Source organism: Undibacterium paludis (assembly GCF_022568815.1).
Classification (GTDB): Bacteria; Pseudomonadota; Gammaproteobacteria; order Burkholderiales; family Burkholderiaceae_D; genus Undibacterium.
In genome coordinates this window covers 229318-286049 of sequence record NZ_JAKZHX010000009.1, presented here as the reverse complement: position 1 = coordinate 286049, position 56732 = coordinate 229318, and the positions used below count along the sequence as shown (strand labels likewise).

Below are 56732 nucleotides of genomic sequence, written 5' to 3'. Positions count from 1 at the left end.
CCAGACCACCATGGCCAGTGGATTGACTACACCTATCTTTTTGGTGACGATGTTGGCGATGCTCCAGCAGATGCCTCCGGCAACCACCATCAGGAAACCTATCATGGTTGCCTGCGCTTCTATATGCATGCCAACCAGTACCATGCCGGACAATGCAATCAGCGCACCGAGAACTTGCATCAATTGCGGTTTTTCACCGAGCAGCAATACAGCCAGACCCATGGTAAAGAAGGCTTGCAATTGCATGACCAGAGAGGCCAGGCCGGCAGGGAAGCCCATCTTGATGCCGCAAAACAGCAAGGTGAACTGGAAGGCAAACTGGAACATGCCATAGGCAATGACCCAGTTCCATGAGGTCTTGGGACGTGGAATGAAAAAAATCAGGGGGAAGGCGGCAAAGACAAAACGTGAGGCGGTAAACAAGACGGGCGGCAACCCTTGCAGGCCTATCTTGATCACGACGAAATTGATGCCCCAGGTGATCACGGCGAGCAAGGCAGCTAAAATATGGCTGGTCTTCATTGGTCTTTTTCAATAAGTGCAGGCCTCCATGGTAACAGCTTGACGGAATTGCTGCTGGGAGCGGCTAGAACCGGTCACGCACATCGCGTTAAACAGATCATTTGACGACCAGATCGGGCGACATGATGGCTTTCAGGTAGGTTTGCACGACAGCATTCTCCCGCTGTTTTTGGGTGATCCACCAGACATTGCCTTTGCGTACGCTGTATTCCTGCAAGGGGTGGCCGAGCAGTTCGGCAGCTACCTGACCCAGATAGGGCTGGTGACCAACGATGAGTACCGGCTCGCGGCTATTCGGCCAGTTTGCCGCTGTCAGCACCTCGGCAACCGTGGCTGCAGGTCCCAGCTCCGGCAGGACTTTGTACTTCCTGCCGCAGGCAATCAGCGCTTCGGCAGTATCTCTGGTACGGATGGTCGGGCTGACTAAAATCCGGCAGGATTCTGGCAAGGTGCTATCGAGCCAGAAGGCGATCTTGCCTGCCTGCTTGATTCCCTTGCCTGTCAGTTTCCTGAATTCATCGGTCAATTCAGCAGTTGCCGGTTCAGCTTCTGCGTGACGCCAGAGGATTAAATCCATGTTTAATTTTCCGTGTCAGATAAAGAACCCAGAGTTTGCATCAAGTGTTGTTGTGCGCAGAAGCGAACCTGTTTTGCCCGCGCTTTCTTGCGCTCATAGCGACCATCAGAATCCAGCGTCCAGGCATTGACATTGTCTTTCAGGTAGGGCTCAAGACCTTCTGATATCACTCTTTTCTTCAGCGACTTTTCCAGTACCGGGAAGGCGACTTCAATGCGGCGGAACAGGTTACGGTTCATCCAGTCTGCGCTGGCAAGATAGACGTCGTGTGCCAGGTCATTGCGGAAGTAATAGATGCGGCTATGCTCAAGGAAACGTCCGATGATGGAGCGCACCTTGATGTTTTCCGACAAGCCGGGCACGCCGGGTCGCAGGGCACAGGCGCCGCGTATGATCAGGTCTATCTTGACGCCATCTGCCGATGCTGCGTACAGGGCACGGATGACCGACTCATCCAGCAGTGCATTCATTTTCGCGATAATGCGGGCAGGTCGGCCTTCGCGGGCAATGCGGGCTTCGTTGCGTATCGCCCTGATGATTTGTGGTTGCAGGGCAAACGGCGCCAGCCACAGATAATCCAGCTTTTTCGGCTTGGTCAGGCCGGTAAGATGGATGAATACTTCATTGACTTCTGCCGCCATTGCCGGATGTGCTGTCAGTAAACCAAAGTCGGTGTAGAAGCGGGTGGTGGACGGGTGATAATTACCTGTACCCAAATGTGCATAGTGACGCAGCGTGCCACCCTCTTCGCGGCGTATAACCAGAGCCAGTTTTGCGTGGGTCTTCAGTCCGACCACACCGTATACTACCTGGGCGCCGGCGCGTTGAAGTTTGTCGGCCCAGTTGATATTTGCCTCTTCGTCAAAGCGCGCCATCAATTCGACGATGACAGTGACTTCCTTGCCCAGTCGGGCTGCTGTAATCAGTGACTCCATCAGGTCAGAATTCATGCCGGTGCGATAAATCGTTTGTTTGATCGCGACGACACTGGGGTCCAGGGATGCAGAGCGGATGAAGTCGATGACTGTCTGGAAGGGTTGGAACGGGTGATGCAACAAAATGTCCTGCTTGCGCAGCAGGGTAAATATATCGGCGTGCGCATATTTGCTGATGACCTTGGCCGAAAATGGTGGAAACCGTAGATTCGGCTGTTTGACATGATCAACCAGTTCGCCAAGCCTTACCATGTTCACCGGACCATCTACGGGATACAGGCGATCGCTGTCGAGGTTGAACTGCTCCAGCAAAAAGAGCGAGAGATTTTCCGGGCAGTTCTTGGCTACTTCCAGGCGTACTGCTGCACCAAACTGGCGGGTTTGCAATTCTCCCTGCAAGGCTTGGCGCAGGTTTTTGACTTCTTCTTCATCGACCCACAAGTCGCTGTCACGTGTGACGCGGAACTGGGAATAGTTCAGTACTTCGCGACCATTGAACAAATCTTCTATATGCGAGTGGATGACTGAGGACAGCAGGCAAAATGCCATGCCATCATTGGATAACTCGTCAGGCAGACGTATGATGCGTGGCAAGACGCGCGGTGCCTTGACGATGGCGATGCCGGTACCGCGTCCGAACGCATCCTTGCCCGCGAGGGAGACGATGAAATTGAGACTCTTGTTAACCACCTGCGGGAAGGGATGGGCAGGGTCCAGGCCTATAGGTGTCAATAAGGGCCTGACTTCACGTTCAAAATAAGCCTTGACCCAGGTGCGTTGCGCTTCATTGCGTTCAGAATGCCTGAGCAAGTGTATGCCCTTTTTGGACAACTGCGGCAGGATTTCCTGGTTCAGTAATTCGTATTGTCTTTGTGCAAGCTGGTGGCACTCATTGCTGATGCGCTTGAGCATTGCCTGAAAAGTCGGATGCTGTACCAGTTCGCCGTCAATGGTATTTTGCGCCAGCAGGCTGGCTACCCTTACTTCGAAAAATTCGTCGAGGTTACTGCCGACTATGCACAAATACTTCAAACGTTCGAGCAAGGGAATGTTGCGATCCTCAGCTTGCGCCAGGACGCGCCAGTTAAAAGCAATCTGTGACATCTCCCGGTCAAGGAAGATGACGGCGCGTGATAGCTCGGTTACATTCTGCTTGACGGTTTTTAATTGTTTTTCTGATAACTCAATTTCTGGGTTGGGCACTTGCTTGGGTTCTTCTGGCACAGTCGTCAAAGAAGGGGCTTCCTGATTTGGCATAGTCTTTCGCATGTCATAAACACCGTCATATATATACGTAAGCTATTCTAGACGGCCTAAATGACAAGTTTATGACAAAAAAATGATAATAAGGTCAATTATTTCAGGTACTTTGTGACACGTCATAATCTTGTCATATTTGGCTTGTACAGTGCGCCTCGTAGTACTGAATACTGTATTTTAACTCTGAGGTGAACATGCAAATCAAACGTGTTGTCAAAACTCTCATCGCTGCAATTGGCGTTGCTGTAACATTTGGTGCAGTCCAGGCTGCCGATATTACAGGCGCTGGCGCGACTTTCCCTTACCCAATTTATGCAAAATGGGCAGAAGCCTATAAAAAAGCCAGCGGCAATGGATTGAACTATCAATCCATCGGCTCCGGCGGCGGTATCAAACAGATCAAGGCAAAAACAGTTGATTTCGGTGCTTCAGACATGCCCCTGAAGCTTGAAGAACTTGAAGCTGATGGCCTGACACAGTTCCCGGCCATCATCGGCGGTGTGGTTCCTGTGGTGAACCTGGACGGCATCGCTCCTGGCAAAATGAAGATGACCGGTGATGTACTGGCAGCCATCTACATGGGCAAAATCACCAAGTGGAATGCACCTGAAATCGCCGCCATCAATGCTGGCCTGAAACTGCCTGCAGAAGACATCACCGTCGTACACCGTTCTGACGGTTCTGGTACCACTTTTTTGTGGACTGATTACCTGAGCAAAGTCAGTGCAGACTTCAAAACGGCTGTTGGTTCTTCCACTGCAGTCAAATGGCCAGTCGGTGTGGGTGGCAAGGGTAATGAAGGTGTTGCTTCCAGCGTCAAGCAAATCAGAAATTCCATCGGCTATGTTGAATATGCTTACGTCAAGAAAAACAAGATGACTTACACCTTGTTGAAGAATGCTGATGGCCAGTTCGCTGAACCAGATGACGAAAACTTCAAGGCGGCTGCAGCGGGTGCGGACTGGAGCAAGGCGCCTGGCATGTACCTGGTACTGACCAACCAGCCTGGCAAATTGACCTGGCCTGTTACTGGTGCATCTTTCATCCTGATGCACAAATCCCAGGCTGATGCAGAAAAAGGCAAAGAAGTGTTGAAATTCTTTGACTGGGCATTCAAAAACGGTGGCGCCATGGCTGCTGAACTGGAATACGTGTCCCTGCCAGCACCAGTAATCAAACTGATCGAAGACAGCTGGAAAGCAAAAGTCAAGGATGGCAGCGGCAAAGCCCTGTGGTAATCGTTGGACCTGAACTGATTCAGACTGTTGAATTAAATTGATATGGGGTGATCCGGTATTGTCCGGGTCACCTCCCGGTCGAAAAGACACCCATGACTACTCAAATGTCCTCCGTCAACATGACTGCACCAACTGCAATTCCATCCAACGCAAATACATCACAGCACCAGGTTGAACAAATCGACCCTGCGGTAATGGCCGCCGTCATGCGCCGCCAGCGTTTGCAAGATTTCATTTTCCATAAACTGACCTTTATATTTGCTGCTCTTGTATTGGTGGCACTGGTCGGTATTATCATTTCCCTGTTCCTGCGCTCCATTCCGGCGATGAAGGAGTTCGGTCTGCCATTTATCTGGACGATAGAATGGGACCCCGTCAATGACAAATTCGGCGGTATGATCGCTATTGTCGGCACATTGGTTACCTCAGTGATTGCTCTGCTGATTGCTTTTCCCGTCAGTTTCGGTATTGCCCTGTTCCTGACGGAAATCTGCCCTAACTGGCTCAAACGTCCTCTGGGTACAGCGATCGAATTGCTGGCAGGTGTGCCCAGCATTATTTATGGCATGTGGGGCCTGTTTGTATTTGCGCCCTTGTTTTCACAATATGTACAGCCGATGCTGGCTGCTACGCTGGGCAAGCTGCCGGTCATCGGTATTCTGTTCTCCGGCCCCATGATAGGCATGGGCATGCTCTCGGCCGGTGTTGTATTGGCAATCATGATTATTCCTTTTATTTCTTCAGTCATGCGCGATGTGTTTGAAGTCGTGCCACCAGTGCTGAAAGAATCCGCTTATGGCCTTGGGTGCACCAAATGGGAAGTAGTGCGCAAGATAGTGCTGCCGTATACCAAGATAGGTGTGGTTGGCGGTGTCATGCTGGGTCTGGGGCGCGCTCTTGGTGAAACCATGGCGATTACCTTCATGATCGGTAACTCACATCACTTGTCCTGGTCATTGTTTGCTGCCGGTAACAGCATCGCCTCGACCCTGGCGAATGAATTTGCAGAGGCAGAAACAGTCTTGCACACATCCTCGTTATTTTTGCTTGGCCTGATTTTGTTTGTCATCACTTTCATTGTATTGTCGGCTGCCAAACTGTTGTTGCTGGGCTTGTCCAGAAAAGAAGGAGCCAAATAATGGAAAACTCAACAATGCAATCTGCCGATAATCCGGTATATCGCCGCCGGTTGCTCATGCACAAACTGGGGATAGGTCTGTCGTCATTTGCTATGGCGCTTGGCATATTTTTCTTGATGTGGATATTGTTTACTCTGATAAAAAACGGACTTAGTGCCGTCAATCTTGCCATGTTCACCGAGTCAACTCCTGCGCCTGGTAGTGATGGTGGTGGTTTGATGAATGCGATTTTTGGCAGCTTCGTCATGGTTGTCAGTGCAACGATCATCTCTACGCCTATCGGTATCCTCGCCGGTATTTACCTGGCGGAATACGGTGATAAAAGCTGGTTTGGTTTTATTACACGTTTTGTTACCGACATCATGTTGTCGGCGCCATCTATCGTGATCGGTTTGTTCGTGTATGCAATCTATGTTGCCAACGTCAAGCACTTCTCTGGTTGGGCTGGCAGTATTGCCATCTCGCTGATTGCTATTCCTGTCGTTGTGCGTACTACGGACAATATGCTGGGTCTGGTTCCTGCCAGTTTGCGCGAGGCTGCATTTGCATTGGGTGCGCCACGCTGGAAAGTCGCGCTGCTGATACGTTTGCGTGCCGTCAAGGCCGGCGTTGTGACGGGTATCTTGCTGGCGGTTGCCCGTATCTCTGGCGAAACAGCGCCTTTGCTGTACACCGCGCTGAGCAATCAGTTCTTTAACGCTGACATGAACAAGCCTATGGCCAATCTGCCTATGGTGATCTATCAGTTTGCCACAAGCCCTTATGACAATTGGCGCGAACTGGCCTGGGGCGGCGCCTTGCTGATTACCTTCAGCGTACTCGGTTTGAATATTTTATCGCGCACTTTGTTTAACCAAAAAACACAGCATTAATACTGGCCTCGATATGACTACTACACAAGACTCTACACAGAAAAAAGCAATCGAAATCGGCGGGCTGAATTTCTTCTACGGCGCGACCCGTAGCCTGCGCGATATTAATCTGAATATATTTGACAAGAAAGTCACTGCCTTTATCGGCCCGTCCGGCTGTGGTAAATCGACGTTGTTGCGTACGCTAAACCGCATGTATGACCTGTATCCTGGTCAGCGCGCAGAGGGCAAGATCATTTACAACGGCAAAAATATCCTTGATAGCGACCAGGATATCAATCTGCTGCGTGCCCGCGTCGGCATGGTGTTCCAAAAACCGACACCTTTCCCCATGTCTGTGTATGACAATATCGCTTTTGGCGTGCGCTTATATGAAAATCTGTCCAAGGGTGAAATGGATGAGCGCGTAGAATGGGCCTTGAAAAAAGCAGCAATCTGGACTGAAGTCAAAGACAAGCTCAACAAGAGTGGCCTGAGTTTGTCCGGTGGTCAGCAACAACGCCTATGCATTGCGCGTGGTGTAGCCGTCAAGCCTGAAGTATTGCTGCTTGATGAGCCGACTTCTGCACTGGACCCTATCTCTACAGTGAAAATTGAAGAGTTGATCAATGAGCTGAAAGAAGAATACACCATTGCCATCGTCACCCATAATATGCAGCAGGCAGCCCGTTGCTCGGACTACACTGCCTATATGTATCTGGGTGAACTGGTGGAATTTGGCGAAACGGATCACATCTTCATGAATCCTGTGAAGAAAGAGACACAAGACTATATTACTGGCCGTTTCGGCTGAAAAACGCCACCCTGCAAATATTGTCTTTGCATGGCAAAGGCAATAATCGGGTATGTCGTTTTAACTTTTGTAATTGCGAATTCAGGAGAAACCTGTGACAGGCGAACATTCTTCAAAACAATATGATATGGATCTGGAGACGATACGCTCCAAGGTCTTGTTGATGGGCGGCTTGGTTGAAAGCCATTTTCACGATGCCATGTCCTGTTTCCGCACGGGTAATGCGGAACAGGCTGAGTCAGTGATACAGTCTGATCTGGAAGTTAATCGTCTGGAAGTGACGCTTGATGACATGTGCAGCCACCTGATCGTCAAACGTCAACCGGCTGCAAATGATTTGCGTACCGTAATGGCAACTGGCAAAGTAATTACCGACCTGGAACGCATCGGTGACGAATCGACCAAGATTGCGCGCATTTCCAAGGAAGCTGCCGCCAATCGCCGCGGTGTGCCGATGTTCAGCGGCTATGAAACAGTGCGTGTACTGGCCAGTAGCGTGGCCGACATGCTGCATCAGTCACTTGATGCCTTTGCCCGTCTTGATGAGAGCAAGGCCGTGCAATTGATTGCCCAGGATGCGATTATCGATAATGATTTTCGCTCCATCATGCGCAACCTGATCACCTTCATGATGGAAGACCCCAGCACAATTTCGTCTTCTTTGAATGCCTTGTGGGTGGCAAAAGCGATAGAGCGTATTGGCGATCACGCAAAAAATATCGCCGAGCATACGATTTATATCGTTGAAGGCAAGGACATCCGCCACTCTGACTACGTGGCAAGCAAGCAGGAACAACAAAATTAATTATTGACGATGGCTACAGATACAACAATACTGATCGTGGAAGACGAGCCGGCAATCGTGGAGCTGGTGAGTTTTTCGCTGCGCGCCGCAGGCTGGAATACTTTTGCGGTCAATTCTACGGCCGAGGCCTGGGATTACCTGCAGCGCCGTACACCACAACTGATTTTGCTGGACTGGATGTTGCCTGACCAGAGTGGTCTGCGTCTCTTGTCGAAGATACGTTCTGATCGCCAGTTCAATGAAATTCCTGTCATCATGCTGACTGCCAAGAGCATGGAAGAGGACAAGATTGCCGGTCTTGATCATGGTGCTGATGACTATGTCACCAAGCCGTTTTCACCACGCGAACTGACAGCCAGGATCAAGGCGCTACTGCGTCGCAAGAGCCCTGAACATGCACAGACAGCGTTGACGGCTGGGCCGGTAGTGCTGGACCCGGTCAGTTGTACCGTGAAGATTGAGGATAGCAAAGTTGATATCGGCCACGCTGAATACAAGTTGCTGAAATTTTTCATGGCCCACCCGGAAAGAGTATTTTCGCGCAGTCAGTTGCTCGATAAGGTCTGGGGCGACCATGTCGTCATCGAAGAACGTACGGTTGACGTTCATGTCCTTCGTTTGCGCAAAGTGCTTAAAAATGCCGAATCCCTGATCAAGACGGTGCGCAGCGTAGGCTACATGCTTTCTGAAAAATAAACCTGTTCATGCCTGATGTTGTATCTGTAATTTGGCCAGACGGCATCAGGTAGGTCTTTTCATCGGTAATTCAGGGCGTTACGCTTTATATTTTTACCTCAATGGAATGTTGATAAGCTGCCTGTTTTTGTAGTCGAAATGTGATGCTCTTTGGAGTAAACTGGACGATACATTGATGTTGGCAAGCTATCGGCGTAACCTGCCTATACCAAATAAGTCATCATAAAATCCTCGCAATTTTCAGGACCATTCATGTCGCCTCGCCTTATTTTCTGGATTTCTGCCGTGGTACGCATCGCACTCGTGCTGCTGGGTACGGCCAGCGCCATCTATCTTTGGGGCGCAACTGCGGGCCTGGTCATCGGCATGTCTGGCATGATCGCTTTATTTTGCGTGCAGCTTTTTTACCTGCAACGTCTTGCTGACTGGCTGGATCATCCCAGCAGTTCGCGCCTGCCCGATGGCTGGGGAGCGTGGACGGATATTTTCTCACGCCTTTACAAGTTGCGCCGTGGTGATGAAAAAAACCAGGCTGAGCTGGCAGAATGGCTGGCGCGCTTTCGCCAGGCCATGACACTGTTGCCTGATGGCGTGGTGATCATGGACGATGTTTTGTTCCTGGAGTGGTGCAATCCTGCTGCGGAAAGTCACCTCGGGCTCAGCCATGCGCAGGACAAGGGCATGCGTGTGACCAACCTGGTCCGTAGCCCGGAGTTCATGGATTACATCATCCTGGGGCGTTATGACACGCCGCTGACCCTGTCATTTCGCGATCGCAAGTTGATTGCCCATATCATTCCCTTTGAGAACCGTCGTCAGATCCTGGTCACGCATGATGTTACCGAGTCAGAGCGCATAGACATGATGCGCAGGGATTTTATTGCGAATGCCTCCCATGAGTTGCGTACTCCGCTGACTGTCATCAATGGATTTTTGGAAATCGCCTCCATGCAGAGTGATCTTGATAACCAGACGCGCAATATGCACCTGAAATTGATGACAGAGCAGGGCGAGCGCATGCAGCGCCTGGTAGAGGACATGCTGACCCTGACCAGGCTGGAATCAGTTGATCATCCGCCACGTCCTGAACGCATCAATATGCTGGGTATGCTGGAGCAGATTTTGCAGGAGGCGCATGCCCTGTCTGCCGGCAGGCACCAGATTACCCTGGAGTGCAGCGGGCCGGATATCAAGGGTAGCAATGATGAAATACGTAGTGCACTGACCAATCTGGTGACCAATGCCATTCGTTATACGCCAGAGAACGGGAATATCCGGATTACCTGGATAGATACAGAGCAGGGGCCCAAGTTTGCTGTGCAAGATGATGGCATAGGCATCAGTCCCGAGCATATTTCGCGTTTGACTGAACGTTTTTACCGGGTAGACAAAAGCCGTTCGCGTGAGACCCAGGGGACGGGACTGGGTTTGGCTATCGTCAAGCATGTGCTGTTGCGGCACAAGGCTAATCTCTTGATAGAGTCAACACCGGATGTTGGCAGCAAGTTTTGTGTACAGTTTCCAGTTGCTGCAGTCAGTGTCTGAAAACTTGGATGTATCGAACTAACACATAAGTCAGCAAAAACAAAAAAACCGCAAGTTATTGCGGTTTTTTTGTTTCGGATACTCTGTTTGACTAGCGGACAATCGCTTGGGTTCTTTCTTTCAGCCACTCCAGCGCCGAACCTGATACGCGGCCGGACAGACGTTGCAAGACCGTTGCATGGTAGTCATTGAGCCATTTGACTTCATCTTCGCGCAACAGGCTGGTGATGATGCAGCGTGTGTCTATGGGGCACAGTGTCAGTGTTTCAAACGCCAGGTATTCGCCAAATTCGGTTTGCATGGCTGCTACATTAAGCAACAGGTTTTCTATCCTGACACCCCATTTTCCCGGGCGATAAATACCAGGTTCATTGGATGTGATCATGCCGACTTCCATTGCCATATGCGCTTCAGCGATTGCACCGGAAATGTTTTGCGGGCCTTCATGTACATTCAGGAAGTAACCTACACCGTGGCCGGTGCCATGTCCAAAGTTGATGCCCTCCGCCCAGATAGGTGCACGTGCTACGGTATCGAGCATGGGTGACAATGTGCCGCGCGGGAAGCGCATTTGCGACAGATTGATGACGCCTTTCAGGACCAGAGTAAAGTCCCGTTTTTGCGCTTCTGACACCTGGCCTACCGGCACTACGCGCGTGATGTCGGTGGTGCCGTTCAGGTACTGGCCGCCAGAATCGATCAGTAACAGGCCATCACCGGCTATCGTCGCATGGGATTCTTTGGTGGCGCGGTAATGTGGCATGGCGCCGTTTGCATTGAAGCCGGCAATGGTATTAAAGCTGGGTGACACAAAATGTGGCTGGCGGGCGCGGGCTGCACAGATTTTTTCATCAATGGTGAGCTCAGTGATTTCTTCTTTGCCTAGTGCTGATTCAAGCCAGCTGAAGAATTCACACAGTGCTGCGCCATCTTGTTCCATGGCTTCGCGAACGAATTGTGCTTCTTCTGGGGTCTTGCGTGATTTGGCAAAAACAGAAGGATTGATAGCTTCAACGACACGTACCGACGCCGGGATGGCTTGCCTGAAGCCATAGGTGATTCTGCGCGGGTCTACCAATATCGCGCTGTTTGCAGGTAGCGCTGCCAGGGCGGTGGTGGCTTCGGTATAGTCGCCCAGTTTGATGCCGTCAGCAGCCAGTGTGGCGGCGAGTTCTGCCGTTACCTTGCTTTTTGACACATATAAGGTTGCACTGTGCTGGCTGATCAGGGCGTGGCCGACAAATACCGGGTTATAGCTGACGTCTGAACCGCGCAGATTGAAAATCCATGCCAGGTCATCCACCGTCGATACAAAGTGCCAGTCGGCATTTTTGCTACGCATTTCTTCCCTGATCATGGCCAGTTTGTCTTTGCGGGCAACGGTGGCGAAGGGCGGCAGATGTTCATATATAGGTGATAGCGGCAGGGTTGGGCGACCATCCCAGACTTCCTGTAGCAGGTCATGCGATGTATTAAGACTGATCTGTTTACTGCTCAAGGCTTGCTCCAATGCCCTGGCTGTTGCCAGGCCCAGCACCATGCCGTCTACACCCACAATCTGGCCCGCGGCCAGGTTGTTTGCCAGCCAGTCTATATGCAGGGTGGCTGCCGCCGAGGCGATTTTCATCATCTGTATGCCGGTTGGCGCCAATTCTGCTTCGGCAGAACTCCAGTAACGGCTATCCACCCACAAACCGGCAAAATCTGCCGTCACGACCAGCGTGCCAACAGAACCCGTAAAACCGGAGAAATAGCTGCGCCCCTGCCAGCGTTCAGGCAGGTATTCTGACAAATGCGGATCGGCGGAAGGGATGATGTAGGCATCCAGACCCTGGGCTCGCATGGCGGTACGCAATTGCACCAGGCGTGCAGGTATAGGGGAAGTGACGGCAGACGGGCTTATTGGGCTGTTCATGGATATATGTCCAAATCAGTGCTGAGAAGAGCGGTGTTTTTTTGAATAGGATGGATTCAGGATGCGTCATTACTAGTGGACTGTAACAGTGAAAAGCGAAGTGCCTGCCATGTGCGCGGCGACCAGGGCGGCGTTGCAAATACGCGCGATAGCCCCGCTATCGCTGTGCTTATTTGTCAACACCTTGCCTTGTCCTGATTCGCCGGGCACATGTCTTTCACTTCCGCTTTTACTGTTACAGTCCACTAACCATAAATAGAATGGCAAGTTATGCAGGCATCCCTGTCCGGATATAGAGGAGTATACCTAAAATATATCTGACAGGCACAATTATGCCGATTTCTCTAGTTTTTGAGAAAGCGCCGCATAACATGGGGTGCGGGTTCGTCTGGATTGGCTTGAGAGTATTCCAGTTCAGGCGCCAGTGCAAACTCAAAGGCGGCATACAAGTCCAGCAAGCGTGGTTGATCGCTACGCACCCCGAGCCGCAGTTCTTCTATGCCTGCTGTCTGGGCTGCATGGATGACAGCTTCCAGCAAATGCTGGGACAGAGCCGTACCGCGAAAGGCGGGCAATACGCCCATGCGCAGCATTTCCCAGCAATTGCCGGCCGCTTCAAGCGGCAGCCAGCGTACTGAACCTACGGGTTCATCGTCGAGTAACAAGACGAAACCTCCGCCCAGCATGAGATCATTGCAGACACGCTCACTGCTTTCTACATGACCGCTGGAGGTGGATGCGACTTTATTGGCCCAGCAACTACGCGTAAGATGCGCAATCAATTGCGCATCTTCAATCCTTGCTTCGCGAACGACAATATTCATATTGCTGCCGCAATTGCCATGTCAGCGAACGCGCATGCCCGGCTGCGCGCCTGGCCAGGCTTCCAGTATGTACAGGCCTGGATTGGCTTTCTCATCAGCAGCAGATGCCGCCAGTACCATGCCTTCCGACATGCCAAACTTCATCTTGCGCGGCGCCAGGTTAGCCACCATGACAGTGAACTTGCCTATCAGTTGTTCTGGCTGGTACGCTGATTTGATACCTGAGAACACATTGCGGGTGCTGCCTTCGCCGACATCCAGCGTCAGGCGCAGGAGCTTGTCCGAGCCTTCCACGTGCTCGCAATTGACGATCTTGGCGATGCGCAGGTCGACCTTGGCAAAATCATCAATCTTGATTTCTTCGGCCAGGGCTTCAATGTCATTTGCTGCTTCGGTCGCAGCCGCAGTAGTGGTCGTTGGTGCCGGTGCATCAAACAAGTCATCAAATATCTTCAGGTCCACCCTTTGCATGAGGTGGGTGTAAGGATTGATCTTGTGCTGATGTGGCAAAGGTGTGGCCACATCTGCCCATTGCAGCGGGGCGATGTTCAATTGTGCTTCTACCTGTGTTGCCAGTTGTGGCAAGACCGGTTTCAGGAAGATGGTCAGGATGCGGAAGGCTTCAAGCAAGCGGCTGCATACTTCCTGCAGTCTGGCGTCGTTCTCAGGCTTCTTCGCCAGTTCCCAGGGTTTGTTGGCATCGACGTAGGCATTGACCAGGTCAGCCTGTTCCATGGCCAGGCGCAGGGCTTTGCCGTATTCACGTGCTTCAAACAGGGACTGGATTTCTGGCGCAACATTGCGCAGGTTATTGAGGTAGGCATCATCTGCCGTTGCCCAGTCAGTTGCCACGATGCCATCGAAGCGCTTGGCGATAAAGCCTGCTGCACGGCTGGCAATGTTGATGTATTTGCCGATCAGGTCTGCATTGACGCGGGCGACAAAATCTTCGGGATTCATGTCCAGGTCTTCCACCTTGGCATTGAGCTTGGCGGCGAAGTAATAGCGCAGCCATTCAGGATTCATGCCGATTTCCAGGTAGCGCAAGGGAGAAATGCCGGTACCGCGTGACTTCGACATTTTTTCGCCCGATACCGTCACAAAGCCGTGGGCATATACATTGTCCGGTGTCTTGTAACCGGAGAACTTCAGCATCGCAGGCCAGAACAGGGTGTGGAAATAGGTGATGTCCTTGCCGATGAAATGGATTTGCTCGGTCGTCGGGTCTGCCATGAAGGCGTCAAAATCGCGGCCAGTCTTGCCAAAGTAGTTTTTCAGCGAAGCCAGGTAACCAACAGGTGCATCCAGCCAGACATAGAAGTATTTGCCCGGCTGATCCGGGATTTCTATACCGAAGTACGGCGCATCACGACTGATGTCCCAATCGCCAAGGCCGCCTTCACCTTCCAGCCATTCCTTGCATTTGTTGGCCACTTCAGATTGCAGGCGGTTATCTTGCAGGGCCCAGCCGCGCAGGAATTCCACACATTTTTCATCGGACAGCTTGAAAAAGAAATGCTCGGACGATTTCATGACAGGTGTCGCACCGGTCAGAACGGAGTATGGGTTTTTCAGGTCAGTCGGCGCATAGACAGCGCTGCAGACTTCGCAGGAATCGCCATATTGGTCCTTGGCGCCGCATTTCGGACATTCGCCCTTGATGTAACGATCAGGCAGGAACATGTTTTTGACCGGGTCAAAGAACTGTTCTATGGTTTTGCTGGTGATGAAGCCGGCAGATTTCAGTTTGCGATAGATGTCTTGTGATAGCTGGTGATTTTCTTCACCATCGGTGGAGTGCCAGTTATCAAACTGAATATGAAAGCCGTCAAGGTACTGCTTGCGGCCGGCAGCGATCTGCGCGACAAATTCCTGTGGTGTGATACCGGCTTTTTCAGCCGCAATCATGATAGGCGCACCGTGTGCGTCATCTGCCCCGACGAAATGTACCTCATTGCCAGACATTCGCTGATGCCTTACCCAGATGTCAGCCTGGATATATTCCATGATGTGACCAAGGTGGAAGGGCGCATTAGCGTACGGCAGGGCAGTGGTAACGAACAGCTTACGGGTCATGGTTGATGCACTTTTCAAGAACGGACAAGGGTAATATTCTAACAGCGAACGGGCAAATTGAAGCCGCTTTGCCCCGTGTTTGGCTGGAAGCAAGAAATTTTATGCTTTATTGATAACATCTAGACTGATTGTATCGGCTTTTGGCAATTGCTGCCTGCCGCCAGGGAGGTCAGACTACCCAGGCGCCATCTTTATAGACGACTTCATTGTCCAGTCTTACTGCTTCGGTAACAGCAAATACATCGACGTGGTGCCTGCCTTCACCACGTTTGATATGGGGTTTGGCGTAACTGCCATGCTTGGCGCCAAGTGACAGGTGTACGCCACACATACGTTCGTAAGTACCGATGTCGCGGACGGTCCTGTCTTTGGAAAACGCACGATTCATACCAAAACCCAGTTCGCGTACCCAGACCACCCTGTCGTCAGCGCGGATATTTGCCAGGACCTGCTCAAACTCAGGGGTGGTATTGATGGTGTCCACGACCTGGCCTTTTTCCACCACCAGGGTGATAGGTGAAGCAGGCTGGTTGACCTTGAAGCTGGTATCGCCAAAGGCAAAGATGCGCACCTGACCGTTGACGTCTTCCAGGTCTACAGACTCTGTAAATACTTCGCCAATAGGGAATTGACCGCCGACATTGTTCATTTCGCGATAGTCGCCCACATTGAGCTTGGCCGGTTCAAAACGGCCGCCGAACACCAGTTTTGCACCGCCGCTATCAATGACACCGCTGCTGGCAGCATCGATTTTTTGTTTGAGTGCGTTGCCGGTGCCGCGATAATAATCTGCATCATAGGCCAATGATTCTATGTAGTGCAGGGCTTCTTGCCCGGACATGCGAGCCAGGTGCGGATGTTCTATGACTTTCAGGCCGCGCTTGAACAACTCCACCCGCAGACGATAGGCTTCCAGCCTGAAATTTGTCGATTGCACCAGGATAACCAGGTCGGATGCTGACAGCGCATTGAGTGCGCTCAGGATGAATTCTGGTGTCTCTGCATCAAAGTCAATCTTCTGTGCTTGTGGCAGACAGGCGCTATAGGCCAGCATCAGCGCCTCGGCCAGCTCACTGCGTTTGTCATAGACCAGTACTGCTGCCTGCTGTGCAGTATGCTCAAAGGCCAGTTTCAGTATGTCCTGCACATGCTGCTGCGCCAGGCTGACGGCGCTGGCTGACAAACTGGTAAAGCCTGGATTGTTGCTATCGGCTGAGATGTTGTTATTGCTGTCTGGTCTGGTCATGGTTTTGCATTCTGCAAGGCTGAGGTGCCTGCATGCCTGTCGTTGCTGAGACTAAGTCCGGTATTTTACTGCTTATGGACGCTAATGCCGCGTATCCTGGTAAAACCTGATTTGATTTAGGCCAGGCTTCAAGGCATTATGCTTATCTTTATGAAAATGAAGTGCACAAAGAGGTTGCTGAGCAAAGCACAAAATCGAAGTCGAAGTGACTTGCCATAAAGAATAATGAAAATATAAATTTACAGGGAAAACATGATGCATAAGCGGTATCTGAGGTGGGTCGCAATCTTTCTTTTAACTTTTTCTGGCCATTTTGCTCATGCCCAAAATGATGCTGCAAGGGCAGAAGCCAATGCAGCCTTTGAGGCGGTGAAGAAGGTAATGCAGCCTGGCCCCGTTGAAATAAAATTGATCGATCAGGCAGTATTGAAAGTGCCGGCTGGTGAAGTTTTTGTCCCTATGCCTGAGGCGGGCCGTCTCATGCATGCCATGGGCAACTCCGCTGATCCGGACCTGCTCGGCGTTGTCTTGCCTGAACAGGGTAACTGGATCATCGTTGCCCGCTATGAAAAATCCGGTTATATCAAGGACGATGATGCCAAGGACTGGAATGCCGATGATTTGCTTAAAAGCCTGAAAGAGGGCACGGAAGAAGGCAACAAAGAGCGTCGCCAGCGTGGCATACCTGAAATGGAGTTGGTCGGCTGGGCAGAAAAACCGAACTATGAAGCACCCACCCACAGATTGGTCTGGTCCGCCATCACCAAAGACAAGCAGGGCCAAAACAGTGAGCAGGGCGTCAATTACAACACCTATGCCCTGGGACGCGAAGGCTACATCAGCCTGAACCTGGTGACAGACTTGAAAGACCTGCCGCAGCAAAAAACCATCGCCAAGAATTTGCTGGGACAACTGGAATTTACCGATGGCAAACGCTATGGCGATTTCAATATCAGTACTGACCGGGTGGCTGAATATGGCCTGGCTGCGCTGGTGGCCGGTGTGGCTGCAAAAAAACTGGGTTTGTTTGCCATCCTCTTTGCTTTTCTCGCCAAGTTTGCCAAGCTGATCCTGGTTGCTGTTGTTGGCGGGGGCGCGATGATAGGCAAACTGTTCGGCCGCAAGAAGGATTAAGCCTTGCCCTGCTTCTTAAGACATATATACAAAGCGTGACAGCATCATGATGAAACTGCTTTTCCTGTTATTTTCGGGTGTCAAGTTTGGCAAATTGCTGACTTCGGGCGGCACCATGCTGATCTCCGTGGTGATTTATTCCTGGATTTTTGGCTGGTGGTATGCGGTTGGATTTGTCTTGCTGCTGTTTGCGCATGAAATGGGGCATTATATCGCCGCACGTCAGCGTGGTTTGAATGTTGGCTTGCCCACCTTCATCCCCTTTCTGGGGGCGTGGATAGAGTTGAAAGAAATGCCACACAATGCTGAGACCGAGGCCTATGTTGGACTTGGTGGGCCGCTGGCAGGAACGGTAGCGTCCATACTTTGCTATTTTCTGGCTCGTAACTACAACAGTGATTTATTGCTGGCGATTTCTTATTCAGGGTTTTTCCTCAACCTGTTCAATATGATTCCGCTGTCGCCTTTCGATGGTGGGCGCATTACCGCAGTGTTGACGCCGCGAATCTGGTTTGTCGGCGTACCTGTATTGCTTGCATTGTTTTATTATCGCCCCAGCCCGATGTTGATACTGATAGGCATAATGGCATGGCCACAACTCTGGCGCGCCTGGAAATATGATCCTGAAGCGGAAGAAAACAAAGCCTACTATGACCTGTCAGCAGAAGTACGTTTTACCTATGCTGTCTATTACCTGGTGCTACTTGGTTTTCTGGCTGTCATGACCAATGATGTACATGAAATGGTGCAGGCGACCACACATGTGAGAGGTGCATGATCCTGATTTGAACTCTTACTGGAAATCGCAGCCTGCACTCAATGCCCCGGTGACAATGACGTCATTGGGGCATTTACTTTAGAGAGCCGGTTTGTTCACCATCAGGTAATACACGCCTATCATGGCGATGAAGGCTGGATAGCCAAGATATTCCCAGGTTCTGGCATAACGCCAATAAAGCGCTGGCAATGCGCCACCATTGGCATTGGTTTGTTCCAGTATGACTTTCATGCGTATCTGCAACCAGACCACAGGCAGCCAGCATGCGCCTGCAAACAGGTAGAGAATAAATGACCACATGATCCATGGTGTATTCATGGGCCAGCCCGCCATATGGACCATGGCAAAGCCTGTCAGTGGCTGTATGATCACGGCAGGTGTGGTAAAGCACCAGTCTGCCAGCACAACCAGGCGCGCTACCACGACTTGCGCCTGGAAGTTTTTGCTGCGATTTGTAAAAAACATATAGAAGGCTGAACCAAAACCTGTCCCCACCAGTAAAACAGACGACAGGATATGGATGGTTTTGAGCAAAAGATAAGTGTTCATTTTGTTTCTCTTTGTGTTGAATCTCTTTGATGAGCGTATAAATAAGCGAGGACAGCCAGTATCGGCAGATTTTTCAGTATGGGACCAAAAGGATGTAAATAATATTCTGGCGAAAACAGGGCAATAATGATGCTGTAACCGGTAATCAGGCCAATCTGCATCAGCCATAACAGGCGTCTGGGCCACAGCAAGCTTGCGATGCCCAGGCAAAGATCCAGGCTTGATGCCGCCATCAGTGTTAGCAGGGCTGCTGTGCCACTTAAACCCAGAGGTTGCAACAAGGCCAGGCTTGCTGGTATCGGGTAAATACCAAACGACAAGGCGGCGGTAACAAACCAGATCAGTGCCAGCACATAGCGAAATAGAGGCTGGCTCCAATGGGCAATGGCTGCACTGGCCAGCATTTGCGCCGGTATGCCCTTGAACCAGTCCTTCGCTGATTTTGCCGGAGTACCCAATTGTGTTGCAAATGCTGCCGCATCGGCGACATTGCCTTGCTCAAGCATGTGCAGACTGTCTGGTGTCAGCACGCTGGCGGGTAGCAGGCTGGCACATCTGCTGATGGCACGCATGACTGGCATGGGCAGCTCTATCATATACTGTGGCGGCATGCCCATGGCGGTGCGATAGTTTTCCAGCATTTGCCGGTAAGACATGGCTACGGGACCTACCGCATGCAATATCTGCTTTTGCCTGGCCGGATCTGCCAGCCAGTGATTGATCACCGTGCACAGATCATCAACATGCACAGGCTGCACCTGCTGATCACCACTGCCTGGCAGCATCGTCAGTGGCATGCTGGCCATGCTCCTGAAGAGCTGGCTGCTGCCGCCATCAAGGCCGACCACCAGCGATGGCCTCAGTATCAGGTAGTTAAGATCACTGTGCATCAGCATGTCATCTGTAGCGCGTTTGCTGCGCATATAGGGTGTCAGTGCTGTGTCCCAACTGCTTTCTTCTTTGCTACCCAGTGCTGATATTTGTATGACAGTTTTGATGCCGCAGGCTTGTGCTGCCTGGAACAAGGCAATCGGTCCGTCGCGATGAATTGCGTCAAAACTGTCAGCGCCAGATTCATTGAATATGCCAACAGCATTGATGATGACGTCTATCCTGCCCATTTGTCGCAGGCGCGCTTCCCATATGGCCGGGCTGGTATCGCTGGCAAAATTGACTGCAATTTCTGCAGGTGCCTGCTGCACCTGGCGAGGGTGTTTCAGTTTTCGCACACCAAGGCAAACTTCGTGGCCGGCATCTTGCAGGCTGGCAGTGATATGCCTGCCAAGAAAGCCATTCGCGCCGCAGATAAGTATCTTCATGATTAAGTCAAAGTGTTTTATTTGATGGTGCAATAGCCATTCTTGCAGGCACGACTGCGTTTTTCTACGCGTTTGGCTGCAATATGGATGATGAGGTCTGCAAACACGACAGATATATGATGGCGATTGAGGGCAAAATGTTGATAAGCCCAGTCAAAAAGCGGCTTTAATAAAGGGATACCGGTCACTGCAGTTATCCAGCCCAGGCCTGCAGCACGATAGGCAAGTCGTATCACTTCAACCCCTTTTACTATGCTGCCATCTGGCTTGATGCCGTGCAGGACACGCATTACTTCTGCCTGGGTGCAGGCATACTTGCCGGCATCAAAGTCGGGGGCAGAGGCATCAACAAAAAGCAATTGATGATCAAGATCGCGCGCCTTTAAATTGTCCATTTCAAGTTTGCAGACAGGGCAGGTTGCGTCATATAGCAGGGTCAGTGGATAGTCAGTCATGATGGTTTTCTTTATCTGATATTATTTTCTGTAATTTCTGTTTTGACAGAAATGTTTGGTCAAAAAAAATGCATCAGCATTTCTTTTTGCGCAGCTGCCTCATTTTTCCTCCCCACGGACAAATTTTTGTACCGTTGCCCCCATTTTCAGTAGCTTCATCAGGGTGCTGGGTTCCAGTCGCAACATTTCGTCGGTCCAGCTGGTGAGCGTCTTCATCAGGGCCAGGGTTTCTGCAATTCTCAGTTGAGTAGCCTTGTCTTCCTGATCCAGGTCGGGACTGTCCATGCATTGCTGCAGGGTAGTGATGGTGGGATTGAATTCTCTCTCCTTGCGTTCGCGTACTACCGTGCGGAACAATTCCCAGACATCCAGCGAGGTTTCATAGTGGGCGCGGCGGTCACCCATGACATGGGCAAGCTTGACCAGCTTCCAGTTCTGTAATTCTTTCAGCGAGTTCGACACATTTGAACGGGCTACGCCCAGCGTGTCTGCAATCTCTTCTGCCTGCATGGGGCAACCCACCACGTACAGCAAGGCATGTATCTGGCTGACTGTACGATTGACCCCCCATAAGGTGCCCATTTCGCCCCAGTGCAGGATAAATTTTTGTTTGACGGGTGTAAGTTCCATGAGCACAGTGTAGTGAATTCCTTCATTTCAGTCAAGACAGAAATAAAGGAATTTTAAGTAGCCGACGCTGCTGACAAGATCATTTACACTATGTTTTTACGTCAGGGGGAAGAATGGAAGACAAAAATAGTGTGCTGGAGTTCTGGTTTGGTTCAGATGCCGACGACATGGTGACAGCCGGGACGCAATCAAGACTCTGGTGGTCCAAAGATGAAAGCATCGATGCGGATATCAAAAAGCGGTTCGCCAGCTGGAGCGACGCAGCCATCAGTGGCAAGCTTAAAGACTGGCAGGGTGATGCAGCAGGGCAGCTCGCATTGATCATATTGTGCGACCAGTTTCCCAGGAATATGTACAGAAACACGCCACAGGCATTTGCTTTTGATGCTGCCGCCAGGGAATTTTGCAAAGCCGGGCTGGCATCCGGGCTGGATCAGCAATTGCGCCCTATACAGCGAGTGTTTTTCTATTTGCCCCTGGAACATTCGGAATCACTGGCAGACCAGGACAGGGCGGTGGCCTTGTACGAAGCTTTACGCACGGCGGTAAGTACCGGGCAAGGTGAAACATTTGAGGGTTTTTATCGCTTCGCCATAAAGCATCGTGAAGTCATACAGCGCTTTGGTCGCTTCCCTCACAGAAACAGCATATTGGGGCGGCAGTCAACGGCTGAAGAACTGCAATTTCTGTCCGGGCCGGGCTCTTCGTTCTAAAGCTGGTCAGGTTTTCGCTCATGGCAGAGATCACACCGGTTTTATTGTCAGTGGCTGCCATCGGATGACGGCAGCCACTGACAGCTCAATCGTAGCCAAATGTGCTTGGTGCTTTACCAAGATTGCGTGGGGCAGGTGGCGCTTTGGGAACAAAATTGAACTGGAACTTGATGGTGCTTGCACCGTCACCGGCTACTTGTATGGTTTGTGTTAAGGGTTCGCCGAACATATTTGGCGCCCAGGCTTTGACTTCATACTTGCCGGCGGGCAGATTGTTGATGGTGGCGTTGCCGGAGGCATCAGTCTTGCCAAAATAAGGCGTATCGACCACATAGATAAAGCCGCGCATCCAGTCGTGGAAGTGACACACCAGGGCGACATCGCCGGCCTTGTCAAACAATATTGGCGCAGGTTCCTCTTTTTTGCTATTGACCCGTAATTCAAAGGTTTTGGCAGGTGAGAAAGATTTCAGGTGATGTTCATGCTTGTCTTTGTTGGGGAAACGTACCAGGGTTCCGGTGCGGACTACGGTCAGATAGGGGCTGAAAGCATAGTTTTCCTGGGCCACCACGGCAGTCTCGTCAGCTTTTTTCTCTGGTAGCGCCACACCTATCGGTGTGGCATACAGGGCCGCATGACTGACAGGTTGACCGTTTTTATCAGTCAGGGCACCGACCAGGGAGCCTGCCTGTGCGCTGAATGAACTGCTCAGTACGCCAATGGCTGTCAACAGCAGGCTGAACTTGGCTGCTGGGCGAAATAGGGTGGTTGTTTGCATTAAGTTCTCCTGATTTTTTGTTAAAACCGCCATGTTTATCAGCCCATTATGCTTGAACTTGAGGCATCGTGGAAGTTTGCCTTGCTTGAATATGGCTACCTATATGCCCACATGCAACAAGGCTATAGTCTGCGAAAGACGCAAATTGCGCTATCCTTGCAGGATATCTTTGGAGAATTGCATGAGTATTACAGTTGATGAAGTAAAAGCAGCCCTGGCGCAAGTCATAGACCCAAATACCCAAAAAGATCTGGTCAGCACTAAATCTGTCAAGAGCATCAAAGTCGAGGCAGCAAATATCAGTCTTGATGTGGAATTGGGGTATCCAGCCAAAAGCCAGTTTGATTTGATCAGGGGCGCCGTCGTTACAGCCATTGCCCGTTTGCCAGGCGTGAATCAGGTGAATGTCAATGTCAGTTCAAAAATCGTCGCGCACGCGGTGCAGCGCGGCATCAAGCTGATGCCGAACGTCAAGAATATCATCGCCGTTGCCTCAGGCAAGGGTGGGGTCGGCAAATCGACCACGGCAGCCAATCTGGCGCTGGCGCTGGCGGCCGAAGGGGCGGTGGTCGGTATTCTGGATGCCGATATTTATGGTCCTTCACAGCCCCTGATCATGGGTATTTCCGGTCGTCCCGAGACTGTCGACGGCAAAACCATGGAGCCTTTGGAGAATCATGGCCTGCAAGTGTCTTCCATTGGGTTTATGATAGATCCGGATGAACCCATGGTCTGGCGAGGCCCCCTGGTTACCCAGGCCATGCAGCAATTGTTGAGCCAGACTAACTGGCATGATCTCGATTATCTGATCGTCGACATGCCGCCAGGCACCGGTGATGTGCAATTGACGCTGTCACAGAAAGTGCCGGTCACTGGCGCCGTCATCGTCACGACACCACAAGATATTGCCTTGCTTGACGCCCGCAAGGGTTTGCGCATGTTTGAAAAAGTCGACATCCCCATTTTGGGTATCGTTGAGAACATGAGCATACATATCTGTTCAAATTGCGGCCATGCCGAACATATCTTTGGTGAGGGCGGCGGCCAGAAAATGTGTGCTGACTTTGGTATCGATTTTCTTGGTAGCCTGCCTTTGACCATGTCCATACGTGAGCAGGCGGACTCAGGCAAGCCTACCGTGATCGCCGATCCGGACGGGAAAATTGCGGCAATCTACAAAGATATTGCCCGCAAAGTTGCCATCAAGGTGGCAGAAAAAGCCAAGGACATGAGCAGCAAGTTCCCGACCATCAGTATACAGAATACCTGAGACATATCGCTTCATGAGTAAAATGGATTCGCAACCTGAATTACAGGTCGACCGTCAGTACATGCAAATGGCGCTGGCCCTGGCTGGCCGCGCCACGATAGAAACTTCACCCAATCCCAAGGTTGGTTGTGTGATTGTGCGTGATGATCAGGTGCTGGGGCAGGGCTGGACCCAGCCGGTGGGGCGGGCGCATGCCGAAGTGCAGGCCCTGCGTGATGCAGCTGCAAAGGGGCATGATGTGCGTGGGGCGACGGCATATGTCACGCTGGAACCCTGCAGTCATTATGGTCGTACGCCGCCATGTGCGAACGCCTTGCGCGAAGCAGGGGTTGCTCGTGTCGTTGCCGCAATGGAGGATGCCAATCCCCAGGTTGCAGGCCGTGGCCTGGCCATCTTGCGTGAAGCCGGCATTGCGGTTGCATGTGGTCAATTCCCTGATCTCGCTCTGTCGGCGCGTGAATTGAATATAGGTTTTTTCCAGCGCATGGAAAGTGGTCGCCCCTGGGTGCGTATGAAGGTGGCCGGCAGCCTGGATGGCATTACCGCATTGCCGAATGGTCAGAGTCAATGGATTACCTCGCCAGAGGCAAGGCAGGATGGTCATCGCTGGCGCGCCCGGGCCGATGCCATACTGACTGGCATAGGTACAGTGCTTGCCGATGATCCCATGATGACGGTGCGTGGACTCGATACGCCACGGCAACCGCAAAAAATCATTGTTGATTCACGCCTGCGCATATCGCCAGAGGCAAAGATTCTGCAAGGAGGGGCTTTACTGGTATGCGCTGTGCCGGATGAAAAAAAACAGGTGGAATTGCGCCTGGCTGGTATAGAAGTCATTTGCCTGCCAAATCAGGAAGGGCAGGTTGATTTGCCAGCGCTGATGCAGGAATTGGGGCGCCGGCAAATCAATGAGCTGCATGTGGAGGCTGGTGCCGCTTTGAATGGTGCTTTGATTGAGCAGCAATGCGTCAATGAATTGTTGCTATATATGGCGCCCAAGCTATTGGGGCGTGGCGCGGGCCTGTTTGACCTCAATGAGTTGACCCATGTTGATCAGGCACAGACTTTGCGCTTTCATGAGGTAACGCAGCTGGGCGCGGATATACGCATATTGGCGCGTCTTGCCTGAGTTTTTGCTTAACTCCAGCTTGGCCCCGGAAAAAATATGTAGAAAAGAAAAAAGGATCATTGAGTTATCAATGATCCTTTTTAACTGGTCGGAGTACAAGGATTCGAACCTTGGACCCTCTGCTCCCAAAGCAGATGCGCTACCGGGCTGCGCTACACTCCGAAAAACTGGTCTTGCATTTATTTCGGTTTAGTCCATTTCAGTTTAATCCAAAATGACCGAAATAAAAGGGATCGTCACTGACGATCCCTGGAATCTGGTCGGAGTACAAGGATTCGAACCTTGGACCCTCTGCTCCCAAAGCAGATGCGCTACCGGGCTGCGCTACACTCCGAAGACCAGAATCTTACCTTTTTACGAGGAGACTGTCAACCCGTCTGCGGGTTTTGCCTCTGGGAGGTGCTAATCACTATGATTTTACAATGATTTTTTGCTCTCAAAATGACGTGGCCTGCCTGTTATCGGATCATCAAAGCTGATTGATTTAGCCAATAATTGCAGGGGCGCAGAAAAGTCGTCCGCCTTGCATGGCAAGGCAATAGGATAAAAAACATCGTTGATGATTGGGGCACCCAGGCTGCACATGTGCAGGCGCAATTGGTGTTTTCTACCAGTGACAGGCTGCAGTTGATAAAGACTATGATCACCCCTGCGTTCCAGTATGCTCACCACAGTTTCAGAGTTGGGTGGGCCTTCCGTTTCACGCATGATAAAAAACTTGTCGGCTTCTTCCATACGGCTGCAATGCCGCAAGGGAAATCGCAGATCTGGCAAATGCGCAGCAAGCGCATGATAGGTCTTGGACATGCATTTGCGCTGGAACATGGATTGATATTGCCCGCGTGTAGCAGGATTATGGGAAAACAGCATGACGCCGGCAGTTTCCCTGTCCAGCCTGTGTATGGGGCTTAAATCCATCAGCCCGGTACTTTTTTTCAGGCGAACCAGCAAGGTTTCCTGTAAAAATCGACCTGATGGCGTCACAGGCAAGAAATGAGGCTTGTCCACCACTAGCAAATGCTGGTCCCGGAACAGGATTTCTTCGTGAAAGGGGATTGGTGTTTCATTCTCCAGTTCGCGATAGTAATAAATGCACATGCCGCGTTTGACGGGGCTGTCTGCATGCAGGCAATTGCCAGTCTGGTCGAGGACTTCCTGTTTTTCGATGCGCGCTTCCCAGGTGCTGGCTGCCACATCGGGAAATTGTTCTTGTAAAAAACTGAAGAGACAGTCCCAATGCCCTTCAGGCAACCAGATATAGCTGGGCGCAATGCCATTGCGGACAGGGAGTGGGGGCATGAGTGGTGCTTGCATCTGTGAGGCTGTCAATCTATTGCCAGGGAGATGGTGATCCTGATGTGATTTTTGACCCTAATACTAACATGCCTGAAACCGGGAGCGAGATCAATTGCTTGAAGCTGTCCGCCTGCCTGGTTAAAACGGTTAAAATGCTGTTTTTAACCATTTTCGCGCTTAGTTCACCTTGTTGGCAGGTGTCGTAGCGCATGCCTGAGATCTCATGACTGTACGTACCCGTTTCGCTCCCAGCCCGACCGGCTATCTCCATGTTGGCGGTGCCCGCACTGCCTTGTTCAGCTGGGCTTTTGCCCGTCACTTCGGCGGCACGTTTGTGTTGCGCATAGAAGATACTGATCTTGAGCGTTCCACGCCAGAAGCCGTGCAAGCCATTCTTGACGGTATGAGCTGGCTGGGCTTGCAGCATGATGAAGGTCCTTTCTATCAAATGAAGCGCATGGACAGGTACAGCGAAGTCCTGGCCGACATGCTGGCCAAGGGCACGGCTTATTACTGCTACTCTTCGCCTGAAGAAGTCGAAGCCATGCGTGAGCGTCAACGCGCAGCCGGTGAAAAGCCACGCTATGACGGCACCTGGCGCCCTGAAGCGGGCAAGACGCTGCCTGCAATCCCGGCTGACCGCAAGCCGGTGATCCGTTTTAAAAACCCTCTGGATGGCGAGGTAAGCTGGACAGATGTGGTCAAAGGCCAGATCACTATCGCCAATCGTGAGCTGGACGATCTGGTGATCGCACGTCCTGACGGCACGCCGACTTATAACTTCTGCGTGGCGGTCGATGACTGGGATATGCAGATCACGCATGTGATTCGTGGTGACGATCATGTCAACAACACGCCGCGCCAGATCAATATCCTCAATGCCCTGGGCGCCACCTTGCCGCATTATGGTCACGTGCCGATGATACTGGGCACGGATGGACAAAAGCTGTCCAAGCGCCGCGATGCAGTCAGCGTCATGGATTATTCTGACAAGGGCTATCTGCCGGAAGCCATGCTCAATTATCTGGCTCGCCTGGGCTGGAGTCATGGTGACGACGAGATATTCTCCATGGAGCAAATGTGCAGCTGGTTTGATTTAAACCATTTATCGGGTTCTGCTGCACAGTTCAATCCTGAGAAGCTGGCGTGGATCAATAACCACTATATCAAGGCCGCAGATAATCAACGCCTGGCTGACCTGATCAAGCCGCAGATGCTCAGTGAAGGTGCGCAGTTTGACAATGCCCCGCCTTTGCCTGCCGTGGTCGCCTTGTTGAAAGAGCGCACCAATACCACGGTGGAACTGGCGCAGGCTGCCATGCTGTTTTATCGCCAGCCGGCACCTGATGCCGCCTTGATGACCCAGCATGTGACAGATGCCGTATTGCCAGCCCTGCGTCAGTATGCAGAAACCTGCAAGACGGTGGAGTGGAATAAGGCAGCACTGTCTGCATCAATGAAGCAGACATTGGCTGACTTCTCTTTGAAGATGCCACAACTGGCCATGCCTTTGCGCTTATTGCTGACTGGGCAGTTGCAAACCCCGTCGATTGATGCGGTGATAGAGCTGTTTGGTCGTGATGTGGTTTTGCAGCGCCTGAATGTAATTGCAGCTTAGTCAGGGTAGGGGCTTTACATTTTGGTGTGTGTCCCCTATAATCTTGTTTCTGTTCTGCAGCGTCGGGGGTATAGCTCAGCTGGGAGAGCGCTTGCATGGCATGCAAGAGGTCAGCGGTTCGATCCCGCTTACCTCCACCAAATAAAAAAGTGGCAGAGCAGAACAATACTTGTTGTCCCCATCGTCTAGAGGCCTAGGACATCACCCTTTCACGGTGAGTACGGGGGTTCGAATCCCCCTGGGGACGCCAATCAATTATATTGTATTGATTGTGGGCAGCAGGTAAATAATTTAGGTCGGTAACACGGACAGAATATGTCCCCATCGTCTAGAGGCCTAGGACATCACCCTTTCACGGTGAGTACGGGGGTTCGAATCCCCCTGGGGACGCCAATACGTCATTATCACGATGATGCAAGAAAAGCCTGGAGAAATCCAGGCTTTTTTGTTTTTTTAAACATAGGTGTTTAAAAAATGGAGTGGGCAGCCTGCTTCGCCATCTTTGTTCTTTTCTTCCATATCAGTTTTCTCAATAGTCATTGGAATGGCCTGCGCACCAGAGGGGACTCCAGAAGCCACTGACATGTCGCTTAGGAAAATTGTACCTCAGCCATGGACACGGCTTCATTTAAAGCTGGAATTAAAATACTTAAAAAAATAATTGGCATTTTCCCAATCTTCGACCTAGACTGCATTATCAAATTTTATAGAAACTCTCATATCGTGTTGATATGGTGTGTGGTATCGGGAGAGACTGTCGTGCGGTATCAGACAGCGCCGAAGGAGCAACCGCCCCGGAAACTCTCAGGCAAAAGGACCGGTATCGCAAGTGAACTCTGAAGAGTTGCCGGTTCTGCTTGACCGGCACACCGAAGGAGCAAGCGGACGTCGCCTTGTGGCGCGTCACGTGAATCTCTCAGGTCCAGAACAGAGGGGGTAAAGATGTGCGGGATGCGCATCGCCTCTATTCATTTTCTGGAGCCTGGCTCTCATGAAATCACCGTCAGTCACTGTTCGCAGTGTCGCTGGCATGCTTGTCGCCTGCATTTTCAGGGGCTATCAAGTCGTGCTGGCGCTCATTCCCCGGTTTTATATTGCCGTGCCCGGCTGCGTATTGCTCTGCTTCTTGGGTGTTGATGGCATTGTTCACTCATTTGCTCGCCCATCTCTGGCTTTATCCTTTTTCCAGTTTTTGATTGCTTCCGTATTTACCTGTGTGCTTGCTGCTGTCTGGCAAAAACAGGTATTCCGATGTCCGGCATGAACCCTCATGTCTTGTTTGCTGCACCAGGAATTCCGTCTGGACAGGCGGAATGAAGTTCACTCAATCAACGGAGATTTACTATGCAATCAACATCCTTGCAATGCATGCGTCATCGGTCCGTACATCGGTCCATATTATGCAGCCTGCTTACTGCCGTCAGCCTGGGCCTGGCAAACCCCGGTGTCATGGCGCAATCAATTTCGACTGAAGCAAAGGCTGCCAGTAACCAGGCTGGGCCCGTGCTGGCTGCCGCACAGCGCGACTTTACCCTGTTCGCGCAACATCACCTGCAAACGCGGTCGGGCGGTGGTGCTGGCGTACCTGCCGGTTTTCCACTTGATATCAACGACTGGCAGGACTTGAAAGATGCCAAGGCAGTTTATGGCTTCCCCGTGTATTCGGTAGACCCGAATGATTTGCTGGCCGGACGCAGTGATTTGCGTTCCATGGCAAAACCGAACGGGCAGTGGCGTGTGCTGATCAGTGTTGGTGATCGCCCGGTTGGCCTGGCTACTCTGGAACAGAGTAATGGTCGTTGGGAAGTGATCTCTTATGGTGCTGCCGTGCTGGCCAAAGATGTTGATGCATCAATGGGGGTACATGCCAACGCCAGCCGTTCCAATGTGCGCTTCATCCGTATTTATCAGGCCAAGTCCGATTTGCTCGAAGTCGTTTCGGCGAATGATGGTTATGCCCGTTTCATGCCCTTGTATTCGGCTCGTACTTCGCTGTCCCTGAAGCAGCGCAGCCTGAATGCACCTGATGCTGCGACAGATCAGGTCAGTTTGATGGAGGGGGCAGACCTTGTGCAATCCCTGCGTGCTGTCGTCAAGACGAATATGGACAATTTCCGCTAAGTGCGTCCACCATATTTGCTTCGACAAACTCAACTATATTTGCTCAGCCACGGAGATAATAATGAAATCACGTTTGAAACACCTTGTTTTAGGGATCAGTTTTTTTCTGATGCTGCCTTTTGCGCTCGCACAATCGCGTCAGTTGAATGTGCCTTTGACGATACAGGAACATAGCCAATGGTGCTGGTCGGCCAGCAGCAAGGCCGTCCTCAATTACTATTCGCGCACCCCCAGCCAGTGCCAGATAGTCAACTGGGCTTTCGGCCTGAACTATGCCTGCGGGAATTCCAACTTTAACTGGAACAGCTATGCCAATCAGCCCAATTCACTATACGGCGGTGGCGGCAGCGTACAAAGCATATTGCAGCACTGGTCGGTACCCAATAGCGCTTATGCGTCTGCCCTGTCCTGGAATACGGTTGTGTCTGATATCAATGCCAACCGTCCCTTCATCATCCGCTATGGCTGGACCAATGGTGGCGGTCATATCATGGTTGGTTCCGGTTATGAAACTTATAACGGTGTGAACTACATCTACATCATGAACCCATGGCCAGGCGAGGGCAATACCTACCGTACTTACAGCTCTGCAGTGTATGCCAGCGACCATAGCTGGACCCATTCTGAGCGCATGAATATCAATCCGTAAATAAGCCATCATATTTTCCCTGGCCAGGTGCTGCTGATACCTGCACACCTGTATAAGCGAGGGAATGGCAATGATTCATCCGCAGGTATTGGGGAATGCTTGCGGATGAATTTCATGTGCCTGATCCGGTCATGAATCCATGACATGCCTGGTCATTGGCAGGAAACAGATAAGCAAACATGAATTTAGTCTAGGTCAAGGGTATAGGTGTTTCCCAAGATCGGGTTTAATTTTGCTACACTGTTCGCCTGATATATTTATCCCGGGTCTACATCCATGAAGAAGACTACCTCCCTGATTACCACTTTACTGGCGGCAGCAGTTTTTGCCCTGCCAGCCCATGCCATTGATAATAAAGCACCAAGTGCTTCTGCACATGCCGGTCAGGCTGGCATAGACTGGCGCAAAGATAATAATGTGGAAGCCGCCTTTGCACAGGCAAAGGCGAGCAACAAACCCCTGTTCCTGTATTGGGGCGCGGTCTGGTGCCCACCCTGTAATCAGGTCAAGGCGACTATTTTCAATCGCCAGGAGTTTATCGACAAGTCGCGGCATTTCATCCCCGTCTATCTGGATGGCGATACGCCAGGCGCACAAAAATTTGCTGCCCAGTTCAAGGTGCGGGGTTATCCGACGATGATACTGTTCAAACCTGATGGCACAGAAATCACGCGCCTGCCCGGCGAAGTGGATTCTGAGCGTTACCTGCAAGTATTGACCCTGGCGCTGAATACTACTTTGTCGGTGCAAGACACCCTGAAAGTGGCAATGAGCGGCGGCAAGGGTCTGAAAGATGAAGACTGGAGCCTGCTGGCTGATTATTCCTGGGATGACCCTGAGCAAAAACTGGTTGCCAGCAAAGACCTGGTTGTCAGTTTGTTGAAGCTGGCTGAACTAAGTCCATCAGGTTTGCATGCAACCCGTTTGCATCTGCGTGGCATTTATGCAGCAGCAACCGCCAAGCCGGGGCAGACGGTGCCAGCCATAGACAAGGCTCAAGCGACAGAAAAAGTGTTAAAGGCCATTTCTGATGTCAAGGTTGCCCGCGACAATATGGATTTGCTGACCGGCGGTGCGGCAGAAGTGACGGAGTTCCTGACGGTGGCCAAGTCTGAGCCGCGTGGCAAACTGGTGCGTGCCTGGAACGCGGCCCTGATCAAGCTGGCAGATGATGCCACCATATCCAAGACAGACAGGCTGGGCGCCGTCGGTGCGCAGGTGGCCTTGGCCAAACTGGACAATGGCAAACCTGAGGCGGCGCTGCAAAAGGATGTGCAAAAACGGGTGGCTGTTATCGAGCAGGCCACGACTGACGCTTACGAGCGCCAGTCTGTTGTCAATGCTGCGGCACATGCGCTGGGTGATGCAGGTTTGCTTGATGACTCCGACACCTTGCTCAAGGCCGAGCTGAAGCGTTCACATTCACCTTATTATTTCATGTCCACCCTAGGCTCAAATGCCAAGAAACGCGGCGACAAGAGTGCTGCTGCCAATTGGTATGAGCAAGCCTACAATGCATCTAAAGGCCCGGCAACGCGTTTGCAATGGGGTTCCAGCTATGTCAGCAACCTGGTCGACCTGGCTCCGCAAGAGGATGCGCGCATAGAAAAAGCCGTACAGAGTGTGTTTGAAGAAGTGGCCAAGGTAGATAATGCCTTTTACGAGCGCAACCGTGCCTACCTGGAAAAAATGGGCAAGAAGCTCAATGAATGGAACAAGGAGGGCAAGCATCAGCCAAGCTACCAGAAAGTGCGCGCGCAACTTGATGGTATTTGTGGCAAGTTGCCAGCCAGCGATCCGCAGAAGGCAGTTTGCCAGGGTGTGCTGACCAAATCCTGAATGCAGCTTTGAATTAAAAAATCCCGCGACAGGATCGCGGGATTTTTTTTGCCTGTAAGCCAGACTGGTTACATCTGGAATCAGATTATTTGCTTACGCAATACTGGAAACGGGCAAGCACGAGCAGTGCTGGTCATTCTGTAACAATCAACAGATTTGCTGAATTTGATTTACATGTCGTTACTTGTGAAATTCCCCGGCCAGACTCTATATTGGTGACATGGTCCATATCAGAAAACGGACACCCCATTAGAAGAAAAGAGTTGGCAAAAAATGAAAAACATCGCAAAACTTTTTACACTGGCAAGTTTCACCATCGCATCACATTTCTTCTTGCTGCCCGCTACGGCGGCGGACAGCCAGGGCGAAGCAGAGGCCCTGCATGTCTTGAACCGTCTTGGCTACGGGCCGCGCCCAGGCGATATCGACAGGGTCATGAAAATCGGTGTGGACAAATACATAGAACAACAGTTGAACCCGCAGTTCATTCCCTTGCCAGACAGCCTGACGGCAAAACTCAAGTCGCTCGAAGTCAGCAGCCAGTCTGCCGGTAGTGTTTTGTTTGATTATCAAAAAGCGCTGAAAGATACCAGGGACGAGAGTGACGCTTCGCAAAAGAAGCGGCGTGAACTGGTAGGGCGCATTGTTGAAGAAACGGCAGAAGCCAGGTTGTATCGTGCATTACAAAGCCCACGCCAGCTTGAAGAGGTGATGGTCGATTTTTGGTTCAACCACTTCAATGTGTATAGTGCCAAGGGGCTCGACAGAGCCCTGGTAGCCAGCTACGAACGCGACGCCATCCGCCCCTATGTATTTGGTAATTTCCGCGATCTGCTTGGTGCTACGGCCAAGCACCCGGCCATGCTGTTTTACCTGGATAACTGGTTATCCACGTCAGCAAATTTCCAGCCATCTGGTCGGGGTGGCAAATTGCAGGGAGCAAAGGCGAAAGCCAATGGCCTGAACGAAAACTATGCCAGGGAAGTGATGGAATTGCATACCCTGGGTGTCGATGGCGGTTACACGCAAAGAGATGTCACCGAACTGGCACGCATGCTGACAGGCTGGACTTTTGATCCGCGCGCCATGGTCAGGAATAACCAGAATTTTCATTTTGACGCGGAGCGGCATGACAAAGGTAGCAAGACCTGGCTTGGTAAAACCATCGCACCCAGCGGACAGGCAGAGGCTGAATATGCGCTTGATGTACTGGCCACACATCCATCCACTGCGCATCATCTGAGCTATAAACTGGCACAGTATTTTGTACAGGATAATCCACCACCGGCCCTGGTTGACAGACTGGCTAAACGCTATCTGGAAACCCGAGGTGACATACGCTCGGTCTTGCAGACTCTGTTCAGCAGCCCTGAATTTCGTGACCCTGGCAGTATTGCCGCCAAATACAAGACACCTTATCAGTTCGTGATTTCTGCACTGCGTGCCAGTGATATCCAGGTAAAGAACATAAGGCCGGCATTAGGTGCGATGGCTCAATTAGGCATGCCCCTGTATGGCAGTCAGACACCGGATGGCTACAAGAATACTCAGGATGCCTGGCTCAATCCCGACGCCCTGACGCGACGCATCAACTTTGCAACTGCACTTGCAACAGGGCGTCTGGCTTTTGACAAGGTGATCGATGAAGGTGACAAAATGGGTAAAAAACAATTGCTGAAACAGGCTGACGACAAGCCGGAACGGGCTGCCGTCATGGATGCCCTGGACGCAAACGCTTTGATGCAAACTTTGGGACCGGGTATCAGCAAACGCACCCGCGACCTGATCAGCGGCAACCAGCCAGCCTTGCGTGCGTCGCTGGTACTGGGCAGCCCTGATTTTATGCAGCATTGATTTCAACCAAAAGAACAGCCGATTTCAGGCGAGAGGCAATCATGAACCGTAGAGATTTTTTATTTTCCCTGGCAGCTGGTAGCGGCATGCTGCTACCCATAGGAGGCAATGCCTGGGCAGCCCAGGCCGGAAATGGCATGCCCACGAAGAACAAGCTGATTGTCATCATGTTGCGTGGCGCTGTGGACGGTTTGAATGTCGTGGCTCCTTACGGGGACAGTAACTATGCCAGGTTACGCCCTGGTATTGCCTTGCCAAAGCCCGGGCAAGAAGGTGGGGCGCTGAACCTGGATGGTTATTTTGGGCTGCATCCGGCCTTGGGTGATCTCAATGAGTTGTGGCAGCAAAAGAAGCTGGCCTTTGTGCATTCCAGCGGCTCGCCAGATACGACGCGTTCGCATTTTGATGCCCAGGATTACCTGGAGTCAGCCACCCCTGGTCGCAAGAGTACCCAGGATGGCTGGATGAACCGCTTGCTTGCCAGCTTGCCAGGCCTGACCACACCTACCCGTGGGATCAGTGTCGGCGCAGTGATGCCACGTATATTGTCGGGCTCTGTGGCCGCGACAAACATTGCCAGCGGCGCTGCCGGCACCAAGGCCAATGTGCTGGACAGGCCCAAGGTCGGCAGTGCCTTCGAGGCTTTATACAAGGACAATGACAAATACGCCAAAGCCTTTGGTGACGCTAAAGAAGCGCATCAGGAAATGATGGGCGCCTCCATGGAAAACGAGCAGCAAGCTGCTGACGGCGGCGCGCCTTTGCCAAATGGTTTCCCTGACGACAGTACCCGCATCGCCACCCTGATGCGCAATGACCCTAAGATCCAGATAGTGTTCATGGCCCTGGGGGGCTGGGATACGCATGCCAACCAGGGGGCGGGCAAGGGGCAGCTGGCAAATCGCCTGTCGCCGCTGGGCCTGGGGCTGGCCAACCTGGCCAGACGTCTGGGCCCTTTGTTTGACGATACCACCATCGTCGTCATGTCAGAATTTGGCCGTACCGCGAAACAGAATGGCAATGGTGGTACGGACCATGGTCACGGCAATGTCATGTGGATACTTGGTGGCAAGGTCGCCGGCGGCAAGGTTTATGGTGACTGGCGTGGCCTTGCCAGTGATCAATTGTACGAAGGACGTGATCTGGCGGTGACAACCGATTTTCGTTCTGTACTGGCCCAGGTGTGCGAGCGACATATGGGACTGTCGGATAATCAACTGGTCAAAGTCTTTCCAGATCATGGTTTTGCCAGGGCGAACTTTAATCTTTACCAGGGCAAGGCTTGAGACCTTCACGATAGGCAGAACCAAAAAAAGCCACCTGTTACAGGTGGCTTTTTGCTTTGTAAGCGGTGACTCAGGCCGTGGTATTGATGCGTGTCCCTGTCACTTCGCCGCGTGTATTGACTACGGGTGGCGGTGGGGAGGGGGGTGTCTGTTCCGTCGGCTCTGGCGGTTTGCTGGCTTCTTTGTTGGCTTGAGTCGCCTGAACTGGTGGATTGGCCGTGATTTTTCTTGCTTCAGCGATGGTGTCTGCTGCGCTGGAATCGCGATCTGCTGCTGCACCTATCGCTTCTGTACTTTGTTTCTGGCGCTCGGCTGCTGCCTGCTGTATGAGTTGCTGTTGTTGTGCAACTTGTGCTGCGCTCGAAGATGTAACGGAAGTGACCATAATATTAACTCCTAAAACCGGAACCAGGATCATTTCAACATAGTGAGCCCGGACGCAAATTACAAGCGATTTAAACACAAATCAGGGTTTGTTGCCATGTATCAACTTCAATCAACATCAACCAATTAATAGGGTGCGTATTCATTTTTCAACTTTACTTATACGAATAGTTGTATATACAAATGCATATATATGATTGGAAAAAACTTGTTGCCTTCGATAAAGTTCTGTTCAACAGCAACAACAGCAGGTCAGACAGTCAGTGATACGTATAGAGCAGTTAGCAAAAAATTATAGCCACCAGGGCCGCGATATAAGGGCTTTGCACAATATCAATCTCAACATAGAAACAGGTCAGGTTTTTGGCATCATAGGTCGTTCTGGGGCGGGTAAAAGCACTTTGCTGCGCGCCCTCAATTTACTGGAGCGGCCCAGTTCGGGCAGGGTGTTGATTGATGATGAAGACATCACCAGTTTTGATACACAGCAGTTGCATACCTTGCGTCAACGTGTGGGAATGGTGTTCCAGCACTTCAATTTGTTGCAGGCAAAGACAGTCGCGGAAAATATTTCATTCCCTCTTAAATTGACGGGTAAATATTCCCGGCAGCAAATCAGTGCAAGAGTAGCAGAGCTGCTGGAACTGGTCGGCCTGCATGAACATGGCAGCAAATATCCCGCGCAATTATCAGGTGGGCAAAAACAGAGAGTGGGAATAGCGCGGGCACTCGCCAACTATCCTCAGCTCTTGCTTTGTGATGAAGCGACCTCGGCGCTGGACCCGGAAACCACTCAGGCCATTTTGCGCCTGTTGCTTGATATTAATCGCAAACTGGGCCTGACCATCGTCCTGATCACGCATGAGATGCAAGTAATACGCATGATCTGCGATCGTGTTGCAGTCATCGAGGCAGGTGAGATTGTGGAAACGGGTGATGTTGTTGATGTCTTCCTGCATCCTCAGCATGCGGTGACAAAAAGTCTGGTGGCAGAAAACCAGGCACTTGATGTGGATTTGCTGAGACAGGTCTGCCGTGATGACAACCAGCAACTGCTGCGCATTACCTACATAGGCAGGGCTACCCATGAACCGATACTGAGCCGCATCGCCATGCAGACCAGAGCAGACATCAGCATTCTGCAAGGGGTGATAGCAAGCATCAAGGATACGCCTTATGGGCAACTGCTGGTTGGCGTGCGTGGCACTGTCACAGATAGGGAAACTGTCATCAATTTATTGCGTAGTGCAGAAGTCAGGGTGGATGCTGTGGAAGGAGTGGCGTGATGGATTTTTCAAACATAGACTGGGCCGATATCGCCCAGGCTACGCTCGATACCCTGACCATGACGGGTTTTTCCTTGCTGTTTACGGTGGTTCTGGGTTTGCCCCTGGGTGTGCTGCTGTTTCTGACCGGACGCAAGCAATTGCTGGAACAGGGTTTTGTGTATGCAACGCTGTCAGTTGTCGTGAATATTTTACGGTCTGTGCCTTTCATCATTTTGCTGATCGTGCTGATACCTTTCACGCTGTTCCTGGTCGGTACATCGCTGGGGGTGCCTGGCACCATACCACCGCTGGTGATAGGGACCACCCCATTCTTTGCACGTCTGGTTGAGAACGTCTTGCGCGAAGTGGATAAAGGCATTATCGAAGCCTGCCAGGCCATGGGCGCAAGGACCTGGCAAATTATCGTCCATGCCTTGTTGCCGGAAGCCTTGCCAGGTCTGCTGGCAGCCGTGACGGTAACGACCATCGCCCTGGTGTCCTATGCAGCCATGTCTGGCGTGATTGGCGGTGGTGGCCTTGGCGACCTGGCTTTGCGTTATGGCTATCAACGCTTTCAGACGGATGTGATGGTAGTGACCGTATTCATTCTGATAGTACTGGTACAGGTACTGCAATACACAGGGGACAAACTGGTTCTGAAGTTCACACGCAAGTAAAGCACAAATAAGTTTATTTATTTTTCAGGAGTAATTCATATGACTTTTAATTTCAAACATCGATTCCATTTCTTCCTTGCCAGCACAGTGGGCGCATTGGCGTTTGCGGCTTCAGCATCGGCGGTAGAAACACTGAATATCGCCGCCAGTCCGGTACCGCATGCGGAGATACTGGAATTCATCAAGCCACAACTGGCAAAAGAAGGTGTAGACCTGAAAGTGAAAGTCTTTACTGACTATATACAACCAGCGGTACAGGTCAATGAAAAACACCTTGATGGCAATTTCTTTTTGCATCAGCCTTACCTGAACGAATTCAAGAAAAACCACAAGAATGATATCGAAGTGCCGATTGCCAAAGTGCATGTAGAACCATTTGCAGCCTACTCCTCCAAGTATAAAAAACTTGCTGACTTGCCCGAAGGCGCAACTGTCGCCATCCCTAACGACCCTTCCAATTCCGGCCGTGCCTTGCTGTTGCTGTCGAAGCAGGGTCTGCTGAAATTGAAAGATCCGAAAAATATTTCTGCTACCCAAAAAGATATTGTTGAAAATCCTAAAAAATTGAAATTCAAGGAACTTGAAGCTGCTACCTTGCCGCGTGTCCTGAATCAGGTTGACCTGGCCCTGATCAATACCAATTATGCGATTGAAGCAAAACTCAATCCGGTGAAGGATTCTCTATTCATAGAAGATGCCAATTCACCCTATGCAAATCTGCTGGTTGCCCGTGAAGACAACAAGAACAATCCGGCATTCAAGAAACTGGTGGCTGCCTTGAATTCACCTGAAGTCAAGAAATTCATTGAAGAAAAATACAAGGGCGCTGTTGTGCCGGCATTCTGAGTCCATTGCGGCGCGTCTTTAAGTGACGTGTTATCCATATCGCAAAAAAAGCGCTGCTCTTCGGAGGGCGTTTTTTTGTTTGCAGGTCATTGACTCAGCCATGTAACAGAACAGAGTTGATCTTGTTAGAATGTCAGAGTTGTTTTGCCAGGACAGATTATTAACACGCTTGTCGTGCTTTTCAAGGAATTGACATGGATATCCATATTGCCCCGGTTGACCTGAAAAAAGCTTATCGGCTCATCAATCATGGCCCCACTGTACTCGTGTCTGCGCGACATGAGGGCGTCGTCAATGTCATGGCAGCAGCCTGGGCATGTGCACTGGATTTTTCACCACCCAAACTGACCGTCGTCATCGACAAGAATACCAGGACACGTGCACTGGTTGAGAAGAGCGGCAGCTTTGTTATCCAGATACCCACTGTAGCCCAGGCACTGTTGACGCATACCGTTGGCACGCACAGCCTTTCTGAAGAACCGGACAAACTGGAAAAAAGTGGCGTGCAGCTATTTACGATGGAGAACTCTGACTTGCCACTGGTCGCCGGTTGTTCTGCCTGGCTGGCATGTAAACTGATACCAGAACCCCATAACCAGGCAACATACGATTTGTTCATCGGTGAGGTGACAGCCGCCTGGGCAGACACACGTGTATATAAAAATGGTCACTGGGATTTTGACAATGCCGATCCCTGCTGGCGGAGTTTGCATTACATAGCCGGCGGACAGTTTTACGCTATTGGCGAGTCCATTCATGTATAAGTCAAGTCATTTACAAATTTCTGGTTGAATGAATTCACAGAAAAAAATCGACATCAGGTTTGTTCGCTAGCACACATACATGCCTAACTTGCAAGTTTATACTTTGCCTGCGTGAGTGATTTGCGAATTATCCTATGAATCGCTTGGCCTCAGCAGGTGAGCCGGTCGCCTCAAGGATCGGCACCAATTTGTTGGTGGAACATGAGTGGCTCCGTGTTCTGCTAAATCGCCAGAGGGAAATAAGTCCTTTCATGGATATGGCCGGATGAACGTAACGTTACCAGTCATCTTGGATATTCCGGTAGTGCTTAGTTATTAATTGCTTTGGCGGCAATCTTGATATTTCTTTGCGATAAATAATATGAATTTGCCCGGTAAATAATGCTCACAGGTGGCCTAAATAGCCTTAAATCGCCCAAGCGATTGCACTTATTTCTCGCATATGCACTTGTGTTGTGCATATCCGCATGTTGGTTTTTTTAAAGAGAAATTACACTTGTGATAATGGTTTGAATGGTAGATACTGCACTGATTGCTATCCCACAGGGGTCATCCATGACAGCAAACCGGCTTAGTTCAACAACGTCAGTTGGCTTGAAATCCACACTGGGCAGCTTGCAGTTATGGGGGATTGCGGTAGGTCTGGTTATCTCGGGTGAGTATTTTGGCTGGAGTTATGGCTGGGCATCTGCAGGTACGCTGGGTTTTACGGTGACGGCACTCTTTATTGCAGCGATGTACACCAGTTTTATTTTCAGTTTTACGGAACTGACCACCGCTATTCCTCATGCTGGTGGTCCATTTGCTTACAGTAAAAGAGCATTCGGTCCGCTGGGTGGTTTTTTTGCTGGTGCTGCGACTTTGGTGGAATTTGTCTTTGCGCCGCCTGCTATCGCCCTGGCGATCGGCGCTTACCTGAATGTGCAGTTTCCTGCCATTGACCCCAAGCTTGCGGCTGTTGCTGCCTATCTGGTATTCATGGCGCTCAATATTGTCGGTATACAAATTGCGGCCAACTTCGAACTCATGGTCACGCTGTTGGCGATTTTTGAATTGCTGGTGTTCATGGGTGTGGTGTCGCCAGGCTTTAGCTTATCGAATTTTACAAAAGGTGGCTGGTCGGGTCAGGATCATTTCAGCACAGCTTCCTTGCCGGGCATGTTTGCTGCTATCCCTTTTGCGATCTGGTTCTTTCTAGCGATAGAGGGGGTGGCGATGGCGGCTGAAGAGGCAAAAAATCCGCAACGCTCCATTCCCATGGCCTACATAGGCGGCATCGTTACCCTGGTATTGCTTGCAATCGGCGTGATGGTGTTTGCCGGTGGAGTCGGGGACTGGACCAGGCTGGCAAATATCAATGATCCATTGCCGCAAGCGATGAAACTGGTCGTGGGCAATAACAGCAATTGGCTGCATATGCTGGTGTGGTTGGGGTTATTCGGTTTGATTGCTTCATTTCACGGCATCATTCTTGGCTACTCACGGCAAATATTTGCACTGGCGCGTGAAAATTATCTGCCACATTATTTTGCCAGGATACATCCGCGTTTCAATACGCCGTATCGTGCTATTCTCGCGGGTGGCGCCATCGGTATTGCTGCGATTTATAGTGATGAACTGATCAAGATTGGCGGTCAGAGCTTGACTGCGAATATACTCACCATGAGTGTATTTGGCGCCTTGCTGATGTACATACTGAGCATGTTGAGTCTATTTAAATTGCGACGGAGTGAGCCACAAACAAACAGACCGTTTCGTGCGCCTTTTTATCCTTATTCTCCTGCCTTTGCCTTGCTCAGTGCCGGTATCTGTTTGCTGACTATGGTGTATTACAATCTGCTGATATTCGGGATTTTTTGCCTGTTTTTGACAATTGCTTATGTTTACTATGCCATGACAGGTGCAAGGCGGGCAGAGTTACCCGGAGATGAAACTGAAGACAATCCGCTGCCGGCACAAGCGTCGACAAGGTGATGCTTTTGAATGCGTCAGGTGATACGAAAAAAAACGCTGCCCGATGAGCAGCGTTTTTTTGTGATCGCAAAGCCGGATTAGTTACGAACGACTTTTTTGTACTCGTTAGTGCGTGTGTCGATTTCGATCATGTCGTCCTGGCTGACGAACAGTGGAACCTGAACGATATGGCAGTTGGCTTCGATTGCGTTTTCGATCTTGGCTTCTTTCAGGACGTTGCCTGAAGTATTGCCTTTGACTGCTGGCTCAGAGTAGATGACCTGACGAACGATAGTCGTTGGCAGTTCAACAGAAATAGCTTTGCCATCATAGAAAACAGCTTCGCATTCCATACCGTCTTTCAGGTAATTGATGGAATCGCCCATGTTTTCGGCTTCGATTTCGTACTGGTTGTATTCAGTATCCATGAACACAAACAGCGGGTCAGCAAAGTAAGAGTAAGTGACTGGTTTTTTGTCCAGAACAACAACGTCAAACTTGTCGTCGCCGCGGAATACGTTTTCTTGCGGGCTGTTGGTCAACAGGTTTTTCATTTTCCACTTGTAAGTGAAACCTGTGCGGCTGGAACCATTAACATCAGAGCGCAATACGATCATTGGCTTTGCATCAACCATAATGATGTTGCCAACACGAATTTCTTTTGCAAATTTCATAGCGAATATATTAAAAAGTAGGTTGCATAAAAATCATCTGTCGCCCACTGTCCAAAAAGCACCGCAAGCCCACGTTTGATTGAATTTTTTAAATACGTCAAAAATTAACCCGTTATTATACCGTATCTTTTGTGCTTGCCAGCCTGATTGCGCTGACAAACTTCAGCATATTTGATGTCATATCGCCAATAGATGTCATTTTTTCTTGCCATGTGATGGAAAGATTGGCAATTTCAGGCAAATCCGTCTGAAAGTCTTGCCATAGAGTCGACCAGTCTTGGGTTTCTGACATGCCATTCCAGACATGTGACAGCGCGATCAGATTATCTGTTGCCGCCGTGTAGGTGTTGAGAAAAGCCCTGAGCTTGACGTGATGGAGGTTTTCGTCTTGCGGGTAAATATGCCAGACAAAGGGTTTGTTTGCCCATTGGGCGCGTACAAAAGAGTCTTCACCACGGACAAAGTTGAGATCGCATGCCCATAGCAATTTGTCGTAATCCTGTTGCGGTACAAAGGGTAGTACTCTGACAGTCAGCGCACCGTCGCGGACACTGGCCCCGGCTTTGGCGGGAGTGCCTAGAAATTTTTCTACAGCATCTTTTGCAACACCTTCGGGCACCAGGCAAACCACGGGCGCGGCCGCTTGTTGCCAGGCATCAAACAAATCCTTGACCGGCGCATGGGGATAGCAGAACAACGACACTTTGGTTGCATCCATATCTGCCTGGCTCAGGCCGAACTGCGACAGAAAGGCGGACATTGCTGCAGGATCAGCTTGAAAAGCCAGGCGCTGCTGATCAAGAACTGATTCGCGCAACAAGCCACCGGTCTTGTCGTTAAAACCAGGAAAGAAAAAGTGCTTGGCCAGCGAATAGGATGGGTGTGGCGAGGGCAGGGTATGACAGCCTTCTACCCATTGTTCGGCTGTCAGCCCTTCCAGGTTCAACCACACCGGGCGTGGATTGCATTTTGCCATGGCCTCAATATAGCCAGGCGGGATATTGCAGGCAAAAAATTCGATGACGATATCGGCGATGTCATCCGGGGAAAATAGGCCGTCCTGGTCTCGCCAATGGCGCACAGTCACTGATGCAATATCCTGCACTTCAAGCGCAAGCTGCACTTCAGGACAAATACGTTGAAAGCTGGGTAGGTCATCCACCCATAGTGTCACGGCGATGCTGTGTTCCTGTTGCAGCTGTCTGGCCAGGCGCCAGCAGATGCCTATGTCACCAAAGTTATCGACGACTTTGCAGAACAGGGCCAATGTAGCTGGCGGCCTGCCAGTCTGATGTACTTGTAAATCCATTTTTCTTTTATTTACTATGTTCAGGCGTAGTGATTTTTCCATTCGCGCAGGGCGGCGAAATGACTGACTTCATCCGAGGGGAGCGTGATTTTACCGGCAGCCTGCAGTCGGTGGATGACGCTGGCTTGTCTGGTACGCAAGAAGGGGTTGGTCTGTTTTTCCAGGCCTATCTGGCTGGGTACGGTGGGTAGGCCTTGTTCACGCTTGAGTTTTTCCCTGTCTATGCGGGTCAGCAAATCCTGGTTGCCGGGTTCAACTTCCCTGGCAAATTTCAGGTTGGACATCGTATATTCATGGGCGCAATACACAGCAGTATCGTCAGGTAAGGCTGCCAGTTGATCGAGTGAATGCAGCATCTGCGCCGGAGTGCCTTCAAACAGGCGACCACAGCCGGCGGCAAACAGGGTGTCACCACAGAACAACCAGTGCTGTTGCGGCGCAAAATAGGCAATATGCCCAAGGGTATGACCTGGGACGTCAAGTACCTTCAAGTTCAGTTCTATGCCCGGCACGGTGATAAGCTGGTCTTGCTGCAATTTTTCTGTCACGAAACGTATTTTGTCTTTGCTGGGTCCAAATACCGGTACTGGCGCATGTTCCAGCAAGGCCGCCACGCCACCAATATGATCTGCATGATGATGTGTGAGTAAAATAGCAGACAATATAAGCTGATGGCGTTGCAACTCTTGCAAAATTGGCATTGCATCACCCGGATCGACGACGGCAGCATGTCGGCCATCATGGATTATCCATAGATAATTGTCGTCAAAGGCTGGTACAGTCAATATACTCAAGGGATTCTTCATAGACAGGCATGAATGCTTTGGAAAAAAACATTATAGACCTAGGGACATGGTTGGAGCAGCCCTCAGGTTGTTATATCCGCCAGTGGGAGCAAGCCATGCTCGACAAGTTGACTGTCGACATCTTTGGTTTTAATGCCCTGCAAATAGGTTTGCCACAAATCGATGCGCTCGCTGCCAGTCGTATGCCGCACCGCTGGCTCACCAATTCCAGTGTGCCCGACGAAAAATTGCGTGATAAGAAACGCCCGGTCGTGGTCGTACATGATTTTGCAGAATTGCCTTTTGATGCGCACAGCATAGACCTGGTAGTCTTGCCACATGTCCTGGAGTTTTCTGCCGAGCCGCACCAGATATTGCGCGAGGTCGAACGTGTCCTGATCCCTGAAGGCAGGGTTATTGTCACCGGCTTTAACCGCGCCAGTCTGTGGGGTGCAAGGCAGGCAGCAGGGCGTTTGAGCAAGAACTATTTTTTGCCGCTGGAGGGTGAATTTATCAGCCATCCGCGCTTGAAGGACTGGCTGAAATTATTGAATATGGAAGTGGGTAGCAGTGACTTTGGTTGCTATGCACCGCCCTTCAAATCAGAAAAATGGCTGCAACGCTATCGCTTCATGGAAAAAGCCGGGCAGCGCTGGTGGCCTTATTTGGGCGCCGTATATATATTACAGGCAGTGAAGCGGGTCAAAGGCATGCATTTGATCGGTCCGGCATGGAAGCAGAAGCTTGTTCCCAGTGCACATGTCCTGCCGGTGGCAAACAAGTCAAAAGAAATGACGCAAGAATTACTATCAAAAGAATTAAATGGATAAAGTAGAAATTTATACGGATGGCGCCTGCAAGGGCAATCCTGGTGTGGGCGGTTGGGGGGCTTTGCTGGTAGCGGGCAATAAAGAAAAAGAATTGTTTGGCGGCGAAAAAGAAACGACCAACAACCGTATGGAGTTGATGGCCGTCATCCAGGCTCTGGGCGCTTTGAAGCGACCTTGCCAGATCACCCTGCACACCGATAGCCAGTATGTGTTGAAAGGCATTACTGAATGGATCACGGGCTGGAAAGCCAAGGGCTGGAAGACCGCCTCCAAGGCGCCGGTCAAGAATGTAGATCTGTGGCAGCAGCTTGATGAAGCGCGCAATGTACATGAAATTGACTGGCGCTGGGTGCGTGGCCATACTGGGCATCCGGGTAATGAAAGAGCTGATCAACTGGCCAATCGCGGTGTTGAGTCGGTGTTATAGATAGAACAGGCAGATGTAGCATCATGTGCAAATTGGATATATCTGGCAACAGTCCGCACGGCGACGATAGCGCGCTGGCGATGCCGGGTGTGCCTGAGCAGTTTGAACATGCATCTGACCGCGCCGAATTCAAGCGCGTATCACATCACGCAGGACTGGAGTTGTACCGTGCCCATATCGTCGCCCACGCTTTTGAGCCGCATACTCATGAAGCCTTTGGTCTGGGCGCGATTGCCAGCGGGGTGGAAAGATTTCGCTACGCTGGCAGTGATCATCTGGCGCCGCAAGACTCCATTGTCATGATGAATCCTGACGAGCTGCATACAGGCAGGGCAGAGACGGATCGTGGCTGGCGTTACCGCATGATCTATATCGACCCTGTCGTGGTGGAGGAAGTGACTGGCGAGCGTGGCTGGTGGTTCAAAGAAGCCGTGGCTCAAGATGTTGACACGGCACGCAGACTCAGTGTCCAGCTGGAGCAGCTTTGGCAGGCTACTGACAGGCTGGCTTTTGACAGTCTGTTATTTGATATCCTGACTGCATTCAAGCGACATGCCAGCACAACGCAGACCACGCCAACAGTGGCCAGGCAGCGATTTGATCTGGTGATTGATTATATGCGTGCGAACCTCGCAGAACGCATCAGTCTGGAGCAACTGGCACAACTGGCCGGTTTGAGTCCTTTTCATTTCTTGCGCAGTTTCAAGGCGCAATATCATGCAACGCCGCAGCAGATGCTGATGGCCTTGCGTCTGTTTGATGCGAAATGCCTGCTGGCCAGGGGCTTGCCGCCAGCACAGGTGGCAGCGGCCAGTGGTTTGACTGATCAATCACATCTGAACAAGGCATTTGTGCGCCGTTATGGCGTGACCCCCGCACGCTATCAGCAGCAAATGAGGGCGTAGATCGAGGGCGTAACTGTGACTAAGCGCAAGCACTAAGCAAGGCTGGTTAAAGTTAAATCTGCATAAGCGCAATCTGGTACAAGACCGCAGACCCTGGTTCACTTATGCTGACTTCTTTTAAGGGAGTTGGCATGGGTGCAGGTGTTCTTTATGCGATGGTGGCAGGTTTGCTGTGGGGGCTGGTCTTCATCGGACCTTTGTTGCTGCCTGAATATCCGGCTGCCTTGCAATCGTTTGGCCGTTATCTGGCATTCGGTCTGATCACACTGCCTATCGCCTGGATGGACAGGCGGCAATTGCGTCTATTGAGCAAGTCCGACTGGCTGGAGGCACTGAAGCTGGCGGCAATTGGCAACATCCTGTACTACCTCTGCCTGGCCAGTGCCATACAGCGCTCGGGCGCGCCTTTGCCTACCATGCTGATCGGTACTTTGCCGGTCGTGATTGCCATCAGCGCCAATTACCGTAATGCTGCACGGGACGGCAGCATCGCCTGGCGACGTATGTTGCCATCTTTGCTGATGATTTTTGCCGGTGTGGCCTGTGTTAACAGCGTTGAACTGGCGGCACTGCAAAGTGCCAGCAAGTCAGATGTACAGACTTATGTGGGTGGCGCCCTGTTTGCTCTGATGGCTGTTGCCTGCTGGACCTGGTATCCGCTCCGCAATGCTGACTGGCTGCGTCATCATCCGGACCGCAATCCCAGGGTCTGGGCTACAGCCCAGGGTGTTGCCACATTGCCGCTGGCATTGCTTGGCTATATCAGCCTGTGGATTTATATGAGTGCGACCGGGCAGGATTTCTCCATGCCATTTGGCCCCAGGCCGCAATATTTCATCACACTGATGCTGATCATCGGTCTGTTTGCTTCCTGGATGGGAACCCTGTGCTGGAACCAGGCCAGCCAGCGTCTGCCCACTAATCTTGCCGGGCAACTGATTGTGTTTGAAACCTTGGCAGCGCTGGCCTATGCCTTCATATTGAATCGTCGTATGCCGGAACCGATGATATTGCTGGGTATAGCACTGCTGATCACAGGTGTCATTACAGCTTTACGCAATAGACCTGCGTGATGATCATGATTGATGGAATAAAAACGGCCACTGATGCAGTGGCCGTTTTTATTGGACGTTAAAGAATCAGAATGAGTAATTGACTGTCGACATCAGGATAGGGTTGGTTTTCTTTTTCGTCAGGGGGCTGTCTGCTGCGTCACCCATGACTTGCGATACGCCAGCTGCCGTGCGTACTGACCAGTTTTTATCGATCACATGTGTCCAGGCCACCGTTCCCAGGGCTTGTGTGAAACCTGCTTTGGGAGTGTAGGCCTTGTAGCCGGAATTTGCGCTTTGTGTGGCCGTTACACCAAAGTAAGTCTGGTTGTATTTGGCGTCGCCATACGACAGGGTTCCACCGACTTCGACTTTGTCTGATGCAGTCTGGAAGACCGGTGCCGATGCACCGAAATTGTAGAGATTGCCGTTTTCACGGTGCGACAAGGCCAGGTTGGCGTCAGCCGTAAAATTGACTGCGCCCAGGGTTTTGCCAAGATGCAGGTTGGTTGTGACCGAGCCCTTGATATCACCCATGCCTTTCAGGTCATCCGAACTGAACAGCGATGAGTTTGTGCGGGAATCTTCACGTCCTGCCCTGTAACCTACGGCGGCGCTGACAGAAAAATCTTCAACCTTGGTACCAAAACCGATACCGCGGCCAGCACCGACAAAAAAGCCGTTCTTGTTCTGGTACTCACCAAACAGGATGGGGCCAAAACGGTTTTTCTTCGCACCGATGTACTCGGGTCCGTAAAACACGCCAGCGCCGATCACTGCGGTGGATTCAGGTTCTTGTGCTGGCTTGTCTTGTGCATGCGCAGAAAACGACATTGCCATCAAGCTGGAAAATGCGATGGCGGTCAGTTTAAAAATGTGTTTCATGGTGATCCTTTATTCAGCTTTGAACTAAGAGTTCTTGTCGGCACATTTGCCGTGCAATGACTCTCCGGCGGAGAGCTCGGAGCGAAGTCTCGCAAAGATGAAAAAACATTGCCAATGGAAAATCGCAGGCCCTGCTTGCCTGCACAAAAGGTATTGAAATGCTGTACTTATGCTCTTTTTTTGCGGAGGCAGTAGTGTGGACTGGGTAACAGACTGCCAGGGAATCCTGATGAAGTTGCGATCAGGTATTGGTATAAAAATCACAAAATGATAAATTTTGTATTATCTGCAAGTTAAGCACTTGCTTAATTTGCAAGCGTGATTGATGATATAAAAATAATACGACAAGCAAGCAGTTTTACTCAGGATAGCTTGCCTGGATTTGTCATATGCAGGCATCACGGCAGGTTTTGATCGTTATACCCACCCAAGTGATCAGTAAGGAGAATTCATGATTCGCCTAAAACGTGCATTGATAGACTGTCAAGACAGCAGCTTTGACAATCGTCTGAAATTGCTCAAACATAATCTGCAGACGGCAATAGAACTGGAGCATGCGACCATTCCGCCTTATCTGTATGCGCTGTATTCCATCAAGACTGGACAGAACCTGGAAATCGCCTACCTGATCAAGTCCATCGTCAAACAGGAGATGTTGCATATGTCGCTGGACTGCAATGTTCTCAACGCCATCGGTGGACATCCCAAAATAGACTATCCGCGCTTCATTCCGCATTACCCAGGGCATTTGCCCGGCAGTGTCGAGAACAGCCTGATCGTGCCGCTGGCGGCCTTGTCCAAGCAGTTGTTGCTGGATGTATTCATGGTAATTGAAGAACCTGTCCACACGGTTGATGGCACTGATCCACCGCCGGACGGTATTACCATCGGCGAGTTTTATCAGCACATCAAGGCTGAAATTTCGGCCTTGTCCGCACATCAGAACATTTTTACTGGAAATCCTGAAAAACAACTGGTGACAGGCTTTCCCGAGTTGCAAACCATGGCAGTGACTGATGAAGCGAGCGCATTGGCCGCTATAGATATGATCGTAGCGCAGGGAGAGGGCAGTGACACCAGCCCGCTTGATCCTGAAGAAGAACTGGCCCATTACTACAAGTATGCCGAGATTTATCATGGCCGTAAATTGATACCCAACCCAGACCCGGCTCCGGGGCAGCCGGCGTGGGTGTTTGAGGGCCATCGCATCGTATTTGATCCCGCTGGTGTTTATCCGGTGATCAGTAATCCGCATGACAAGAACTATAAAGACAATCCGCGCATTGCTGACCTGAACCTGACGTTCAACCGCACCTATTCTGACATGTTGCGCAAACTCCATGACGTGTTCAATGGCGAACCTGACAAACTGGCGCTGGCCTTGCTGTCCATGCAGGCACTCAGGGAAGAAGCGCAATTACTGATGACTCAGGAAGTCGTGCCCGGTCAAACTGCCGGTCCGACTTTTGACTATATTCCTGCCTGATTCCGGAGACGACAGATGACACAAACTAACTGGTGGATGTTTCATGGTGACGCTGCCCATACTGGCGAAGTCCTGGGCAGCGATATTAACCGTGAGAGCTTGAAGCATTTTAAATTATTACATGATCTGAAAATTCCCGGACCTGTCTTGTCAGTACCGGCGATTGTCGACGGCTATCTGTATGTGGGACTGGCAAATAATCATGACCTGCCTGGCGCCAATGGCGGCAAGTTCATGAAGATAGAGCTTGCCAGCGGCAAGACCGTTGCACACTTTGAATGGCCCATAGACCCCAAGGAAGGTGATACCCATGGCTTCATGGGCATGGGTTGCACGCCGGCAGTCTGGAAAGGCAAGATATATTTCAGCGCCTTCAATGGCAAGTTCTATTGCCTCAGTACGCAGGACCTGAGCCTGAACTGGGTGGTGGATTTGCGCCATGCTGACCCTGATTATAACCAGCCGACTACAAACCTTGGTGATGTGGATGCCGGTGTGCCGGCAGCCGGATGGTCATCGCCTGTGGTTGCACCTGGTGACGGCAATAACGGACTGGTGTTTGTTGGCATGGGCGAGGGGGAAAACCCCGGATGCTTTGGCTTTGTCTATGCCCTGGATGCGCTGACTGGTCAGGTACAGTGGATATATTGCACCTGCCAGTATGAAGAGGGAGTCCCCAATCTGCCAAATGTGTTGCCGCCAGAATCTGTATCTGGCACTTTGCCGGCGATGTATTCCATCGGCCCGAACAATCCAGCCATACGCGGTGCCTCTGTCTGGTCATCAATTGCTTATGACGAAAGGCTGGACAGGCTGTATTGCGCCACCGGTAATCCTGTGCCCGACAGCGCCTTGCCCAGCAAGGGTTTTTCGAATGGCATCCTGGCGCTTGATGCATCAAGCGGGACTTTCCGTGGCTTCTTCCAGCCACCGGCAGAAAGCAGTTACCGTGCAACTGATGTAGACGTCGACTTTGGCGGTTCACCAACTTTGATGACCATCAACGGCCGCCGTATTGTTACGGCCGGTTGCAAGAATGGCGGTTTTTTCCAGCTGGATGCAGCCACGCTGGAATTGCTCAACTGGCGTCAGCTACTGCCTTACTACAATGATGGTACCCAGATCCCGACTGTGGACCCGCATGTGTCACCGAATGACCAGCGCATGGACCCCTATGTGCCGAATCAGGAATCTGATGAAGAGGACCAGGAAAATTATTCCGGCACCTATAGCACGGCAGCCGTGCACACGAACCTGGGACGTCTGTTTATCGGTGTAGGAGGCAACAATTATCACAATGTAGAAGCCGGTATTGATTACCGCACTACGCCTTTCATGCGTGCACTGGACTGGGAAACCTTGGAAGACGCCTGGGCCATGGACGACAGCAACCCAAGGCTATACATAGAATCACAACCACCGATGTACCGTACTCCTGGTGAATCGGGTCTCAGCTCACCGGTTGTTGTCAATGACCTGGTGTTTTTTTCCACATCCAAAGTTGCTGTGTATGCCTTTGATGCCTACACCGGAAAAATGCTGTGGCAGGATCAACTGGGTGATCAGACTGGCGGCATGAATGGAGGCTATGGGTATTGCCTGGGACCTGCCGTCGCCGGTAACTATATGGTTGCCGGTGCACTGGTGTTCGGCAAACAGGGTGGGGTGTTGCGTATTTATGGTTTACAAGACTAAAGAGGCCATCATGATAGAAGTCATTTTATTTGGTATTGCCGCTGGGCTGGATAATTTGCAGGTATCGTCATCACTGGGCTTGCTGCCCATGGAGCGTCGGCGCATGCATTTGCTGGCAACGGCGTTCTGTATCTGTGAACTTGGTGCAGCCTTGCTGGGCTTGATGCTGGGGCGTGGCTTGATCAGCATGATAGGTCCAATGGCGAATACACTGGCACCCGCATTGACGCTGATGTGTGGCCTGGTTGTGCTGTATCTGGCTTATCGCAGCGCGACCAAAGGTCTGCCTGATTTTGTCAATCGTCAGGCATTTCTGTTTGCCCTGCCAGTTGCTTTGAGTGTGGACAATGTTGTTGCTGGTGCAGGTGTCAGTTTTTCCGGAATGCCTTTACTGGCGGCTGCGGTAGTGGTTGGTGTTATCAGCGCAGCGATGGCTTGCTTTGGCTTGTATTTTGCCAACTGGATACGTCATTTTTTACCAAGACGCGTGGAAGTTCTGGCAGGGCTCTATCTGTGCTTTTTCTCTGTACGCATGATGCTCGTCGATTAAACCTCATGAAACGCAGCCAGGACAAACGAGCCCATTGATCACAGATTATGCACCCCTACGTTAATCATCTTAATTTTCCCAGCAGTATTGCAATTGCGCCGGATGGAGCGGTGTACGTGGCCGAAACCGGCTTACCCTTTGATCACGCCCCCAAAGGTGGTCGTGTATTGAAAGTGAATGAAGATGGCAGTGTACAGGAACTACTGAGCCAGCTTCGTCAGCCCGTCAACGGCCTGGTCTGGCATGAGCATGGCCTGATCATTTCCGAAGGTGGCTTCCCAGGCCGCATTAGTCGCTACGACCTCGCCACCGGCGAATGCAAGACCTTGCTTGATAATTTGCCCGGGTTTGGTAACTACCATACCAATATGGTGGCGATAGGCCCGGACAATAAAATGTATTTTGGCCAGGGAGCCATGACCAACAGCGGCGTGATTGGTGCCGATTCACATGATCTTGCATGGTTGCGTGAAATCAGGCATGAAGCTGACATACCCGGATATGACATCACCCTAAGTGATTATGCAGCCACCGTCACCGATCCTGAAGGCAGGCAGATTTCGACCGGGGCATTTGCCACATTTGGCCACAGGCATGTGCCAGGTACACGTCTTGCCGGACAAACGCCGGCTACCGCCTGCATCATGCGCTGCCAGCTTGACGGCAGCGAATTGGAATTGGTCGCCTGGGGCATACGCAATGCCTTTGGTTTGCTGTTCCTGCCAGATGGCAGATTGATTGCGACCGAGCAGGGGACGGATGTGCGCGGCGTGCGGCCAGTCTGGAATTGCCCGGATTTTTTATTCGAAATCAAGCCCGGGGCATGGTACGGCTGGCCTGACTATCTCGGTGGCAAACCGATCAATGCGCCTGTCTATCGCAGCCCGCAAGGTGTGGCACAAGAATTCATCCTGGCAAATCATGCGGACTTGCCTGCTGTAGAAAAGCCCTTGCTGGCCTTTGACGTAAATGCCTGTGCCGTCAAGATGGTGCAGGTGCCTGCGAGGTTTGAACGGGCTGGCGACCTGATTGTGGCCCAGTTTGGTGACGAACGACCCATGACCGGGCCACCTGGTCCCCCGGTGGGGCGTAATCTGGTGCGGGTAGATACCAGTGACTGGAGCTTGCATCAATTGCCGGTTTTCCCCTGGCACAGGCCCATTGATATCGCTTTTTCGCCAGACGGGGAGTTTGTCTATGTCGTCGATTTTGGTGACTTTGAATTCACTGCCAAGAAAGATATTGTCGCCCGCGCCCGTAGTGGCGGTGTCTGGAAAATACCTGCTGATTATTTGGAGCTAAAAATCATGAGCCCGGTTTCATTTGAAAAAGATATTGCACCGCTGTTCAACCAGTTCCGCGCCTCTATGATGTGGCGGCTCGACCTGTGCAAGTATGACGATGTCAGGATCAATGCTGACATGATCCTGAGCCAGATTGATGGCGGGGGGATGCCTCCATCCCCTTATCCGCCGCTGACCAGTGCACAGATAACAATGTTCCAGGACTGGATGAAGCAGGGTTACCCCAGATAATCACCCTTGTTGACTGTAGAAAGTGAGTTGATATGAGTCTCAATGCACAAACCCTGATTGGTACCTGGGAGATGGTGGAAGCCTGGGATATCGGCGACGACCCCAATGACCCGTCCAAGAAAACCTACCCCTGGGGAAATCCTTCGGCTGGCTATTGGGTGTACGACAAGAGCGGTCATTTCAGCCTGATGATTTCACAGAACCCGCCATTGGTGATCCCGTCAGACCCTTTTAGCGGAGCAGCGCAACCATCCTGGCTGACGCCGCAAAAACCCTGGGAAGTGCCGCACTCGCTGTTGATAGACAGCTTTGCTACTGCCAGCCCCTATGCCTATTTTGGTACTTATACGGTAGAAATGGATGATAAACATCCACATGCAGGTGGCACCATCGTCATGAATGTCTTCGCTGATGTCATGCGTGCCTACACGGCAACTGTGCAAAAGCGCAGTTTTGTATTTGATGGAAAAGATTATTTGAACGTCGGCACGCCCGGGCAATATCTAAGGCGATTGAAACGGCTTAGCTGAAGTATCTTGCGCAGCCTGTCAAACCCGGCTGCGCTTGCTCATCGTTGAGCCCGGTATGTGAACAGAAATCAGGGGCAGGTAATCTGCCTGCCCGCGTACGCACGTAATCACATGCCAGGCTTACTCTATGCTTCCGACACCTTTGGCATGGCGCGTTTTTCTTTGGCCTCGATCAGTTTTTGTATGATCACACAGGCAGACTTTGCCTGCTCTTCATTGACGTCGATATTCTCTATGACAGAGCGCTTGAATCGTATGCCGTTGATGACGCCGCTATTTTCGACAAAACCCAGGGTCAGGGTACGGTTCAGGAAGTAATAGACCAGGCTGATAATGGCTCCAATGCCAAGAACGACTAGCCCGCCAGTTACCAAGCCGCCGTCTCTGATCAGTCCTGAAGCGATAAAAAAGGCGATGGCAAAAAAAGATGCAGCCTGTTTCCAGGGCTTGTGATAACCGTAGTAGCTTGAGCATATCCCTTGCAGCGGTATCATGCGCGATTCGGTACCTGCCAGGGAATTGGACGTGAACTCGACGCGATCCAGGCCAACCATGATTTTGGTCGTCGGATCAACACCTAATAAAGACAGCAGCCAGGCAAGCAAACCGCTTTGGCGCCCAGTGATACTGATGAAATTGTTTTTGTCGTCTACCGCTTTATTGCTGACTTTCCATTCTTTGATAACGAGTGCGCTCATGCAGGTGTCCTTGGATTTGTTCAAGTGTAGGGTGATTTCCGTAACAACGGACACGCGACAGTATCACAAGCAAACCCTGTTGGCTGAAGTGACAGACTTAAGTATGTTGTGCGAAAACGAAAAAATTATCACGATGAATGAGCTAATTGCTTGCCAATATCTGTCGACATTGGTATGAAGCCGGGCCGATAGTTTGAACGACCCGGTTCGCGTATCAATAACCTACGGTAAAACGTTGTTTTTGATGTGCCGGGCTTTCCAGCTCATTGATCATGGCAACAGCGTAGTCCTCAACCGAAATATGGCTATTGCCATCAGCTGCTACCAGCAGACTGTCTTTGCCAAGACGGAATTGTGCGGTGCGCTGACCAGGGGCGATCATGGCAGACGGGCTGAGCATGGTCCAGTCCAGGTCGTTTTCTTCACGCAGCAATTGCAGGGCTGTGCGGGCGCCTTCGGCCGAGGCACGGTAGGCCTCAGGGAAACCGGGTGTATCCAGCACCTGCACGCCAGGCGCGACTTCCAGCGAACCCGCACCACCGACCACCAGCAAGCGTTTTGCCTGTGCATTTTTTGCTGCCTGTATGATGTTCTTGATGCCACTGACATAATAACCCAGTGTGTCGCTGTTGGCGTGACCGCTGAAGGCAGTGATGACGGCATCAAAGCCTTGCAATTGTCGAGTCAGGGCGTCAAGGTTTTGCACGTCCGTACCCAGTACGGTCAATCTGTCGGACGCGGTCAGTTTTTCAGGATGGGCAACTAGTGCCGTTACCTGATGCTGACGTGACAAAGCCTCTCGTAGAATTGCCGAACCTATAAAGCCTGTTGCGCCGATGAGAGCGATATGCATGAAATTCTCCTTGAATCATGTGATGAACTGGTGCACAGTTTCGCATGGATGATTGGATAGATAAATGTGACAATTGATAAATCATTGTTTTAAAATTCTTATCAATTTACTTTGTCAGACAATTTCATGGCGGATATGTGATGTCAAAACTGGACCAGATAGATCTGAATGCGCTAAAAATTTTCGACACGGTCGTCGAAGCAGGCAGTTTTACAGCCGCTGCCGACAGATTGGGCGTAGCCAAAGCCAGAATCAGCATACAGGTCGCAAGGCTGGAACAGCAACTGGGCATCAGCCTGTTTGCCCGGACTACCAGGCGAATGGCATTGACGGATATGGGGCGCAGTTTGCATGAGCAATGCAAACCCTTGCTGGCAGGTCTGCAAGATGCACTGACACAATCGGGCAGCGAAAAGGGGGAGCTGACGGGCTTGTTGCGCCTGTCTGCCAGCGTCAGTCATGCCACACAATCTGTCGCACCTGCTGTTGCGCAATTTGCCACCATGCACCCTGGTTTGCGCATAGATTTGCGTACCAGCGACAGGATTTCTGATCTGGTATCGGATGGTATAGACCTGTCCTTTCGCATGGGCTGGTTGCGCGATTCTTCACAGAGGGCAATCAAGCTTGGCGAGTTCCGCCAGTTCATACTGGCGTCACCGGCTTATCTGAAAAAACATGGCAGGCCCAAAAAGCCAGAAGATCTGGCGCAGCATGAATGGATAGCCCTTTCTTTGCTGCCAACACCCCTGACCTGGAAAA

The 56732-nt window shown here is 51.2% G+C and carries 54 protein-coding genes, 5 tRNA genes and 2 riboswitches (2 of these 61 only partly in view); of the genes, 36 read left to right on the top strand and 23 right to left on the bottom strand.

The features are described from left to right. From LZ463_RS17185 to ppk1, 3 genes are all read right to left on the bottom strand, one after another. Positions 1-522: the 5' portion of an EamA family transporter gene (locus tag LZ463_RS17185; RefSeq protein WP_241457026.1), read on the bottom strand. Its footprint begins 375 nt before the window's first position; the window shows 522 of its 897 coding nt (coding positions 1-522); it begins with the start codon at positions 520-522; its stop codon lies beyond the left edge, outside the window. 97 nt (positions 523-619) lie between these two features. Next, positions 620-1099 (bottom strand): phosphohistidine phosphatase SixA, encoded by a 480-nt coding sequence (sixA, locus tag LZ463_RS17180; RefSeq protein WP_241457025.1) that lies wholly within the window; start codon positions 1097-1099, stop codon positions 620-622. A 2-nt stretch (positions 1100-1101) separates the two neighbouring features. Further along, positions 1102-3291, bottom strand: coding sequence for a polyphosphate kinase 1 (gene ppk1, locus LZ463_RS17175; protein ID WP_241457024.1), 2190 nt, complete (start codon positions 3289-3291; stop codon positions 1102-1104). Positions 3292-3488: 197 nt separating this feature from the next. Between ppk1 and pstS the strand changes: the two genes are divergently transcribed. The 7 genes from pstS (at position 3489) to phoR (ending at position 10382) form a co-directional block, all read left to right on the top strand. Next, positions 3489-4532: a phosphate ABC transporter substrate-binding protein PstS gene (gene pstS / locus LZ463_RS17170; RefSeq protein ID WP_241457023.1), complete on the top strand. Its 1044-nt coding sequence runs from the start codon at positions 3489-3491 to the stop codon at positions 4530-4532. Positions 4533-4726: 194 nt separating this feature from the next. Further along, a complete protein-coding gene (gene pstC / locus LZ463_RS17165; RefSeq protein WP_241457066.1) occupies positions 4727-5671 on the top strand; it encodes a phosphate ABC transporter permease subunit PstC in 945 nt (314 codons plus the stop codon). Next, positions 5671-6543 (top strand): phosphate ABC transporter permease PstA, encoded by an 873-nt coding sequence (pstA, locus tag LZ463_RS17160; protein WP_241457022.1) that lies wholly within the window; start codon positions 5671-5673, stop codon positions 6541-6543. Before pstC ends, pstA begins: the two co-directional genes overlap by 1 nt. A gap of 13 nt (positions 6544-6556) precedes the next feature. Then, positions 6557-7336 (top strand): phosphate ABC transporter ATP-binding protein PstB, encoded by a 780-nt coding sequence (gene pstB, locus LZ463_RS17155; protein WP_241457021.1) that lies wholly within the window; start codon positions 6557-6559, stop codon positions 7334-7336. 94 nt (positions 7337-7430) lie between these two features. After that, positions 7431-8141, top strand: a complete 711-nt coding sequence (gene phoU / locus LZ463_RS17150) for a phosphate signaling complex protein PhoU (RefSeq protein ID WP_241457020.1) — start codon at positions 7431-7433, stop codon at positions 8139-8141. A gap of 9 nt (positions 8142-8150) precedes the next feature. Then, on the top strand, positions 8151-8837 hold the full coding sequence (phoB, locus tag LZ463_RS17145; protein ID WP_241457019.1) for a phosphate regulon transcriptional regulator PhoB: 687 nt from the start codon (positions 8151-8153) through the stop codon (positions 8835-8837). A gap of 252 nt (positions 8838-9089) precedes the next feature. Beyond that, positions 9090-10382, top strand: a complete 1293-nt coding sequence (gene phoR / locus LZ463_RS17140) for a phosphate regulon sensor histidine kinase PhoR (protein WP_241457018.1) — start codon at positions 9090-9092, stop codon at positions 10380-10382. A 91-nt stretch (positions 10383-10473) separates the two neighbouring features. Here phoR and LZ463_RS17135 read toward each other — a convergent pair whose 3' ends face one another. The 4 genes from LZ463_RS17135 to LZ463_RS17120 all read right to left on the bottom strand — a co-directional run bounded on the left by LZ463_RS17135 (position 10474) and on the right by LZ463_RS17120 (position 16443). Then, positions 10474-12297, bottom strand: a complete 1824-nt coding sequence (locus LZ463_RS17135; RefSeq protein ID WP_241457017.1) for an aminopeptidase P family protein — start codon at positions 12295-12297, stop codon at positions 10474-10476. 344 nt (positions 12298-12641) lie between these two features. Beyond that, on the bottom strand, positions 12642-13121 hold the full coding sequence (locus LZ463_RS17130) for a GNAT family N-acetyltransferase (protein WP_241457016.1): 480 nt from the start codon (positions 13119-13121) through the stop codon (positions 12642-12644). 21 nt (positions 13122-13142) lie between these two features. After that, entirely contained in the window at positions 13143-15197 is a 2055-nt protein-coding gene (gene metG / locus LZ463_RS17125) for a methionine--tRNA ligase (RefSeq protein ID WP_241457015.1), read from the bottom strand. Between the two features lie 169 nt (positions 15198-15366). Then, positions 15367-16443 (bottom strand): M29 family metallopeptidase, encoded by a 1077-nt coding sequence (locus tag LZ463_RS17120; RefSeq protein WP_241457014.1) that lies wholly within the window; start codon positions 16441-16443, stop codon positions 15367-15369. 381 nt (positions 16444-16824) lie between these two features. Between LZ463_RS17120 and LZ463_RS17115 the strand changes: the two genes are divergently transcribed. Continuing rightward, positions 16825-17577 carry a DUF2167 domain-containing protein gene (locus LZ463_RS17115; protein WP_347176277.1) on the top strand — a complete coding sequence of 251 codons (753 nt, stop codon included), beginning with the start codon at positions 16825-16827 and terminating at the stop codon, positions 17575-17577. Positions 17578-17623: 46 nt separating this feature from the next. After that, the gene (locus tag LZ463_RS17110) at positions 17624-18355 is read left to right on the top strand and encodes a site-2 protease family protein (protein ID WP_241457013.1); all 732 of its coding nucleotides are present in this window, start codon (positions 17624-17626) and stop codon (positions 18353-18355) included. A gap of 78 nt (positions 18356-18433) precedes the next feature. Here the strand turns inward: LZ463_RS17110 and LZ463_RS17105 are convergent, their stop codons facing one another. The 4 genes from LZ463_RS17105 to LZ463_RS17090 form a co-directional block, all read right to left on the bottom strand. Beyond that, positions 18434-18904, bottom strand: a complete 471-nt coding sequence (locus tag LZ463_RS17105; RefSeq protein WP_241457012.1) for a DUF2269 family protein — start codon at positions 18902-18904, stop codon at positions 18434-18436. Beyond that, positions 18901-20223, bottom strand: coding sequence for an SDR family oxidoreductase (locus LZ463_RS17100; RefSeq protein WP_241457011.1), 1323 nt, complete (start codon positions 20221-20223; stop codon positions 18901-18903). The genes LZ463_RS17105 and LZ463_RS17100 overlap by 4 nt, the downstream gene beginning before the upstream one ends. A gap of 17 nt (positions 20224-20240) precedes the next feature. After that, positions 20241-20678 carry a thiol-disulfide oxidoreductase DCC family protein gene (locus LZ463_RS17095; RefSeq protein ID WP_241457010.1) on the bottom strand — a complete coding sequence of 146 codons (438 nt, stop codon included), beginning with the start codon at positions 20676-20678 and terminating at the stop codon, positions 20241-20243. A 99-nt stretch (positions 20679-20777) separates the two neighbouring features. After that, a complete protein-coding gene (locus LZ463_RS17090) occupies positions 20778-21308 on the bottom strand; it encodes a GbsR/MarR family transcriptional regulator (protein WP_241457009.1) in 531 nt (176 codons plus the stop codon). 113 nt (positions 21309-21421) lie between these two features. Here LZ463_RS17090 and LZ463_RS17085 point away from each other — a divergent pair, with 113 nt between their 5' ends. After that, the gene (locus LZ463_RS17085; RefSeq protein ID WP_241457008.1) at positions 21422-22021 is read left to right on the top strand and encodes a DUF924 family protein; all 600 of its coding nucleotides are present in this window, start codon (positions 21422-21424) and stop codon (positions 22019-22021) included. Between the two features lie 85 nt (positions 22022-22106). Here LZ463_RS17085 and LZ463_RS17080 read toward each other — a convergent pair whose 3' ends face one another. Beyond that, positions 22107-22799, bottom strand: coding sequence for a methylamine utilization protein (locus LZ463_RS17080; RefSeq protein ID WP_241457007.1), 693 nt, complete (start codon positions 22797-22799; stop codon positions 22107-22109). Between the two features lie 181 nt (positions 22800-22980). On the opposite strand from LZ463_RS17080, the gene apbC reads away from it, so the two are divergent. Further along, positions 22981-24069, top strand: coding sequence for an iron-sulfur cluster carrier protein ApbC (apbC, locus tag LZ463_RS17075; protein WP_241457006.1), 1089 nt, complete (start codon positions 22981-22983; stop codon positions 24067-24069). Between the two features lie 22 nt (positions 24070-24091). Further along, complete coding sequence (gene ribD, locus LZ463_RS17070; protein WP_277624074.1) at positions 24092-25201, top strand: bifunctional diaminohydroxyphosphoribosylaminopyrimidine deaminase/5-amino-6-(5-phosphoribosylamino)uracil reductase RibD; 1110 nt, start codon at positions 24092-24094, stop codon at positions 25199-25201. Positions 25202-25286: 85 nt separating this feature from the next. On the opposite strand, the gene LZ463_RS17065 is transcribed toward ribD, so the two are convergent. The 3 genes from LZ463_RS17065 to LZ463_RS17055 form a co-directional block, all read right to left on the bottom strand. Further along, positions 25287-25363, bottom strand: a tRNA-Pro gene (locus tag LZ463_RS17065). Positions 25364-25458: 95 nt separating this feature from the next. Then, positions 25459-25535 (bottom strand) — tRNA-Pro (locus LZ463_RS17060). An 83-nt stretch (positions 25536-25618) separates the two neighbouring features. Then, complete coding sequence (locus LZ463_RS17055) at positions 25619-26500, bottom strand: pseudouridine synthase (protein WP_241457005.1); 882 nt, start codon at positions 26498-26500, stop codon at positions 25619-25621. Positions 26501-26720: 220 nt separating this feature from the next. Here LZ463_RS17055 and gltX point away from each other — a divergent pair, with 220 nt between their 5' ends. The 4 genes from gltX to LZ463_RS17035 all read left to right on the top strand — a co-directional run bounded on the left by gltX (position 26721) and on the right by LZ463_RS17035 (position 28508). Continuing rightward, positions 26721-28115 carry a glutamate--tRNA ligase gene (gene gltX / locus LZ463_RS17050; protein ID WP_241457004.1) on the top strand — a complete coding sequence of 465 codons (1395 nt, stop codon included), beginning with the start codon at positions 26721-26723 and terminating at the stop codon, positions 28113-28115. A gap of 64 nt (positions 28116-28179) precedes the next feature. Next, positions 28180-28255: transfer RNA gene (locus LZ463_RS17045), tRNA-Ala, on the top strand. Positions 28256-28289: 34 nt separating this feature from the next. Further along, positions 28290-28365: transfer RNA gene (locus LZ463_RS17040), tRNA-Glu, on the top strand. Between the two features lie 67 nt (positions 28366-28432). After that, positions 28433-28508, top strand: a tRNA-Glu gene (locus tag LZ463_RS17035). A 342-nt stretch (positions 28509-28850) separates the two neighbouring features. Further along, positions 28851-28945, top strand: a riboswitch (glycine riboswitch). Continuing rightward, positions 28946-29056: riboswitch (glycine riboswitch) on the top strand. A 62-nt stretch (positions 29057-29118) separates the two neighbouring features. Here the strand turns inward: LZ463_RS17035 and LZ463_RS17030 are convergent. After that, a complete protein-coding gene (locus LZ463_RS17030) occupies positions 29119-29265 on the bottom strand; it encodes a hypothetical protein (RefSeq protein WP_241457003.1) in 147 nt (48 codons plus the stop codon). A gap of 194 nt (positions 29266-29459) precedes the next feature. Between LZ463_RS17030 and LZ463_RS17025 the strand changes: the two genes are divergently transcribed. The 5 genes from LZ463_RS17025 (at position 29460) to LZ463_RS17005 (ending at position 35864) form a co-directional block, all read left to right on the top strand. Further along, a complete protein-coding gene (locus LZ463_RS17025) occupies positions 29460-30236 on the top strand; it encodes a hypothetical protein (protein ID WP_241457002.1) in 777 nt (258 codons plus the stop codon). 61 nt (positions 30237-30297) lie between these two features. Continuing rightward, complete coding sequence (locus LZ463_RS17020) at positions 30298-30885, top strand: C39 family peptidase (protein ID WP_241457001.1); 588 nt, start codon at positions 30298-30300, stop codon at positions 30883-30885. A gap of 276 nt (positions 30886-31161) precedes the next feature. Then, positions 31162-32724 (top strand): thioredoxin family protein, encoded by a 1563-nt coding sequence (locus LZ463_RS17015; RefSeq protein ID WP_241457000.1) that lies wholly within the window; start codon positions 31162-31164, stop codon positions 32722-32724. 273 nt (positions 32725-32997) lie between these two features. Then, positions 32998-34578 carry a DUF1800 domain-containing protein gene (locus LZ463_RS17010; RefSeq protein WP_241456999.1) on the top strand — a complete coding sequence of 527 codons (1581 nt, stop codon included), beginning with the start codon at positions 32998-33000 and terminating at the stop codon, positions 34576-34578. A 41-nt stretch (positions 34579-34619) separates the two neighbouring features. Continuing rightward, the gene (locus tag LZ463_RS17005; protein WP_241456998.1) at positions 34620-35864 is read left to right on the top strand and encodes a DUF1501 domain-containing protein; all 1245 of its coding nucleotides are present in this window, start codon (positions 34620-34622) and stop codon (positions 35862-35864) included. A gap of 70 nt (positions 35865-35934) precedes the next feature. Here LZ463_RS17005 and LZ463_RS17000 read toward each other — a convergent pair whose 3' ends face one another. After that, positions 35935-36249 (bottom strand): hypothetical protein, encoded by a 315-nt coding sequence (locus tag LZ463_RS17000; RefSeq protein WP_241456997.1) that lies wholly within the window; start codon positions 36247-36249, stop codon positions 35935-35937. Between the two features lie 262 nt (positions 36250-36511). Here LZ463_RS17000 and LZ463_RS16995 point away from each other — a divergent pair, with 262 nt between their 5' ends. The 5 genes from LZ463_RS16995 to eat all read left to right on the top strand — a co-directional run bounded on the left by LZ463_RS16995 (position 36512) and on the right by eat (position 41777). Then, the gene (locus tag LZ463_RS16995) at positions 36512-37534 is read left to right on the top strand and encodes a methionine ABC transporter ATP-binding protein (RefSeq protein ID WP_241456996.1); all 1023 of its coding nucleotides are present in this window, start codon (positions 36512-36514) and stop codon (positions 37532-37534) included. After that, positions 37534-38193, top strand: coding sequence for a methionine ABC transporter permease (locus LZ463_RS16990; protein ID WP_241456995.1), 660 nt, complete (start codon positions 37534-37536; stop codon positions 38191-38193). The genes LZ463_RS16995 and LZ463_RS16990 overlap by 1 nt, the downstream gene beginning before the upstream one ends. Before the next feature lie 39 nt (positions 38194-38232). Continuing rightward, entirely contained in the window at positions 38233-39039 is an 807-nt protein-coding gene (locus LZ463_RS16985; RefSeq protein ID WP_241456994.1) for a MetQ/NlpA family ABC transporter substrate-binding protein, read from the top strand. Positions 39040-39233: 194 nt separating this feature from the next. Next, a complete protein-coding gene (locus LZ463_RS16980) occupies positions 39234-39803 on the top strand; it encodes a flavin reductase family protein (RefSeq protein WP_241456993.1) in 570 nt (189 codons plus the stop codon). Between the two features lie 555 nt (positions 39804-40358). Beyond that, positions 40359-41777, top strand: a complete 1419-nt coding sequence (gene eat, locus LZ463_RS16975) for an ethanolamine permease (RefSeq protein ID WP_241456992.1) — start codon at positions 40359-40361, stop codon at positions 41775-41777. Between the two features lie 77 nt (positions 41778-41854). Here eat and LZ463_RS16970 read toward each other — a convergent pair whose 3' ends face one another. The 3 genes from LZ463_RS16970 to gloB all read right to left on the bottom strand — a co-directional run bounded on the left by LZ463_RS16970 (position 41855) and on the right by gloB (position 44533). Continuing rightward, positions 41855-42430 (bottom strand): elongation factor P, encoded by a 576-nt coding sequence (locus LZ463_RS16970; RefSeq protein ID WP_241456991.1) that lies wholly within the window; start codon positions 42428-42430, stop codon positions 41855-41857. Positions 42431-42545: 115 nt separating this feature from the next. Further along, on the bottom strand, positions 42546-43739 hold the full coding sequence (earP, locus tag LZ463_RS16965; RefSeq protein WP_241456990.1) for an elongation factor P maturation arginine rhamnosyltransferase EarP: 1194 nt from the start codon (positions 43737-43739) through the stop codon (positions 42546-42548). Between the two features lie 20 nt (positions 43740-43759). Beyond that, positions 43760-44533, bottom strand: a complete 774-nt coding sequence (gloB, locus tag LZ463_RS16960) for a hydroxyacylglutathione hydrolase (RefSeq protein WP_241456989.1) — start codon at positions 44531-44533, stop codon at positions 43760-43762. 20 nt (positions 44534-44553) lie between these two features. Here gloB and LZ463_RS16955 point away from each other — a divergent pair, with 20 nt between their 5' ends. The 4 genes from LZ463_RS16955 to LZ463_RS16940 all read left to right on the top strand — a co-directional run bounded on the left by LZ463_RS16955 (position 44554) and on the right by LZ463_RS16940 (position 47759). Further along, positions 44554-45354, top strand: coding sequence for a class I SAM-dependent methyltransferase (locus LZ463_RS16955; protein WP_241456988.1), 801 nt, complete (start codon positions 44554-44556; stop codon positions 45352-45354). Then, positions 45347-45781, top strand: a complete 435-nt coding sequence (gene rnhA / locus LZ463_RS16950; protein ID WP_241456987.1) for a ribonuclease HI — start codon at positions 45347-45349, stop codon at positions 45779-45781. The genes LZ463_RS16955 and rnhA overlap by 8 nt, the downstream gene beginning before the upstream one ends. Before the next feature lie 80 nt (positions 45782-45861). Continuing rightward, entirely contained in the window at positions 45862-46686 is an 825-nt protein-coding gene (locus LZ463_RS16945) for an AraC family transcriptional regulator (RefSeq protein ID WP_241457063.1), read from the top strand. 131 nt (positions 46687-46817) lie between these two features. Then, a complete protein-coding gene (locus tag LZ463_RS16940) occupies positions 46818-47759 on the top strand; it encodes a DMT family transporter (RefSeq protein ID WP_241457062.1) in 942 nt (313 codons plus the stop codon). A 66-nt stretch (positions 47760-47825) separates the two neighbouring features. On the opposite strand, the gene LZ463_RS16935 is transcribed toward LZ463_RS16940, so the two are convergent. Then, positions 47826-48623, bottom strand: coding sequence for a MipA/OmpV family protein (locus LZ463_RS16935; RefSeq protein WP_241456986.1), 798 nt, complete (start codon positions 48621-48623; stop codon positions 47826-47828). Positions 48624-49074: 451 nt separating this feature from the next. Here LZ463_RS16935 and LZ463_RS16930 point away from each other — a divergent pair, with 451 nt between their 5' ends. The 5 genes from LZ463_RS16930 to LZ463_RS16910 all read left to right on the top strand — a co-directional run bounded on the left by LZ463_RS16930 (position 49075) and on the right by LZ463_RS16910 (position 54419). After that, positions 49075-50109, top strand: coding sequence for a ferritin-like domain-containing protein (locus LZ463_RS16930; protein WP_241456985.1), 1035 nt, complete (start codon positions 49075-49077; stop codon positions 50107-50109). A 15-nt stretch (positions 50110-50124) separates the two neighbouring features. Then, positions 50125-51804, top strand: coding sequence for an outer membrane protein assembly factor BamB family protein (locus tag LZ463_RS16925; protein ID WP_241456984.1), 1680 nt, complete (start codon positions 50125-50127; stop codon positions 51802-51804). Between the two features lie 10 nt (positions 51805-51814). Next, positions 51815-52354, top strand: coding sequence for a manganese efflux pump MntP (locus LZ463_RS16920; RefSeq protein WP_241456983.1), 540 nt, complete (start codon positions 51815-51817; stop codon positions 52352-52354). Positions 52355-52470: 116 nt separating this feature from the next. After that, the gene (locus LZ463_RS29235) at positions 52471-53889 is read left to right on the top strand and encodes a PQQ-dependent sugar dehydrogenase (RefSeq protein WP_241456982.1); all 1419 of its coding nucleotides are present in this window, start codon (positions 52471-52473) and stop codon (positions 53887-53889) included. Positions 53890-53921: 32 nt separating this feature from the next. Continuing rightward, positions 53922-54419 carry a lipocalin-like domain-containing protein gene (locus tag LZ463_RS16910; RefSeq protein ID WP_241456981.1) on the top strand — a complete coding sequence of 166 codons (498 nt, stop codon included), beginning with the start codon at positions 53922-53924 and terminating at the stop codon, positions 54417-54419. 125 nt (positions 54420-54544) lie between these two features. On the opposite strand, the gene LZ463_RS16905 is transcribed toward LZ463_RS16910, so the two are convergent. Next, positions 54545-55117, bottom strand: a complete 573-nt coding sequence (locus LZ463_RS16905; RefSeq protein WP_241456980.1) for a hypothetical protein — start codon at positions 55115-55117, stop codon at positions 54545-54547. 214 nt (positions 55118-55331) lie between these two features. Then, on the bottom strand, positions 55332-55970 hold the full coding sequence (locus LZ463_RS16900; RefSeq protein WP_241456979.1) for an NAD(P)-dependent oxidoreductase: 639 nt from the start codon (positions 55968-55970) through the stop codon (positions 55332-55334). A 140-nt stretch (positions 55971-56110) separates the two neighbouring features. Between LZ463_RS16900 and LZ463_RS16895 the strand changes: the two genes are divergently transcribed. After that, positions 56111-56732: the 5' portion of a LysR family transcriptional regulator gene (locus LZ463_RS16895; RefSeq protein WP_241456978.1), read on the top strand. It continues 281 nt past the right edge of the window; the window shows 622 of its 903 coding nt (coding positions 1-622); it begins with the start codon at positions 56111-56113; the stop codon falls past the right edge of the window.

Coding starts and splice junctions, on each gene's coding strand:
- LZ463_RS17055 (WP_241457005.1), bottom strand. CDS start 26,500: ATGCCCCCACTCCCTGTCCGCAATGGCATTGCGCCCAGCTATATCTGG.
- LZ463_RS16970 (WP_241456991.1), bottom strand. CDS start 42,430: ATGAAATTTGCAAAAGAAATTCGTGTTGGCAACATCATTATGGTTGAT.
- LZ463_RS17025 (WP_241457002.1), top strand. CDS start 29,460: ATGCAATCAACATCCTTGCAATGCATGCGTCATCGGTCCGTACATCGG.
- ppk1 (WP_241457024.1), bottom strand. CDS start 3,291: ATGCCAAATCAGGAAGCCCCTTCTTTGACGACTGTGCCAGAAGAACCC.
- LZ463_RS17115 (WP_347176277.1), top strand. CDS start 16,825: ATGCAGCCTGGCCCCGTTGAAATAAAATTGATCGATCAGGCAGTATTG.
- LZ463_RS17010 (WP_241456999.1), top strand. CDS start 32,998: ATGAAAAACATCGCAAAACTTTTTACACTGGCAAGTTTCACCATCGCA.
- rnhA (WP_241456987.1), top strand. CDS start 45,347: ATGGATAAAGTAGAAATTTATACGGATGGCGCCTGCAAGGGCAATCCT.
- pstC (WP_241457066.1), top strand. CDS start 4,727: ATGGCCGCCGTCATGCGCCGCCAGCGTTTGCAAGATTTCATTTTCCAT.
- metG (WP_241457015.1), bottom strand. CDS start 15,197: ATGACCCGTAAGCTGTTCGTTACCACTGCCCTGCCGTACGCTAATGCG.
- LZ463_RS17000 (WP_241456997.1), bottom strand. CDS start 36,249: ATGGTCACTTCCGTTACATCTTCGAGCGCAGCACAAGTTGCACAACAA.
- earP (WP_241456990.1), bottom strand. CDS start 43,739: ATGGATTTACAAGTACATCAGACTGGCAGGCCGCCAGCTACATTGGCC.
- LZ463_RS17005 (WP_241456998.1), top strand. CDS start 34,620: ATGAACCGTAGAGATTTTTTATTTTCCCTGGCAGCTGGTAGCGGCATG.
- LZ463_RS16945 (WP_241457063.1), top strand. CDS start 45,862: ATGCCGGGTGTGCCTGAGCAGTTTGAACATGCATCTGACCGCGCCGAA.
- LZ463_RS16900 (WP_241456979.1), bottom strand. CDS start 55,970: ATGCATATCGCTCTCATCGGCGCAACAGGCTTTATAGGTTCGGCAATT.
- LZ463_RS17080 (WP_241457007.1), bottom strand. CDS start 22,799: ATGCAAACAACCACCCTATTTCGCCCAGCAGCCAAGTTCAGCCTGCTG.
- LZ463_RS17085 (WP_241457008.1), top strand. CDS start 21,422: ATGGAAGACAAAAATAGTGTGCTGGAGTTCTGGTTTGGTTCAGATGCC.
- phoR (WP_241457018.1), top strand. CDS start 9,090: ATGTCGCCTCGCCTTATTTTCTGGATTTCTGCCGTGGTACGCATCGCA.
- pstS (WP_241457023.1), top strand. CDS start 3,489: ATGCAAATCAAACGTGTTGTCAAAACTCTCATCGCTGCAATTGGCGTT.
- LZ463_RS17110 (WP_241457013.1), top strand. CDS start 17,624: ATGATGAAACTGCTTTTCCTGTTATTTTCGGGTGTCAAGTTTGGCAAA.
- LZ463_RS17100 (WP_241457011.1), bottom strand. CDS start 20,223: ATGAAGATACTTATCTGCGGCGCGAATGGCTTTCTTGGCAGGCATATC.
- LZ463_RS16905 (WP_241456980.1), bottom strand. CDS start 55,117: ATGAGCGCACTCGTTATCAAAGAATGGAAAGTCAGCAATAAAGCGGTA.
- pstB (WP_241457021.1), top strand. CDS start 6,557: ATGACTACTACACAAGACTCTACACAGAAAAAAGCAATCGAAATCGGC.
- LZ463_RS16990 (WP_241456995.1), top strand. CDS start 37,534: ATGGATTTTTCAAACATAGACTGGGCCGATATCGCCCAGGCTACGCTC.
- LZ463_RS17135 (WP_241457017.1), bottom strand. CDS start 12,297: ATGAACAGCCCAATAAGCCCGTCTGCCGTCACTTCCCCTATACCTGCA.
- gltX (WP_241457004.1), top strand. CDS start 26,721: ATGACTGTACGTACCCGTTTCGCTCCCAGCCCGACCGGCTATCTCCAT.
- LZ463_RS17020 (WP_241457001.1), top strand. CDS start 30,298: ATGAAATCACGTTTGAAACACCTTGTTTTAGGGATCAGTTTTTTTCTG.
- sixA (WP_241457025.1), bottom strand. CDS start 1,099: ATGGATTTAATCCTCTGGCGTCACGCAGAAGCTGAACCGGCAACTGCT.
- LZ463_RS16925 (WP_241456984.1), top strand. CDS start 50,125: ATGACACAAACTAACTGGTGGATGTTTCATGGTGACGCTGCCCATACT.
- pstA (WP_241457022.1), top strand. CDS start 5,671: ATGGAAAACTCAACAATGCAATCTGCCGATAATCCGGTATATCGCCGC.
- phoB (WP_241457019.1), top strand. CDS start 8,151: ATGGCTACAGATACAACAATACTGATCGTGGAAGACGAGCCGGCAATC.
- LZ463_RS17090 (WP_241457009.1), bottom strand. CDS start 21,308: ATGGAACTTACACCCGTCAAACAAAAATTTATCCTGCACTGGGGCGAA.
- LZ463_RS17105 (WP_241457012.1), bottom strand. CDS start 18,904: ATGAACACTTATCTTTTGCTCAAAACCATCCATATCCTGTCGTCTGTT.
- LZ463_RS16920 (WP_241456983.1), top strand. CDS start 51,815: ATGATAGAAGTCATTTTATTTGGTATTGCCGCTGGGCTGGATAATTTG.
- LZ463_RS17120 (WP_241457014.1), bottom strand. CDS start 16,443: ATGACCAGACCAGACAGCAATAACAACATCTCAGCCGATAGCAACAAT.
- LZ463_RS16930 (WP_241456985.1), top strand. CDS start 49,075: ATGATTCGCCTAAAACGTGCATTGATAGACTGTCAAGACAGCAGCTTT.
- LZ463_RS17015 (WP_241457000.1), top strand. CDS start 31,162: ATGAAGAAGACTACCTCCCTGATTACCACTTTACTGGCGGCAGCAGTT.
- LZ463_RS16910 (WP_241456981.1), top strand. CDS start 53,922: ATGAGTCTCAATGCACAAACCCTGATTGGTACCTGGGAGATGGTGGAA.
- LZ463_RS16985 (WP_241456994.1), top strand. CDS start 38,233: ATGACTTTTAATTTCAAACATCGATTCCATTTCTTCCTTGCCAGCACA.
- LZ463_RS17095 (WP_241457010.1), bottom strand. CDS start 20,678: ATGACTGACTATCCACTGACCCTGCTATATGACGCAACCTGCCCTGTC.
- ribD (WP_277624074.1), top strand. CDS start 24,092: ATGGATTCGCAACCTGAATTACAGGTCGACCGTCAGTACATGCAAATG.
- apbC (WP_241457006.1), top strand. CDS start 22,981: ATGAGTATTACAGTTGATGAAGTAAAAGCAGCCCTGGCGCAAGTCATA.
- LZ463_RS17130 (WP_241457016.1), bottom strand. CDS start 13,121: ATGAATATTGTCGTTCGCGAAGCAAGGATTGAAGATGCGCAATTGATT.
- LZ463_RS16940 (WP_241457062.1), top strand. CDS start 46,818: ATGGGTGCAGGTGTTCTTTATGCGATGGTGGCAGGTTTGCTGTGGGGG.
- LZ463_RS16955 (WP_241456988.1), top strand. CDS start 44,554: ATGAATGCTTTGGAAAAAAACATTATAGACCTAGGGACATGGTTGGAG.
- eat (WP_241456992.1), top strand. CDS start 40,359: ATGACAGCAAACCGGCTTAGTTCAACAACGTCAGTTGGCTTGAAATCC.
- LZ463_RS16980 (WP_241456993.1), top strand. CDS start 39,234: ATGGATATCCATATTGCCCCGGTTGACCTGAAAAAAGCTTATCGGCTC.
- LZ463_RS16935 (WP_241456986.1), bottom strand. CDS start 48,623: ATGAAACACATTTTTAAACTGACCGCCATCGCATTTTCCAGCTTGATG.